This window comes from Frigoribacterium sp. 9N, assembly GCF_902506305.1.
GTDB lineage: Bacteria > Actinomycetota > Actinomycetes > Actinomycetales > Microbacteriaceae > Frigoribacterium.
The window spans coordinates 631852-688263 of record NZ_LR733392.1; the positions used below are offsets into that span (position 1 = coordinate 631852).

At 72.2% G+C, this 56412-nt stretch carries 40 protein-coding genes, 3 tRNA genes, 1 other RNA gene and 1 pseudogene; 35 read left to right on the plus strand and 10 right to left on the minus strand.

From position 1 onward, the window contains the following. The first annotated feature begins 53 nt into the window (after positions 1 to 53). The 3 genes from ARTHRO9V_RS06100 to ARTHRO9V_RS06110 all read left to right on the plus strand — a co-directional run bounded on the left by ARTHRO9V_RS06100 (position 54) and on the right by ARTHRO9V_RS06110 (position 4147). The gene (locus ARTHRO9V_RS06100) at positions 54 to 1283 is read left to right on the plus strand and encodes a multidrug effflux MFS transporter (protein ID WP_056046500.1); all 1230 of its coding nucleotides are present in this window, start codon (positions 54 to 56) and stop codon (positions 1281 to 1283) included. Positions 1284 to 1375: 92 nt separating this feature from the next. Then, the gene (locus ARTHRO9V_RS06105) at positions 1376 to 2086 is read left to right on the plus strand and encodes a phosphatase PAP2 family protein (protein ID WP_123570502.1); all 711 of its coding nucleotides are present in this window, start codon (positions 1376 to 1378) and stop codon (positions 2084 to 2086) included. A 138-nt stretch (positions 2087 to 2224) separates the two neighbouring features. Then, complete coding sequence (locus ARTHRO9V_RS06110) at positions 2225 to 4147, plus strand: helicase HerA-like domain-containing protein (RefSeq protein WP_159826129.1); 1923 nt, start codon at positions 2225 to 2227, stop codon at positions 4145 to 4147. Between the two features lie 70 nt (positions 4148 to 4217). On the opposite strand, the gene ARTHRO9V_RS06115 is transcribed toward ARTHRO9V_RS06110, so the two are convergent. The 3 genes from ARTHRO9V_RS06115 to ARTHRO9V_RS06125 form a co-directional block, all read right to left on the minus strand. Next, complete coding sequence (locus tag ARTHRO9V_RS06115) at positions 4218 to 4856, minus strand: hypothetical protein (RefSeq protein ID WP_159826131.1); 639 nt, start codon at positions 4854 to 4856, stop codon at positions 4218 to 4220. A 158-nt stretch (positions 4857 to 5014) separates the two neighbouring features. Continuing rightward, positions 5015 to 5395 carry an RNA-binding S4 domain-containing protein gene (locus ARTHRO9V_RS06120; protein ID WP_159826133.1) on the minus strand — a complete coding sequence of 127 codons (381 nt, stop codon included), beginning with the start codon at positions 5393 to 5395 and terminating at the stop codon, positions 5015 to 5017. Positions 5396 to 5445: 50 nt separating this feature from the next. Continuing rightward, entirely contained in the window at positions 5446 to 5967 is a 522-nt protein-coding gene (locus tag ARTHRO9V_RS06125) for a YbaK/EbsC family protein (RefSeq protein ID WP_159826135.1), read from the minus strand. Between the two features lie 120 nt (positions 5968 to 6087). Between ARTHRO9V_RS06125 and ARTHRO9V_RS06130 the strand changes: the two genes are divergently transcribed. The 4 genes from ARTHRO9V_RS06130 to ARTHRO9V_RS06145 all read left to right on the plus strand — a co-directional run bounded on the left by ARTHRO9V_RS06130 (position 6088) and on the right by ARTHRO9V_RS06145 (position 10864). Continuing rightward, positions 6088 to 6172: transfer RNA gene (locus ARTHRO9V_RS06130), tRNA-Ser, on the plus strand. Between the two features lie 109 nt (positions 6173 to 6281). Continuing rightward, positions 6282 to 7595, plus strand: a complete 1314-nt coding sequence (locus tag ARTHRO9V_RS06135; RefSeq protein WP_159826137.1) for a PP2C family protein-serine/threonine phosphatase — start codon at positions 6282 to 6284, stop codon at positions 7593 to 7595. Positions 7596 to 7654: 59 nt separating this feature from the next. Continuing rightward, positions 7655 to 8950 (plus strand): Na+/H+ antiporter NhaA, encoded by a 1296-nt coding sequence (gene nhaA / locus ARTHRO9V_RS06140; RefSeq protein ID WP_056046486.1) that lies wholly within the window; start codon positions 7655 to 7657, stop codon positions 8948 to 8950. A gap of 54 nt (positions 8951 to 9004) precedes the next feature. Beyond that, positions 9005 to 10864 (plus strand): BCCT family transporter, encoded by a 1860-nt coding sequence (locus ARTHRO9V_RS06145; protein WP_159826139.1) that lies wholly within the window; start codon positions 9005 to 9007, stop codon positions 10862 to 10864. An 89-nt stretch (positions 10865 to 10953) separates the two neighbouring features. On the opposite strand, the gene ARTHRO9V_RS06150 is transcribed toward ARTHRO9V_RS06145, so the two are convergent. Beyond that, positions 10954 to 11445, minus strand: a complete 492-nt coding sequence (locus tag ARTHRO9V_RS06150; protein ID WP_159826141.1) for a GNAT family N-acetyltransferase — start codon at positions 11443 to 11445, stop codon at positions 10954 to 10956. A gap of 85 nt (positions 11446 to 11530) precedes the next feature. Here ARTHRO9V_RS06150 and pta point away from each other — a divergent pair, with 85 nt between their 5' ends. Together pta and ARTHRO9V_RS06160 are read left to right on the plus strand one after the other, a co-directional pair. Continuing rightward, the gene (gene pta, locus ARTHRO9V_RS06155; protein ID WP_159826143.1) at positions 11531 to 13672 is read left to right on the plus strand and encodes a phosphate acetyltransferase; all 2142 of its coding nucleotides are present in this window, start codon (positions 11531 to 11533) and stop codon (positions 13670 to 13672) included. Next, positions 13669 to 14862, plus strand: coding sequence for an acetate/propionate family kinase (locus ARTHRO9V_RS06160; RefSeq protein ID WP_159826145.1), 1194 nt, complete (start codon positions 13669 to 13671; stop codon positions 14860 to 14862). Before pta ends, ARTHRO9V_RS06160 begins: the two co-directional genes overlap by 4 nt. A 120-nt stretch (positions 14863 to 14982) precedes the next feature. On the opposite strand, the gene ARTHRO9V_RS06165 is transcribed toward ARTHRO9V_RS06160, so the two are convergent. Further along, a complete protein-coding gene (locus tag ARTHRO9V_RS06165) occupies positions 14983 to 15663 on the minus strand; it encodes an SDR family oxidoreductase (RefSeq protein WP_159826147.1) in 681 nt (226 codons plus the stop codon). A gap of 54 nt (positions 15664 to 15717) precedes the next feature. Here ARTHRO9V_RS06165 and ffs point away from each other — a divergent pair. The 4 genes from ffs to recR all read left to right on the plus strand — a co-directional run bounded on the left by ffs (position 15718) and on the right by recR (position 28516). Next, positions 15718 to 15814: signal recognition particle sRNA small type (gene ffs, locus ARTHRO9V_RS06170), an RNA gene on the plus strand. Between the two features lie 401 nt (positions 15815 to 16215). Then, positions 16216 to 25215, plus strand: coding sequence for a choice-of-anchor G family protein (locus ARTHRO9V_RS06175; RefSeq protein ID WP_159826149.1), 9000 nt, complete (start codon positions 16216 to 16218; stop codon positions 25213 to 25215). Between the two features lie 136 nt (positions 25216 to 25351). Then, entirely contained in the window at positions 25352 to 27913 is a 2562-nt protein-coding gene (locus ARTHRO9V_RS06180) for a DNA polymerase III subunit gamma and tau (protein WP_159826151.1), read from the plus strand. A 3-nt stretch (positions 27914 to 27916) separates the two neighbouring features. After that, positions 27917 to 28516, plus strand: coding sequence for a recombination mediator RecR (recR, locus tag ARTHRO9V_RS06185; protein WP_043595550.1), 600 nt, complete (start codon positions 27917 to 27919; stop codon positions 28514 to 28516). A 41-nt stretch (positions 28517 to 28557) separates the two neighbouring features. Here recR and ARTHRO9V_RS06190 read toward each other — a convergent pair whose 3' ends face one another. Next, positions 28558 to 29367 carry a DUF1206 domain-containing protein gene (locus ARTHRO9V_RS06190; protein WP_159826153.1) on the minus strand — a complete coding sequence of 270 codons (810 nt, stop codon included), beginning with the start codon at positions 29365 to 29367 and terminating at the stop codon, positions 28558 to 28560. Positions 29368 to 29504: 137 nt separating this feature from the next. Here ARTHRO9V_RS06190 and ARTHRO9V_RS06195 point away from each other — a divergent pair, with 137 nt between their 5' ends. The 8 genes from ARTHRO9V_RS06195 (at position 29505) to ARTHRO9V_RS06230 (ending at position 38775) form a co-directional block, all read left to right on the plus strand. Next, positions 29505 to 30770 (plus strand): aspartate kinase, encoded by a 1266-nt coding sequence (locus tag ARTHRO9V_RS06195; RefSeq protein ID WP_055971466.1) that lies wholly within the window; start codon positions 29505 to 29507, stop codon positions 30768 to 30770. A 133-nt stretch (positions 30771 to 30903) separates the two neighbouring features. Next, positions 30904 to 31956: an aspartate-semialdehyde dehydrogenase gene (locus ARTHRO9V_RS06200; protein ID WP_159826163.1), complete on the plus strand. Its 1053-nt coding sequence runs from the start codon at positions 30904 to 30906 to the stop codon at positions 31954 to 31956. A 130-nt stretch (positions 31957 to 32086) separates the two neighbouring features. After that, complete coding sequence (locus ARTHRO9V_RS06205) at positions 32087 to 33568, plus strand: malate:quinone oxidoreductase (protein ID WP_159826165.1); 1482 nt, start codon at positions 32087 to 32089, stop codon at positions 33566 to 33568. Between the two features lie 78 nt (positions 33569 to 33646). Beyond that, the gene (locus tag ARTHRO9V_RS06210) at positions 33647 to 34846 is read left to right on the plus strand and encodes an Rv2578c family radical SAM protein (RefSeq protein ID WP_159826167.1); all 1200 of its coding nucleotides are present in this window, start codon (positions 33647 to 33649) and stop codon (positions 34844 to 34846) included. Between the two features lie 177 nt (positions 34847 to 35023). After that, positions 35024 to 36265: a sensor histidine kinase gene (locus tag ARTHRO9V_RS06215; RefSeq protein WP_123570486.1), complete on the plus strand. Its 1242-nt coding sequence runs from the start codon at positions 35024 to 35026 to the stop codon at positions 36263 to 36265. Then, positions 36262 to 37434 carry a hypothetical protein gene (locus ARTHRO9V_RS06220; protein ID WP_159826169.1) on the plus strand — a complete coding sequence of 391 codons (1173 nt, stop codon included), beginning with the start codon at positions 36262 to 36264 and terminating at the stop codon, positions 37432 to 37434. The genes ARTHRO9V_RS06215 and ARTHRO9V_RS06220 overlap by 4 nt, the downstream gene beginning before the upstream one ends. Further along, positions 37421 to 38170: a response regulator gene (locus ARTHRO9V_RS06225; RefSeq protein WP_159826171.1), complete on the plus strand. Its 750-nt coding sequence runs from the start codon at positions 37421 to 37423 to the stop codon at positions 38168 to 38170. Before ARTHRO9V_RS06220 ends, ARTHRO9V_RS06225 begins: the two co-directional genes overlap by 14 nt. Further along, the gene (locus ARTHRO9V_RS06230) at positions 38170 to 38775 is read left to right on the plus strand and encodes a thymidine kinase (protein ID WP_056046465.1); all 606 of its coding nucleotides are present in this window, start codon (positions 38170 to 38172) and stop codon (positions 38773 to 38775) included. Before ARTHRO9V_RS06225 ends, ARTHRO9V_RS06230 begins: the two co-directional genes overlap by 1 nt. A 150-nt stretch (positions 38776 to 38925) precedes the next feature. On the opposite strand, the gene ARTHRO9V_RS06235 is transcribed toward ARTHRO9V_RS06230, so the two are convergent. The 3 genes from ARTHRO9V_RS06235 to ARTHRO9V_RS06245 form a co-directional block, all read right to left on the minus strand. Further along, positions 38926 to 39002: transfer RNA gene (locus tag ARTHRO9V_RS06235), tRNA-Pro, on the minus strand. 78 nt (positions 39003 to 39080) lie between these two features. Beyond that, on the minus strand, positions 39081 to 40001 hold the full coding sequence (locus tag ARTHRO9V_RS06240) for a metallophosphoesterase (protein ID WP_159826173.1): 921 nt from the start codon (positions 39999 to 40001) through the stop codon (positions 39081 to 39083). A 44-nt stretch (positions 40002 to 40045) separates the two neighbouring features. Continuing rightward, complete coding sequence (locus ARTHRO9V_RS06245; protein ID WP_159826175.1) at positions 40046 to 42604, minus strand: transglycosylase domain-containing protein; 2559 nt, start codon at positions 42602 to 42604, stop codon at positions 40046 to 40048. A gap of 50 nt (positions 42605 to 42654) precedes the next feature. Between ARTHRO9V_RS06245 and ARTHRO9V_RS06250 the strand changes: the two genes are divergently transcribed. After that, the gene (locus ARTHRO9V_RS06250) at positions 42655 to 42813 is read left to right on the plus strand and encodes a hypothetical protein (RefSeq protein ID WP_167599048.1); all 159 of its coding nucleotides are present in this window, start codon (positions 42655 to 42657) and stop codon (positions 42811 to 42813) included. Continuing rightward, positions 42813 to 43283 carry a RidA family protein gene (locus ARTHRO9V_RS06255; RefSeq protein WP_123570483.1) on the plus strand — a complete coding sequence of 157 codons (471 nt, stop codon included), beginning with the start codon at positions 42813 to 42815 and terminating at the stop codon, positions 43281 to 43283. Before ARTHRO9V_RS06250 ends, ARTHRO9V_RS06255 begins: the two co-directional genes overlap by 1 nt. Positions 43284 to 43352: 69 nt before the next feature. Here the strand turns inward: ARTHRO9V_RS06255 and acs are convergent, their stop codons facing one another. Next, complete coding sequence (gene acs / locus ARTHRO9V_RS06260; protein WP_159826177.1) at positions 43353 to 45305, minus strand: acetate--CoA ligase; 1953 nt, start codon at positions 45303 to 45305, stop codon at positions 43353 to 43355. A 369-nt stretch (positions 45306 to 45674) separates the two neighbouring features. On the opposite strand from acs, the gene ARTHRO9V_RS06265 reads away from it, so the two are divergent. From ARTHRO9V_RS06265 to ARTHRO9V_RS06320, 12 genes and pseudogenes are all read left to right on the plus strand, one after another. Continuing rightward, positions 45675 to 46757, plus strand: a complete 1083-nt coding sequence (locus ARTHRO9V_RS06265) for a TadA family conjugal transfer-associated ATPase (protein ID WP_159826179.1) — start codon at positions 45675 to 45677, stop codon at positions 46755 to 46757. Continuing rightward, entirely contained in the window at positions 46754 to 47806 is a 1053-nt protein-coding gene (locus ARTHRO9V_RS06270) for a type II secretion system F family protein (protein WP_159826181.1), read from the plus strand. Before ARTHRO9V_RS06265 ends, ARTHRO9V_RS06270 begins: the two co-directional genes overlap by 4 nt. 102 nt (positions 47807 to 47908) lie before the next feature. Then, positions 47909 to 48187, plus strand: a complete 279-nt coding sequence (locus ARTHRO9V_RS06275) for a DUF4244 domain-containing protein (RefSeq protein ID WP_056046454.1) — start codon at positions 47909 to 47911, stop codon at positions 48185 to 48187. Positions 48188 to 48237: 50 nt separating this feature from the next. Next, positions 48238 to 48567 carry a TadE family type IV pilus minor pilin gene (locus ARTHRO9V_RS06280; protein ID WP_159826183.1) on the plus strand — a complete coding sequence of 110 codons (330 nt, stop codon included), beginning with the start codon at positions 48238 to 48240 and terminating at the stop codon, positions 48565 to 48567. Next, on the plus strand, positions 48564 to 48944 hold the full coding sequence (locus ARTHRO9V_RS06285; protein WP_159826185.1) for an Rv3654c family TadE-like protein: 381 nt from the start codon (positions 48564 to 48566) through the stop codon (positions 48942 to 48944). The genes ARTHRO9V_RS06280 and ARTHRO9V_RS06285 overlap by 4 nt, the downstream gene beginning before the upstream one ends. Positions 48945 to 49103: 159 nt before the next feature. Beyond that, on the plus strand, positions 49104 to 52025 hold the full coding sequence (gene topA, locus ARTHRO9V_RS06290; RefSeq protein ID WP_159826187.1) for a type I DNA topoisomerase: 2922 nt from the start codon (positions 49104 to 49106) through the stop codon (positions 52023 to 52025). Positions 52026 to 52065: 40 nt separating this feature from the next. After that, positions 52066 to 53214: a DNA polymerase III subunit delta' gene (locus ARTHRO9V_RS06295; RefSeq protein ID WP_159826189.1), complete on the plus strand. Its 1149-nt coding sequence runs from the start codon at positions 52066 to 52068 to the stop codon at positions 53212 to 53214. Positions 53215 to 53327: 113 nt separating this feature from the next. Continuing rightward, entirely contained in the window at positions 53328 to 53990 is a 663-nt protein-coding gene (locus ARTHRO9V_RS06300) for a TetR/AcrR family transcriptional regulator (protein WP_055971509.1), read from the plus strand. Between the two features lie 57 nt (positions 53991 to 54047). Continuing rightward, positions 54048 to 54123: transfer RNA gene (locus tag ARTHRO9V_RS06305), tRNA-Thr, on the plus strand. A 197-nt stretch (positions 54124 to 54320) separates the two neighbouring features. After that, on the plus strand, positions 54321 to 55049 hold the full coding sequence (locus tag ARTHRO9V_RS06310; RefSeq protein ID WP_157485346.1) for a hypothetical protein: 729 nt from the start codon (positions 54321 to 54323) through the stop codon (positions 55047 to 55049). A 68-nt stretch (positions 55050 to 55117) separates the two neighbouring features. Beyond that, positions 55118 to 56101, plus strand: coding sequence for a Gfo/Idh/MocA family protein (locus ARTHRO9V_RS06315; protein WP_159826191.1), 984 nt, complete (start codon positions 55118 to 55120; stop codon positions 56099 to 56101). A gap of 31 nt (positions 56102 to 56132) precedes the next feature. Next, positions 56133 to 56412, plus strand: a pseudogene (locus tag ARTHRO9V_RS06320) (hypothetical protein); the annotation flags it as partial.

The window sequence follows — 56412 nt, forward strand, 5'->3', positions numbered from 1 at the left end:
GTGCCCTCCCTCCGTGACCGCCCCTCCGCGACCCCCCAGACAGGACCTGCCTCGTGACCACCGTCGTCCACCCGGGTGACTCCCTGACCCGCCGCCAGCGGCTCGTCTACGTCGTCGTGCTCGGCGCGCTCACCGCGCTCGGGCCGTTCACGATCGACCTCTACCTGCCGGCGTTCCCCGAACTCAGCCGGGACTTCTCCGTCGACAGCGGCGTCATCCAGCTGACGCTGACGGCGACGACGATCGGCTTCGGGGTGGGGCAGCTGCTGGTCGGGCCGTGGAGCGACAAGGTCGGCCGTCGCACGCCGCTGATCGTCGCGACCGCCGTGCACATCCTCGCCAGCATCGGCGCCGCCAGCGCGCCGACCATCGAGCTGCTCGCCGTGTTCCGGGTGCTGCAGGGCATGGGTGCCGCCGCCGGGGGCGTCGTCGCCATGGCGACGGTGCGCGACCTGTTCGGTGGGCTGCCGCTCGTGCGCATGCTGTCGCGTCTCGCCCTGGTGAACGGGCTCGCCCCCATCGTCGCGCCCGTGATCGGCTCCCAGCTGCTGGCCTTCACCAGCTGGCGCGGCATCTTCGTGTTCCTCGTGGCCTACGGCGCGTTCGTGATCATCGCCGCGATCTTCCTGATCGTCGAGACCCTGCCGCCCGCCCGGCGGCACGAGGCCGGGCACACGACGCTCGGACAGCGCTACAAGGTGCTCTTCAGCGACCGGATCTTCGTCGGCGTCGCCCTGATCGGGGCGATGGTCTTCTCGGGCCTGTTCTCGTACCTCTCGGCCTCGTCGTTCCTCTTCCAGGAGGTCTACGGCCTGAACGCCCAGCAGTACGGCTACCTGTTCGCGATCAACTCGCTCGGGATCGTCGCCGGCGTCCAGATCAGCTCGCGGCTGGCCCGGCGGGTCGGGCCGCAGTGGATCCTCGCCTGCTCGACGATCGTCCTGCTGCTCGCCGCCGCGTCGATCGTCGTGCTCGACTCGCTCGGTGCCGGGCTCGTGGGCATCCTCGTGCCGCTGTGGTTCTTCATCGCGGCCTGCGGCTTCTCGTTCCCGCAGGTCCAGGTGCTCGGGCTCGCCAACCACGGCAAGGAGGCAGGGACGGCGGCGTCGTTGCTCGGCGCGCTGAACTTCGGCCTGGCGGGGCTCATCTCGCCGGTGGTCGGGTTCCTCGGCATCGGGTCCGCCGTGCCGATGGGCAGTGTCATGGTCGCCACCTCGTGCGTGGCCATCGCGAGCCTGTGGCTGCTGGTGCGCCCGCGGACGGTGCCGGCGCTGGGTCGCTGACCCGCGCCTCCCGGTCGTCCGTCGTCGAGCGTCGAGCGTCGACGACCGGCGCCTCCCGGTCGCCGATCCGCGCCTCCCGGTACCGTCTGGGGATGCGCACCGACCCGCTCGCCCCGAAGCCCGCCTCGCCGTCCGAAGAACGGGTGGCCCGCCGCGTGCAGCGCCGCTGGTGGGTGTTCAGCGCGCTCGGCGCCATCGGCGTCGTGCTGCTGCTCGGCGTCGTGATCACGGCCCGGGCGGGGGTGATCGGCGTCGACGAGCGGTTCATGGGCGAACTGGTCGAGCACCGCAGCCCGTTCTGGGACGTTCCCTCGTTGATCTTCAACTCGATCGGCGCGGGCGTGGTCGGCGTCTTCGTCGTCCCGCTGGGCGTCGCCGCGCTCTTCCTGCTGCGCCGTCGCCCCTGGGCCGCGCTCTACTGGATCGCCGCCTGCGCGCTCAGCGCGGGCGTGGTCCAGGTCGTCAAGCACACGTTCGGCCGGGCCCGTCCCGAGGACATCCTCGTGGTGAGCGACTACGGCTCGTTCCCCTCGGGCCACACGTCCAACGCCGCGACGCTGGCCGTCGTGCTCGGGGTGATCCTGCGACGCGTCTGGGTGTGGGTCGCAGGCGCGGCCTACACGGTGCTGATGCTGCTCAGCCGCACCTACCTCGGGGCGCACTGGCTGACCGACACGATCGGCGGACTGCTGATCGGTGCCGGGGTCGCGGTCGTCCTCTGGGCCCCGGTCGCGCACCGGCTGCTCGACGAGCAGGAGCGCGTGCGGGGTCGCGGCTGGATCTGGCAGGGGCGCCGCGCCTGACGGGGCGCTCTCGGGGTCGATGACGGGGGCACTCGCGGGGTCGATCACGAGCGGGTCCGGACGAGGCCGGCGTGCGGCGTCGCCCGGTGTGTCCGAACTCGCCCGGACCGCGGTGCGCAGGGTGCCTAGGCTGGCCGCATGACGGACGCGCTCGAGCAGGCCAGGGCGGAGGCCGCCGCAGCGGTCGCCGCCGCCGAGAAGGCGAAGCAGGACGCGGAGGCGGCACTCGCGCGGGCCGAGCGGCTCGCGGCCGAGGCGGACGTCGCCGACGCCGCGGCGGACGCCGGGCTGACCGAACCCGAGCCGGTCGCCGGCACCCCGGTCGACGGCCTGCCCGTCCCGTCCGGCGGGCCGCTCGACGAGTCGGCGGTCGACCTCGTCCGCGCGGGCTACGGTTTCGACGGTCCCGCCCTCGAGCTCGGCGCCCTCGTGAACGGCGATGCCCGGGTCGACGTGCCCGTGCGCATCCCGCTCGCGATGCTCAACCGGCACGGGCTCGTGGCCGGTGCGACCGGCACGGGCAAGACCAGGACCCTGCAGGTGCTCGCCGAGCAGCTCTCGGCGGCCGGGGTCCCGGTCTTCGCGGCCGACGTGAAGGGCGACCTGTCGGGCATCGCGACGCCGGGCGAGGCGAACGAGAAGCTGCTGGCCCGCACGCGGGGGATCGGCCAGGACTGGTCGCCGCAGGCGGCACCGACCGAGTACTTCGCCCTCGGCGGCAAGGGCACCGGCGTGCCGGTCCGCGCGACGGTCAGCGGTTTCGGGTCGCTGCTGCTCAGCAAGGTGCTCGGCCTCAATGACACGCAGGAGAGCAGCCTCGGCCTGGTGTTCCACTACGCCGCGCAGGCCGGGCTGCCGCTGCTCGACCTGTCCGACCTGCGGGCCGTGCTGACCTGGCTGACGAGCGACGAGGGCAAGGGCGAACTCGAGGGGCTGGGCGGGCTGAGCAGACAGACCGTCGGGGTGATCCTCCGCGAGCTGATCACGTTCGCCGACCGGGGGGCCGACGCGTTCTTCGGCGAGCCCGAGATCGACACCGCCGAGTTCCTCCGCACGGCCGAGGACGGTCGTGGCGTCGTCAGCCTGCTCGAGGTGCCCGGCGTGCACGACCAGCCGGCGCTGTTCTCGACCTTCCTGATGTGGCTGCTCGCCGACCTCTACAACGACCTGCCCGAGGTGGGCGACCTCGACAAGCCGAAGCTCGTCTTCTTCTTCGACGAGGCGCACCTGCTGTTCGCCGACGCCTCGAAGGAGTTCCTGGCGCAGATCACGCAGACCGTCCGGCTCATCCGGTCCAAGGGCGTGGGCATCGTCTTCGTCACCCAGACCCCGAAGGACGTCCCGGGCGAGGTGCTCGCCCAGCTCGGCTCGCGCGTCCAGCACCAGCTCCGCGCCTTCACGCCCGACGACGCGAAGGCCCTGCGGGCGACGGTGTCGACGTACCCGACGAGCGACTACGACCTCGCCGCGGTGCTCACCGGCCTCGCCACCGGGGAGGCGGTGGTGACGGTCATGAACGAGAAGGGGGCTCCCAGCCCGGTCGCGTGGACGCGCCTCCGTGCCCCGCGCGGTTCGATGTCGCCGACCCCGGCCGACGTCATGACCGCGGCGGTCGCGGCGTCGCCGTTGACCGCCTCCTACGGGGCGTCGATCGACCGCGACTCGGCCCGGGAGATCCTCGCCCGCAAGCTCGAGGCCGCCGCGCTCGACCAGCGCGAACGGACCGACGCCGCGGCACGTCAGGCGACGATCGACGCCCAGCTGAAGGAGGCCGCGGCCCGCGAGAAGGCGGACGCCCGGGCGGTCACCGCCGCCGAGCGCGAGCGGAAGGCCGCCCAGGCCGAGTACGAACGTCAGCAGAAGGAGTTCGAGCGAGCCGAGCGGGCGGCCGCGAAGGCGCGTGCCGGGCGCGGGACGACGACCCGCGCCTCCTCGGGGTCCCGTTCGTCGGGGTCCGGATCGACCGGCGGGTTGCTCGGCGAGGTCCTCGGGTCGAGTGCCGGCAAGGCGGTCGTGCGCGAGGTCGTCAAGGGCATCTTCGGCACGCTGCGTCGCCGCTGAGCCCCGAGTCGGTGCAGCCCCGAGTCGGTGCAGCCCGAGGCGGTGCAGGCCCGGGCCCGCGGGCACGTCCTCAGGCGGGGTTGCCGAACGCCTGGAAGAGCACCACGAGCGTGCCGGTCGCCAGGGCGAACAGGCCGCAGGCGATGGTGACCCCGATCCACGGGCGGCTCTCGTACCAGTAGGGGCTGTCGGGGTAGGCCGCGAAGAACTCGCGGCGGGTGAGGGTCCGGGGCAGGACGGTCGTCGGGATGCCGAGTGCGTCGACGACGGCGTGCACGGACGCCTCCGACCAGTACGTGCCCCGCATCCGGAACAGGCGTCGCCCCTCGTCGTCGAGGGCGAGCAGCTGCGTGACGGTCTCGGTCGAGTGGTCCCGGTAGGTGCGGACGAGCACGAGGGAGTCGACCTCGTCGCGCCGCAGCCGGACGAAGCCGGGCAACCACCCCCGCTTGACGAACTCGCTGCGCGTGACGGCCGCGTACGAGAGGCGGTAGCGCCAGTACATGAGCAGTCCCATGACCACGACGCTGCAGGTGACGGCCAGCACGCCGCTCTGGTGACCGCTCGGCAGGGTCAGCCACAGCACCGCGATCAGCACGGGTGACAGGCTGAAGACGCCGGTGAGCGTGGCGCTCCGGGCGAGTTCGCGCCGTGGCCGCACCGTGACGGAGCCCCGCTCGGTCGGCATCGCCGCGTCGGTCGTGTTCATGTCGTCCCCCCGGGGTCGGCGTGACCCCGAGTCCCCCGACCCGAGGCTGCTGCTGTCGGGGCAGCGCCGTGCCCTCAGCGTAGACGATGCGTTCGCACAGATACCGGGGCGTCCCACCCCAGTGCGGGGAGCCCGCGATCGGGGGAGTCGAGCGAGTGTCAGCTCTCTGGGCGGTCCCGGAGGCGCTCGATCTCGCGACGGTCGCGCTTGGTCGGGCGGCCCGCGCCTCGGTCGCGGACCGGTACGGCGGCGACCTCTTCGCGCGGCGGTGGCGGGGGAGTGAGGTCGGTCATCGCCTCGGCCGCGGCCGGAGCACCGACGCGCTTCACGAGGCAGGTCTTGACGACGACGATCCGCTCGAAGCCTGCGATGCGCGCCCGGACCTCGTCGCCGGGACGGACGGCCTGGGCGGCCTTGACGCGCTCGCCGTTCACCCGCACGTGACCGGCCCGGCAGGCGGCGTTGGCGGCCGAGCGGGTCTTGTAGAGCCGGACGGCCCAGAGCCAGGCGTCGACGCGGGCGGACGTGAGGGGCGGCATGGGGAAATGCTACGGGTGGCCGCCGACGTCGACGACCGAGGGGGCCGGTCTCAGAGGTCGTCGGAGGCGACGCGCGCCGGGGTGCCCCCGGTCACGCGCACCAGCTCGGCGAACGTCGTGGCAAAAACGGTGTTCGCGGTGCCGGCGCTCGCCCAGAGCACGTCGTGGGTCTCGAGCGCGGTGTCGACGAGCGTCCGCACCGGGCTGGGGTGGCCGACCGGGGCCACGCCGCCGATGACCTGGCCGGTCGCGCGCTTCACCTGGTCGGCGTTCGCCCGCATGATCGGGCCCCGGCCGAGCGTCGACGCCACCAGGTCGGTGTCGACCCGGTGGGCGCCGCTGGTGAGCACGAGCAGGGCCTCCCCGCCGGTGTGGAACACCAGGCTGCTGGCGACGGCGCCCACCTCGCAGCCGAGGGCGGCGGCGGCCTGTGCGGCCGTGTGCGTCGACTCGTCGAACTCGCGGACCTCGCCCTCGGCGCCGGCGGCACGGAGGGCGGCGACGACGGCGCGGGCCCGCGGCGGCAGGGCGGCGTCGAGGTGCTCCGAGGAGGGGCGGTGCGCGTCGGTCATGCCTCGACGGTAGCCATGAGGGAGCCTCAAGGTCAGCAGCGACACGGGGGCGTCCCCCGGGCCCCGCGGAGTCCGGTACGCTGGTCTCGGTCGTGCGCCGGTTCACCGTGTGCCCGCCCTGGAGGATTCGCCTAGTGGCCTATGGCGCACGCTTGGAAAGCGTGTTGGGTGCAAGCCCTCAGGGGTTCGAATCCCCTATCCTCCGCATCGAGACGGCTCTTCCCTCCCCGGGAGGGGCCGTTTCTCGTCCTCGCCCCACGTTCTGGGGCATCGCCTTCTCCCCGATGGAGGCCCGGTCGCCCTAGCCTTGGGTCATGAGCGTCAGTCAGTTGGGCAACGACACCCTGCGCCCCAGCGTCTGGGGCGACTCCGGCCTCCTCGCGCGGGTCATGTCGGCCGGCTCGCGACGTCACGTCGCCCTGCTCAAGCAGGGCTTCGTCTTCCTCTTCGTGTTGCTCGCCGCGGTCGTGAGCACGCTCATCCCGTGGTTGCCCGTCAGCGATGCACCGAGCATGTGGGCCGGCGTCTTCGCCGCGTTCTGCGGCGTCGTCTTCGCCTCGATGGTCTCCCGGCGTCCCCGCCTGCTCACCTGGGAGATCGTCATCCCCGCCGCCGACTTCGTCGCGGTGGGCCTGCTCCGCTACGGAACGGGTGACAGCGGGTCCGTCTTCATCCCCATCATCCTGCTGCCGATCGTCTGGATCGCCGTGTGGCCGGGGCGGCTCAGCATCGTGTGGCTGCTGATCGGATCGGCGGTCACCTTCATGCTGCCGTTCGTGATCGAGCCGAGCGGACGCGCGCCCAGCGAGTTCATCCGCATCGCCTTCTCCCTGGCCATCTACGCCACCATCGGCCTCGCCATCAACGAGCTCGCCCGGCAGGCGAGCCGCAAGGTGGAGCTGTCCCGAGCGCAGCAGCACGCGGTCGAACGGGAGCTCGACCGGGCCGCGACCATCCAGCAGTCGCTCCTGCCACCGAAGACGAGCCTCCTTCCCGAGATGTTCGCCGTCCGGGGGAGGTGCATCCCCGCCCGCGCCGTCGGGGGCGACTTCTACGACTGGTATCCCACCCCGGACGGCATCGCCCTGACCGTGGGGGACGTCATGGGCAAAGGCGTCGGAGCGGGGATGATCGCCGCCGCCGTGCGTTCCGTCATCCGCAGTTCGTCGGACGATCTCGACCCCGCCGTGGCCCTGCGTCGTGCGACGACGGGCCTCGCGAGCGGTGACGGTGACGTCCAGTTCACCACGTGCTTCCACGCCCGCATCACGCCGTCGGGCGAGATCCGTTGGGCCGACGGCGGACACGGGCTGGCGCTCATCCGGCGCGCCACCGGTCTCGTGGAGCGGCTGCAGTCGTCCGACCTCCCCATCGGCCTCGGGGACCGCTGGACGTCGTACGCCGACCAGCTGCACCCAGGCGACACGATCGTCTGCATCAGCGACGGGGTCCTCGATCTCTTCCCGGACGAACTGCACGCCTTCAGCCAGTTCCAACTGCTGCTCATCTCGTCCGGTGACCCGAGCGACATCGTGCAGAAGGTCGCCGAGCTGGTCGGCGACGACGAGCAGGCCGACGACGTCACCGTCGTCGCGGCGACGTTCGCCCCGGCTCTGACACGGGCGTGACGGTCGCCGTCACCTCGACCCGTGCCCGCCCCGGCGTCGTCTGGTAAGACAGGACGACGATGCCCCACGACGACCTGCCCTCTTCCCCGCCTCCCGCCGTCGCTCCCGGACTCTTCGCCGAAGAGACGACCTCGGAGTCCACCCGCCTCGGCGAGATCCTCCGGAAGGAGACCGTGGGCGGGGTCGTCCTCGTCGTCGCCGCCGTCCTGGCGGTCGTGTGGGCGAACTCACCGCTCTCGGGGGCGTACTTCGCGCTCCGGGACTTCGAGTTCGGCCCGGAGGGTCTCGGGCTGCACCTGAGCGTGGGGGAGTGGGCCGCGGACGGGCTCCTGGCGATCTTCTTCTTCCTCGTCGGGCTGGAGCTCAAGCGGGAGTTCGTCGCCGGAGAGCTGCGGAAGGTCAGCAAGGCGATCGTGCCGGTGGCCGCCGCGTTCGGCGGAGTCCTCGTCCCCGCCCTGATCTTCACCGCCGTCAACGCCTCCGACCCGGAGGCGGTGCGGGGGTGGGCCATCCCCACCGCGACCGACATCGCCTTCGCCGTCGCGGTCCTCGCCATCGTGGGCTCGAGGTTGCCCAGCGCGCTGCGCATCTTCCTGCTGACCCTCGCCGTCGTGGACGACCTCATCGCCATCGGCATCATCGCGTTCGTCTACACCAGCGCGATCGAGGTCGTCCCGTTGGCACTCGCCATCGTGCCGCTCGCGGCGTACGTGTTCCTCACCCAGAGGTTCCGACGGTTCTTCGGCCTGCACCCCGCCGCGAACTGGTTCATCCTCCTTCCGGTCGCCGTCCTGGTGTGGGGGCTCATCCACGCCTCCGGGGTCCACGCCACCGTCGCCGGCGTCCTCCTCGGTTTCGCCGTCCCCGTCATCCGGAGCCAGGCCAGTGGCGGCCCGGATGCGGGACCGGGGCTCTCCGAGGTCTTCGAGCACCGCTTCCGGCCGATCTCCACCGGTTTCGCCGTCCCCGTGTTCGCGTTCTTCTCCGCAGGGGTCGCCTTCGGTGGCCTCGACGGCCTGAGGACGGCTCTCTCCAGTCCGGTCACGATCGGCATCATCGCCGCCCTCGTCCTCGGCAAACCCGTCGGCATCCTCGCGACGACCTGGATCACGACCAGGATCACCCGGGCAGAACTCGACCGGAGCATCAAGTGGGTGGACCTCACCGGCGTCGCCCTCCTCGGGGGCATCGGCTTCACCGTGTCCCTGCTCGTCGCCGAACTGAGCTACGGGCTCGGCAGCGCTCACGACGACGACGCCAAGGTGGCCATCCTCGTCGCGTCGGTGCTCGCCGCCGTCCTCGCGACGGCCGTCCTGCGACCCCGCAACCGGTACTACCGTCACCAGGATCGGTGACCCGGACGACGTCGTGATTGGGACGGCGGGCCCCTCAACCGTCACCATGGAGGCATGGCCACGACAACTCCGCCCCCTTCCGGGCCCCCCGCCGACCATCCCGCTTCCCTGACGGAGACCGTCTCGACCACCCCTCAACTGCGCCGCTGGGTCTTCTGGCCGGCCGCCGTCGTCGTCCTCGGCTTCGTCGCCTACACCCTGATCGCGCCCGCCTCGGCCGAGGCGCTGTTCCTCGGCCTGCAGAGCGGCATCGTCCGCAACTTCAGCTGGTACTACGTCCTGATCGCCGCCTTCTTCGTCGGCTTCAGCCTGTTCCTCGGGTTCAGCAGGTTCGGTGGCATCAAGCTGGGCAAGGACAAGGACGAGCCCGAGTTCTCGACCGGCTCGTGGTTCGCGCTCCTCTTCGCCGCGGGCATGGGCATCGGCCTCGTCTTCTACGGCGTCTCCGAGCCCCTCAGCCACTTCGCCTCGCCACGACCGGGCGTCACCGGCACCGAGGACCAGCTCGCGCAGCAGGCCCTGACCCAGACCTTCCTCCACTGGGGGCTGCACGCCTGGGCCATCTACGTCGTCCTCGGACTCGCCCTCGCCTACGCGATCCACCGGAGGGGTCGTCCCGTCTCCATCCGCTGGGCCCTCGAGCCCCTCCTCGGCAACCGCGTCCGCGGGGGCTGGGGCAACCTGATCGACGTCATCGCCCTCGTCGGCACGCTGTTCGGCGTCGCGACCTCGCTCGGCCTCGGCGTCATCCAGATCGGCGCCGGCCTCGAGGCGGCGGGCATCGCCGACAGCAGCATCGTGAGCCAGCTCGCGATCATCGCCGTCATCACGGCGGTCACCATCGTGTCGCTCGTCACCGGTGTGACCAAGGGCATGAAGATCCTCTCGAACTTCAACCTCATCCTCGCGGCCGCCCTGCTGCTGTTCATCCTGATCGTCGGACCCACGCAGTTCCTGTTGCGCGACTTCGTGCAGTCCATCGGCGCCTACCTGCAGAACATCGTCGGGCTGTCCTTCAACGTCACCGCCCAGCAGGGCGCCGCCGGCGAGGAGTGGCAGGGCGCCTGGACCACGTTCTACTGGGGGTGGTGGATGTCGTGGGCGCCCTTCGTCGGCATCTTCATCGCCCGCATCTCGAAGGGCCGCACGGTCCGCCAGTTCGTCTTCGGCGTGCTGCTCGTCCCGACCGCCCTCACCTTCCTGTGGTTCGCCGTCCTCGGTGGTGCGGCCATCCACCAGCAGACCGACGGCTCGGGTGGCCTCGTCGGAGCCGACGGCTCGGTCGACGTCGAGGGGTCGCTCTTCGCCCTGCTCGGCGGCCTGCCCGCCGGGACCGTCCTGACCTTCGGCGCGATCCTGCTCATCGGCGTGTTCTTCGTCACCTCGTCCGACTCCGGATCGCTCGTCATGGCGATGATCGCGTCGGGCGGCGACATCGAGCCGAAGAACTGGCTCCGGGTGTTCTTCGCCCTGGTGGCCGCCCTGCTCGCCGTCGCGCTCCTCCTGACCGGCGGTCTGGACGCCCTGAAGACCGCGGCGATCACGACGGCGCTGCCGTTCAGCATCGTGCTGCTGTTGACGTGTTGGTCGACGATCATCGCCTTCACCCGCGAACGTCGTGCGTACGACAAGGCCGAGCGCGACGTCCTCCTGGAGCACGTCGGCGCGTACTACGGGCTCGAGGTCGACGCCCCGACCCAGGCCGGTGGCACACGACTCGCCCGCCCCTGGGAGGCGGTCAGACGCCGGGTCCGGGGTGGCCGTGACGGTTCCCCGGCGAGCCGGGCGACGTCCGCCTCGGCCGTCGTCGCCGAGCCTCCGCTCCAGGTCGACGTCGTGTCGCCCGACCCGGCCATCGACGGTCGGCTCGACACGCCCGGCGACACCGGACAGGACGGCTCGACCGGACGCTGACCCCACCGCTCCACCCACGACGGGCGTCGTCTCCCCGGAGGCGGCGCCCGTCGTCGTCCCGGTGCCTCGTCGGTCCCGTCGCGCCCGGGTCAGGCCAGTCGGCGGATCATGTACCGCAGGTCTAGCCACTCGCCGAACTTCGTGCCGACCTCGCGCAGCACGCCGGCGTCCTCGAAGCCGAGCGACGCGTGCAGCCGCACCGACGCCTCGTTGCCCGCCTCGATCAGGGCCACCATGACGTGCAGCTCGTCCCGCGTGGCCCGCTCGACGAGTTCGGCCATCAGCGCTCGTCCGAGTCCCTTGCCCTGTTGCCCCGGACGCACGTAGACCGAGTTCTCGCAGGTGTGCCGGTAGCCGTCCTTGGCATGGAACGGCCCGTAGCTGCCGTAGCCGAGCACCTCGTCGCCGTCCACCGCGACGATCGCGCTGCGCCGCGCCTCCTGATGGCTGGTCAGCCACTCGCGCCGACCCTCGAGGGTCGGCGTGACGTCGGTCCAGATGGCCCGGGAGTGCGCCACGGCGTCGGCGTGGATCTCGAGGACGCCGGGCAGGTCGGTCTCGGTCGCGGTGCGGATCTGCATGCCGACGAGCCTAGGAGGTGTCTCGCGGCCTCCGCCAGCACGCTTCCCCGGCGGCTCGAAGGCTGCCGCCCGTAGGCTGGCGAGCGTGTCGACACGCATCTACATCACCTCTGCCGAAGGCCACACTGGCAAGTCCACGATCGCCCTGGGCGTGCTCGACACGCTCAGCCACGAGGTGGGCCGGGTGGGGGTGTTCCGACCCGTCGCCCGCTCGACCGACGAGCGCGACTACGTGCTCGAACTCCTGCTGTCGCACGACAGCGTCGACCTGGCCTACGACGAGTGCGTCGGCGTCAGCTACGACGCGGTGCACGCCGATCCCGATGCCGCGCTCGCCACCATCGTGAGCCGCTTCGCCGCCGTCGAGCGGCAGTGCGACGCGGTCGTGGTGATCGGTTCCGACTACACCGACGTCGGCAGCCCCACCGAGCTGTCGTACAACGCCCGCATCGCGGCCAACCTCGGCGCGCCCGTGCTGCTCGTTCTCGGCGGCCGCAGCGCCGACGGCCAGACGCGGCGCTCGGGCGCCGACATGCGCCAAGTCGCCGAACTGACCACCGCCGAGCTGCGTTCCGAGCACGCGAGCCTGCTGGCCGTCGTCGCCAACCGGGTCGACCCCGACCACCTCGACGAGGTCGTCGACGGCATCGGCCACGCCCTCGAGGCGTCACCCACCGGGCGGGTCCCGATCTGGACGCTGCCGGAGGACCGCGTCCTCGTCGCCCCGACGATGCGCGCCGTGCTGCAGGCCACCGGTGCGACCCTGCTGCGCGGCGACGACGCCCTGCTCGACCGAGAGGCGCTCGGCGTCGTCGTGGCGGCCATGTCGATGGAGAACGTGCTGCCGCGACTCACCGAGGGTGCCGTCGTCGTGGTGCCGGGCGACCGCTCCGACGTGCTCGTCGCGACGGTGCTCGCCCACGCCTCCGAGACCTTCCCGTCGCTCGCCGGCATCGTGCTCAACGGCGGGTTCGCCCTCGCCCCGCAGGTCGAGCGCCTGCTCGAAGGGCTCGACAGCCCGCTGCCGATCGCGACCACGAGCACGGGCACCTACGACACGGCCCTCGCCATCACCCAGACCCGCGGGCGCCTCGCCGCCGACTCTCCCCGCAAGTACGACCTCGCCCTCGCCCTCTTCGAGACGCACGTCGACGGGGCCGAGCTGTTGCGCCTCCTGCAGGTCAGCCCGTCCGGGGTGGTGACGCCCCTGATGTTCGAGTACCAGCTGCTCGAGCGGGCGCGAGGGGCCCAGAAGCACATCGTCATGCCCGAGGGCGACGACGACCGGGTGCTGCGGGCCGCGTCCACCCTGTTGCAGCGCGGCGTCGCCGCCATCACGCTGCTCGGTGACGAGACGGCCATCCGCGCCCGGGGCGCCGAGCTCGGTCTCGACCTCGCCACCGCCCGCGTGCTCGACCCGTTCGACCCCAGCCTGCAGGTGCTCTTCGCGACCGAGTACGCCAAGCTGCGGGCCCACAAGGGCATCGCGGTCTCGCAGGCGATGGACACCGTGACCGACGTCTCGTACTTCGGCACGATGATGGTGAAGCTCGGCCTCGCCGACGGCATGGTGTCGGGCGCCAAGCACACCACGGCGCACACCATCCGGCCCGCCTTCGAGGTCATCAAGACGCTGCCCGACGTCGGAGTCGTGTCGAGCGTGTTCCTCATGGCGCTCGCCGACCGGGTGCTGGTCTACGGCGACTGCGCCGTCATCCCCGACCCGACCGCCGAGCAACTCGCCGACATCGCGATCTCGTCGGCGCAGACCGCACAGCAGTTCGGCATCGAACCCCGCGTCGCCATGTTGAGCTACAGCACGGGCGACAGCGGCTCGGGTGCGGACGTCGAGAAGGTCCGCGCCGCCACGGCACTCGTCCGCGAACGCCGACCCGACCTGCTCGTCGAGGGGCCGATCCAGTACGACGCCGCGGCCGACCCGACGGTGGCCGCCGCCAAGATGCCGGAGTCCGAGGTCGCCGGTCGGGCGACGGTGTTCATCTTCCCCGACCTCAACACGGGCAACAACACCTACAAGGCCGTGCAGCGCAGTGCGGGTGCGGTCGCGATCGGCCCCATCCTGCAGGGCCTCCGCAAGCCGATCAACGACCTGTCCCGCGGGGCCCTCGTCGGAGACATCGTCAACACCGTCGCCATCACGGCCATCCAGGCCGGCACGCAGGCCGCCGCCGGCACCGTCACCAGCACCGAAGGAGCCTCCTCGTGAGCACCGTCCTCGTCGTCAACTCCGGCTCGTCGTCGTTCAAGTACCAGCTGATCGAGCTCGAGGGCGAGCGCACGCTCGCGAGCGGTCTCGTCGAGCGCATCGGCGAGGACGTCGGGTCGACCCGTCACCGCAACGAGGTCACGGGCGACGAGACCCGCAACGACACCCAGCCGATCGCCGACCACGCCGCCGGCTTCGCCGCGATGCTGACCGCCTTCGAGGCGCACGGCCCGTCCTTCGCCGAGTACCCGCCGGTCGCGGTGGGCCACCGCGTCGTCCACGGCGGAGAAGAGTTCGACCGCGCGACGGTCGTCACGCCCGACGTCGAGAAGGCGATCGACCGCCTGTCGGCCCTCGCCCCGCTGCACAACCCGGCCAACCTGCAGGGCATCCGCGCGGCCCGGGAGGCCTTCCCCGACGTCCCCCACGTCGCGGTCTTCGACACGGCGTTCCACCAGACGCTCGCCCCCGCCGCCTACACCTACGCGATCGACGCCGAGCTGGCGAAGAAGCACCACGTTCGTCGCTTCGGCTTCCACGGCACGTCGCACAAGTACGTGAGCGAGAAGACCGCCGAGTTCCTCGGTCGCCCCCTGGCCGAGCTGAAGACCATCGTGCTGCACCTCGGCAACGGCGCGTCGGCCGCCGCGATCGACGGCGGACGGTCCATCGACACGAGCATGGGCATGACGCCCCTCGAGGGGCTCGTCATGGGCACGCGCTCGGGCGACATCGATCCCGCCGCCGTGTTCCACCTCCACCGTGAGGCGGGACTCGACTTCGCCGAGCTCGAGACGTTGCTCAACAAGGGCAGCGGGCTGCTCGGCCTCACCGGCAGCGGCGACATGCGCGACGTGCAGGACAGCGCGTCCCGGGGCGACGCCGTGTCCGAGGCGGCGCTCGCCGTCTACCGGCACCGCCTGCGGCACTACATCGGTGCCTACGTCGCCCAGCTCGGGGGACTCGACGCCGTCGTCTTCACGGCAGGGGTCGGCGAGAACAACGCCCTGCTGCGTCGCCGGACGCTCATGGGCCTGGAGTTCTTCGGCATCCACGTCGACGACGACCGCAACGAACTCGCGTCCCGCGAGGCGCGGTACATCTCGCCCGAGGGGTCGAGGGTGTCCGTCCTCGTCGTCCCCACGAACGAAGAACTCGAGATCGCCCGACAGGCCGCCGCCCTCAGCTGAGGCGTCTGCGGGTGCACGAGCCGACCGACCCTCAGACGGGGGAGAGCCCCGGTACGCAGGTCGCGCCTCCGGGGCTCTCGTCCGTCACTCCGTGGTCGGGGGACGACCAGGAGGCGCGGGTCAGTACTTGATGGTCGCCAGCGCGTCCGAGACGGTGACGTCGCCCGAGACGGCCTCGAACTGCGTCTTGACGGCGGTGCCCTCGATCAGCGCGGTGGCGATGATCTCGGCCACGTCCGCGCGGGGGATGCTGCCGCGCTCGACGGTCGTGCCGACCGTGACCTGGCCGGTGCCGGCGTCGTCGGTCAGGCCACCGGGACGGACGATCGTCCAGTCCAGGCCCTCGCGACGGCGGAGGTCGGCGTCGGCCTCGCTCTTCGCACGCATGTACACCTGGTACACGTCGTCGTCGTTCGCGGCGGGCAGCTCGGCGCGCGCCGGGTCGAAGTCGTCCGTACCGATGGCCGAGACCATGACGTAGCGCGTGACGCCCGCCTTCTCGGCGGCGTCGGCCAGGAGGACGGCCCCGTCGCGGTCGATGGTCAGCTTGCGCTCGGCGCCGCTGCCGCCGCCGCCGCCCGCGGCGAACACGACGGCGTCGGCCCCGTCGAGGTGGCCGGCGAGCGTGTCGACGTCGGTCCGTTCGAGGTCGAGGACGAGGGCACGGGCCCCCGCGGCCTCGAGGTCGGCGGTGTGGTCGGGGTTGCGGACGATGCCGACGGGGTCGTGCCCGGCGTCGGCGAGTCGGCGTTCGAGGAGCTGGGCGATCTTGCCGTGTCCTCCGGCGATGACGATTCTCATGCCCCCAGGCAACACCCCGGGTCGCGGCGACCACTCAGTTGCCGCTAAACTCGTCGAGGCTCCTCACGTGGCGTCATCCAGGCCAATTCCCCCAGGGCAGAAATGCAGCAAGGGTAACCGGGCTCTGACGGGTGCGTGAGGGGTCATTTCTCTTTTGGGGGCCGAAGGCCCCGTGGCCCCCCTTCGTGGGGTGCGCGATCCGCGCGATGCCCCCTAAGCTCGGCATCACGACGAGACCGAACCAGCTCGTCGGGAGCGATCAACCACCGCTCCGGCCGCACCCCTCACCACGGTGCGACCACGCGCGACGGCGCCGTCGCACCCGCACCACACGATCAGGATCAGGACCGATGAGCCCCTCACCACGGCACGTCAGCAGCACCCGCACCAGGCGAACGAGCCCGCGCACCGCGCGGTAGTCCCGTTCGCCTCGCCGTCGTCCCCGGGCGGCGACGCGGCAACGACACAACAGAACAGCAGCACCTCCCGCCTCACCAGCGGGAGTTCTTCGGATCAGGCGGCGGGCTCGTCCCGTCAGGAAGAGGCACACCCATGCGAAGCCAGACGATCGAGCGTCCCCGGCGCTCCCACGCGTCCCGCGCACTGAAGGCGACGGCGGCCGCCGTCGTCGCGGCGGTCGTCGGCGCGCTCGTCGTCGTCGTCCCCGCGCAGGCGGCCACGACCGACCGCAGCGAGGCCGAGGCGTCGCTCGTCGGCGGAACGGGCATCGTCGCGCTCGACCAGGTCGCCGCACTCGGCGGTGCCTACTCGGCCTTCGGCACCACGCAGAACCCGCCGACGTCGCGCAACCCGCTGAACCTCACCGCCGTCAACGCGCTCACGGTCGGTCTGGGCAACGGCATCCGCCTCCTCGGGGGCAACGGGCTGCTCACCCTCGGCGTCGACGGTCAGTACGCGAACGCCACCGCGACCGGCGCCACCGCCTCGGCCGGTCTCATCGCCCAGGACGGCTCGATCGCCGTCGGCGACGGCAGCCCTGCCCAGCAGACCACCCTCCGCCTCCAGCCGCTGCTCGCGCAGGTGCCGGCCACGCAGGGCGTCCTCAGCGACGTGACCCTGCAGCTCGGCGCGCTCTCGTCGCAGATCACCCAGCAGCGGGGCGCCACCGCCACCACGCCCACGACGGCCTACCAGGTCGCCGGTGCGGAGTTCACCCTGACCAGCCCCGCCGTCCAGGGCGTGACCTCGTCCCTCCGCTCCACGGTCGGCGGCCTGGGGACCGCGGTCAACGGGGTCGCCGGCAGCACCGCCGTCAGCGGCCTCGCGAACTCGATCACCGGCCCGCTCACCACGGCCGTGAACGGCCTGCCCCTCGGTGGCGCCGTCACGCTCGGCCAGCCAACGGTGAACGTGCAGGCGACCGTCGACCTCGACTCGACGATCTCGGCGGAACTCGCCCGTCCCCTGACCAGCGGGCCCGTGACCATCATCCCCAGCACGGGCCAGGTGGTCATCGACCTCGACGCCCTGAACGGTCTGCCCGCGAACACCGACCTCTTGCGTCCCGCGACCATCACCGCGATCACCGCCGGCATCACCGACATCCTGCAGAACCAGCTGCCCACCAACCTCGTGGCCGCCGTGGACGACGCGATCCGCGCGACCCAGGTGACCGTCGACCTCGCCGTCGCACTGCGCATCCAGTTGGCCGTCGTCGGCGTGAACGAGACGTTGAGCACCCGCACCGTGACCACCCTCGGCGCGCTGCTCGACGGTACCGTCCAGCCGGCCGCCACGACCGTCACCGGGTCGGGTCTCGTCGGTGCTCTCGGCGCCACGGTCCTCCGGGGGGCCCTCCTCCCCGTCGTCGGCACGCTGCTCGGCAGCGTGGGCGGCCTCTACTCGCCCCTGGTGGACGGCACGGCGCTCGCCGCCACGACGACCAGCCTGCGCACCACGACCGCCGCGGTCGTCACGACCCTCGCGCCTCTCACGACGCTGCTCAACCAGCTCGTCCGCGTCACCATCAACGCCCAGGACGGCGCGGGCTTCCGTGACGGCCGAGGCACCGACGCCGGCTCGAGCTCCGTCCACGCGGTCAGCCTCTCGGTACTCCCGCTGGTGAACGCGTCCCGGGTCGACCTCGCGACCTCCACCGTCCGCGCCGCGGCCCTCGCCCCCCTCAGCATCGCCACGCCCACCGCCGGGCAGGTGTTCGTCGTCCCGGCCTCCCCGGGCGCCACGCGCAACGTCGTGCTGACCGGTGCCGGCGAGCCCGGCGCCACCGTCACGGTTGACCTCGGTGCCGGTCTCACGGGCACCGGCACGGTCGCCGCGGACGGCAGCTGGAGCGTGACCGTCGCGAACGTGCCCGCAGGGGCCTACAGCGCCTCCGTGACCCAGGCCCTCGGCACCGCGACCACCGGCCCCGTCACGCGGGACTTCACCGTCGTCGCGCAGCAGCCGCTCGTCGTCACCACGCCCACCGCCGGACGCGTCTTCACGGTCCTCGACGCCGACTCCACGACCCCCGTGATCGTCTCGGGCACCGCGACCCCCACGGCCACCGTCGCCGTCGACCTGGGCGGCGGCCGCACGGCCACGGCCCTCGTCGCCGCGGACGGCACCTGGTCGACGACCGTCCCGGGCGTGCCCGTCGGCGGCTACACCGCGTCGGTGACCCAAGCCCTCGGTGGAGACGTCTCCGCCGCCGTGACGCGCGCCTTCAGCGTCGTCGCCGGCACGGGCCTGACCATCACGAGCCCGACCTCCGGCACGCAGTACCGTCTGCCCGGAGCCGACTCCACCCGTGACGTCACCGTCTCGGGTGCCGGACAGGCCGGGGCCCCGGTCGCCGTCACCCTCGGCGGCGGCCGCGACCTCACCACGACGGTCGCCCCCAACGGCACCTGGTCCGTGACCTTCCCGGCCCTGCCGGTCGCCACCTACACGGCCACCGCGACGCAGACGGTGGGAGGCGCGGTGTCCGCCCCGCAGACCACCGACTTCACCCTCGTGGCCGCGACCGGCGTGACGATCTCGACGCCGGCGCCCGGTGCGACCCTCACGGTCGCCGACGCCACCTCGACCACCCCGGTCACGGTGACGGGAGCCGCCGAGCCGAACGCCCCCGTCCGCGTGGACCTGGGCGACGGCTACGTGGCCACGACCACGGCCGACGCCACGGGCGCCTGGTCGGCCACCGTGTCGTCCGTGCCCGTCGGGCCCCGGACGATCAGCGTCACGCAGACGGTCGCGGGCGTCGTCTCGGTGCCGGTCACGCAGCCGCTGACGGTCGCCGCCGGTGCGCCGCTCGACATCCTCGCCCCGGCGGAGGGCACCACGGTGCGCGTCGCCGACAGCGCCTCCTCGTCCACGCTGACCGTCTCGGGCACCGCCCAGGTCGGCGCCGACGTCCGCGTCGACCTCGGTGACGGCCTGACCGGCCGGGTCACGGCGGACGCCACGACCGGCGCCTGGTCGGTGGACGTCGCCGGCGTGCCCGTCGGTCAGCGCACGATCTCGGCGACGCAGACCGTCGGCGGCACCGTGTCGCCTGCGCAGACGCGCGTCGTGACGATCGTCGCCGGGACCCCGGTCGCCATCTCGACGCCGGCCCCCGGGGCCACGATCCCGATCGTCGGCGGCACCACGGCCGACGTGACCGTCACCGGCACGGCCGACCCGGGGGCGACCGTCACGGTCGGCCTCGGCGCCGGCTTCGAGGTGCCGGCCACGGTCGACCCCGCCACGGGCGCCTGGACCGCCGTCATCCCCGACGTCCCCGCCGGTGTCCGCACGCTCGGTGCGACGCAGACCCTCGGCGGGACCACGTCCGCGCCGGTCACCCAGCCGCTGACGATCGCGCAGGGCACGCCCCTGGCCGTCACGGCACCGCTCGACGGCGCCGAGTACTTCGTCCCGGGACCGCAGGACACGACGCCCGTCGTCGTCTCGGGCACGGGCCAGGTCGGGGCGACCGTCGAGGTCGACCTCGGCGAGGGCCTCGTCGGCCAGGTGGTCGTCCCGGTCTCGGGCCAGTGGTCCGTCACGGTCGACGGCGTCCCGGTCGGTCCGCACACGGTCTCGGTGACCCAGAGCATCAACGGCTCCACCTCGGACGCCGACACGCGGGACGTCCTGGTCGGCGTCGGCGGCGACGTCGTCATCACGGCGCCCGTCCCCGGCACCCGTCTGGTCGTCGCCGACGACCAGGGGACCGCACCGGTCACCATCGCGGGCACCGGCGTGGCCGGTCTGCCCGTCACCGTCACGGTGGACGGCGTCGACCAGGCCCCGGTCGCCACCGACGCGCAGGGTGCCTGGTCCCTCGTCCTGACCGGGGTCGCCGTCGGCGACCACGTCGTGGGCGCGAGCCAGCAGCAGGGCCCCGACCTCCTCGAGGCCGAGCCGACGGACTTCTCGGTGGTCTCGGCCGAGGCCGACCTCTCCATCACCGCACCCGGTGACGGCGACGTCGTCACGGTCGCCGGCGCCGACAGCACCACCGCCGTCGTCGTGACCGGGACGGCCTACCCCGGTGCGTCCGTCGAGGTCACCCTGGCCGGCGTGGTCGTCTCGACGACCGCCGGGCCCGACGGGCTCTGGTCCGTCACGGTCCCGGGCGTCCCCGTGGGTGACCAGGTCGCCTCAGCGACCCAGACGGTCGGTGGCACGACGACCACCGAGCCCGTCACCCGGGCCTTCGAGATCGTCTCCGGGGCCGACGTGGTCATCACGACGCCCGCCGCCGACATCCGCTACGTCGTCGCCTCGCCCGCGGCCACGCAGGACGTCCCGGTCGCCGGCACCGCCCAGCCGGGCGCACGGATCACCGTGACCCTCGACGGCGCCGAGGTCGGCAGCACCCTCGCCGACCCCGTCACCGGGGCCTGGGCGGTCACGCTCGTCGGCGTCGGCGTCGGAGAGCGCGTCCTCGGGGCCTCACAGGCGGTGCGGGACACCGTCCAGCAGGCCGACACGCGCGTCGTGACGATCGACCCGGCCGCCCCGCTGACTATCGTCGCCCCGGCCGACGGCGTCCCGATCGTCCTCGCCGACCCGTCCTCGACCACGACGCTCGTCGTGTCGGGTCAGGCCGAGCCGGGCGCGGTCGTCCGCGTCGACCTCGGCGACGGCTTCACCGACACGGTCACGGCCGGCACCACGACGGGTGCCTGGACGGTGTCCTTCGCCGGGGTGCCCGTGGGCACGCGGACCGTCACCGCCACCCAGACGGTGGGCACCTCGGTCTCGGCTCCCGAGACCCGGGTGGTCCGCATCCTCGCCGGCGACCCCCTCGTCGTCCTGACCCCCGCCGACGGTTCCGTCGTCGACGTGGCCGGGCCCGAGGTCGTGACCACGGTGACCGTCTCCGGCACCGCCGCGGCGGGAGCCACGGTCGACGTGGTCCTCGATCCCGCGACGGGCGCCGACCTCGCCGCCACGACGACGGCCGACGCGGCCACGGGCCGGTGGTCCGTGGACGTCCCGGGCGTGCCCGTGGGCGTGGCCGAGCTGACGGTGACGCAGAGCATCGGCGGCACCACCTCGCCGGCGCAGGAGAGCTCGTTCGAGATCCGCGCAGCCGCCCCGGTCGTCATCGTCGCCCCGGACGACACCGTGTTCACGGTGCTCGACCCGGCCGGCACCGTGGACGTCCCCGTCTCGGGCACGGCGTCCCCGGGCGCCCCGGTCTCGGTCCGACTGAACGGGGGAGCGGCCGTCACCACGACCGCCGACCCGACGTCCGGCGACTGGTCCGTCCTCTTCGCCGACCTGCCGACCGCCGTCTATCAGGTGACGGCGTCGCAGACCGTGGCCGGCACGACCTCGACCCCCGTCGCGGCCGGGTTCCGGATCGTGGTCGGACCGGGATTGGAGGTCCTGCAGCCCGAGCCCGGTGACGTCGTGACCGTCGCCGACGCGACCGCCTCGACGGCCGTCACGGTCAGCGGCACGGCCGCACCCGGGGCGACCGTCCGCGTCGACCTCGGCGACGACCTCGTGGCCTCGACGATCGCCGACCCGACCACCGGCGCCTGGAGCGTCGTCGTGGCCGGCGTCACGGTCGGCGAGCGCACGCTCTCCGCCACCCAGGCGCTCGGCACCTCGGTGTCGCCCGCCGTCACCCAACCCCTCTCGGTGGTCTCCGCCGCCGCGGTCGTCATCGAGGCCCCGGCCGTCGGGACCGTCGTGGCGGTGGCGACGCCGGACGCGACGACCGACCTGGTCGTGTCGGGCACGGCCGAGCCGGGCGCCTCGATCGCCGTCGACCTCGGCGACGACCTGACCGGCACGGTCACGGCCGACGGCACGACCGGCGCGTGGAGCGTCGCCGTGCCGGGCGTCCCGGTCGGCGACCGCACCATCGCGGTCACGCAGACCGTCGACGGCTCGACGTCGACCCCGGTCACGCGAGACGTGTCGATCGTCGTGGCCCCCGCCGCGCCCGCGATCGTCACACCCGCCCCCGGTGCGACGGTCTCCTTGCTCGACCCGCCCGGCACCACGTCGGTCGTCGTCTCGGGCACCGGTGAGCCCGGCGCCACCATCGCCGTCTCGCTCGGCACGGGCCTCACGGCCGGCGCCACCGTCGGGCCCGAGGGTGACTGGCAGACGACCGTCGACGGAGTCCCCGTCGGCGACTACACCCTGACCGCCACGCAGACGATCCGAGGCGCGACCTCGGCCGCGGCGACGCAACCGTTCACGGTCGCGGCGGCAGCGGGTCTCGTCGTCGACCGGCCCACCGACGGCACGACGGTCGTCGTGCTCGCCGCGGGCGACACCGCCCCGGTGGTCGCGTCCGGCACGGCCCAGCCCGGAGCGACCGTCACGGTCGACCTCGGTGACGGCCTGGTCGGGACCGTCGTGGCCGACCCGACGACCGGCGCCTGGAGCGTCACGGTCGACGGCGTCCCGGTCGGCGACCGCACCGCCTCGGTCACCCAGACCGTCGACGGCGCCGTGTCGACCCCGATCACGCGGGACGTGTCGGTCGTCGTGGCCGCCCCGGTGACGATCACCTCGCCGCCCGCCGGGTCGTCGATCGTCGTCCGTGACGCCGACGACACCACCGACGTCACGGTCACCGGCACGGGTCAGCCCGGCGCCACGGTCGTGGTCGCGGTGGGCGACGACCTCTCCGAGACGACGACGGTGACCCCCGAGGGCACCTGGACCGTCACGGTGGGCGACGTGCCCGTCGGCTCGTACCCGGTCGTCGTGACGCAGACGGTGCCGGCCGGTTCGACGACTCCCGCCACCCAGCAGCTCGACGTGGTGGTCGGCACCCCGGTCACCATCACCGAGCCCGCCCCGGGTGCCACGGTCGTCGTCCTCGACGGCCGGACGACGCCGGTCACGGTGTCGGGCACCGGCCAGCCCGGCGCGACCGTCACGGTCTCGCTCGGTGGCGACCTGACCCAGGCCGTCACGGCCGACCCGACGACGGGGGCGTGGACCACGACCTTCGACGCGGTGCCGGTGGGTGCCGGACCGATCTCGGTGGTGCAGCAGTACGGCACCGTCACGACGGTCCCCGTGACCCAGCCGTTCGCGGTGGTCGCGGCAGACCCGATCCGGATCACCGACCCGGCGACGGGCACGCGCCTCCTCGTGCCGTCCGCCGCCTCGACGGTGGACCTGCCGGTGTCCGGTTCGGCCCAGGCCGGCGCGACCGTCGCGGTGACGCTCGACGACGGCACGGCCGTCACGGTCGACGTGGACGACGACGGCGACTGGTCGACCACCTTCGCGGGGGTCGGCGTGGGCGAGCACGTGGTGTCCGCGACGCAGACCGTCGGCGGGGTCGAGTCGGCTCCGGTCACGACCACGGTCGTGGTCGAGGCCGCCGCGACGCTCACGATCACGGCACCGACCGACGGCCAGCAGTACCAGGCGGGCGACGCCGGCACCGCGCCGGTCGTCGTCCGTGGCCAGGGGCAGCCGGGCGCACCCGTCGCCGTCACGGTCGACGGGGGAGACCCCGTCACCACGACGGTCGACGCCTCGGGCTCGTGGCAGGTGCCGGTCGTGCTCGGCACCGGGACGCACACGGTCTCGGCCGTGCAGACCATCGGAGGCGCCACGAGCGCTCCCGTCGAGGTCTCGGTGGTCGTCGTGCCCGTCCCGGCCGACCCCGCCGCCGCGCCCACCATCACCTCGCCGGCCGACGGACAGCTCGTCGTCGACACCGACGGTGACGGCTTCGTCGACCTGCCGGTCACCGGAACGGGCGAGCCCGGAGCGACCGTCACCGTCTCCGTCGGCGGCATCACGCAGACGGCCACCGTCACCGACGGGGGCACCTGGTCGGTGACCCTGCCAGCGGTCCCGGTCGGCACCCGCACCGTGATCGTCGAACAGACGGTCGGCGGCGTCGTCACCGGCAGCGCGTCGGTCGACGTCACCCTCGCCCCCGCGGCCGAGGTCGCGCCGCTCGTGGTCACCTCGCCCGAACAGGGCTCGATCCTGCCGGCGGGCACGGCGGGGACGGCGGACGTCCTGGTCGGCGGTTCGGCCCAGCCGAACGCCTCGGTGGCCGTCAGCATCGACGGCGGCCTCCCGGTCGTGGTCGACGTGGACGCCGACGGCGCCTGGTCCACCACCCTGGTGGGGGTCGAACAGGGGCAGCACACCCTGTCCGTGACCCAGACCGTGGGAGGCGCGGTGTCGGCCCCCGAGACCGTCGTGTTCACGGTCACGGCGGCCGCTAGCACCGACGCCGTCGTCATCACCTCGCCGGCACCCGGCGCGTTGATCGCCGACGTCGACGGGAACGGCCTCGAGGACGTCGCGGTGACGGGCACCGGCACACCCGGCGCGCTCGTCACGGTGGATCTCGGCGGCGGACCGACGCAGTCGGCGACGGTCGGGGCCGACGGCACCTGGGCGGTCGACTTCACGGACGTCGCGGTCGGCGCCTACGTCGTCACGGCGACGCAGACCGCGGACGCGGGCACGACCACGGTGAGCCAGGACCTCCTGATCGCCTCGGTCGACCCCGTGGTGATCACCAGCCCGGTGGCCGGCTCGGTCCTGCAGGCCGGAACCGGCGGCACGACGCCCGTGACGGTCGTCGGGACGGCGGAACCCGGTGCCACGGTGACGGTGCAGCTCGACGACGGCACCGCGCAGGTCGTCCAGGCCGACCCCGGGACGGGGAGCTGGACGGTCGTCCTCGCGGGCGTCGCCGTCGGACCCCACGTGGTCGCCGCGACCGAGACGATCGCGGGCGCCACGTCGGCCCCGGTCACCACCGGGTTCACCGTCGCGGCGGCCAGCGGGACCCCGGGCACACCGGGCGACCCGGGAACTCCCGGGACGCCCGGGACCCCGGGTACCCCTGGCACCCCCGGCTTCCCGGGTCTGCCCGGATCGGGTGGCGGCACCGGCACCGGCACCGGCACCGGTAACGGCACCGGCACCGGTGAGGGAGCGGTCCCGACCGGCTCCGTCTCGGGCCTGGCGTACACGGGGTCGGACGCCCTCGGCTGGTTCTCGCTCGCGGCCTTCGCCTTGCTGATCGGCCTCGGCCTCGTGTCGGCGACCAGGGTCCGCCGTCGCGCGAGGGGGTCCGCCGAGTAGTCCACCCCGGCCGGGAGCCGCACCCGAGGGCCCGTCGACACGACGGGCCCTCTCGTGCGCCCGGGGCGCCGCGAGGGGCCCTCGACGGCGACTCCCGCCGTCGACCGTTGTCGGTAGCCCCGACTACTCTTGCTCTGTGGTCACCGCCCTGTATCGCCGTTACCGGCCAGAGAACTTCGCCGAGCTCATCGGGCAGACGCAGGTGACCGATCCGCTCCGCACGGCACTCCGCACCAACCGCGTCAACCACGCCTACCTCTTCAGCGGGCCGCGCGGTTGCGGCAAGACGACGTCCGCGCGCATCCTGGCCCGCTGCCTCAACTGTGCCCAGGGCCCGACCGACACCCCGTGCGGCGTCTGTGCGTCGTGCGTCGAGCTCTCACGCGACGGCGGCGGCTCGCTCGACGTCATCGAGATCGACGCGGCCAGCCACAACGGCGTCGACGACGCCCGCGACATCCGTGACCGGGCCGTGTTCGCCCCGGCTCGCGACCGCTTCAAGATCTTCATCCTCGACGAGGCCCACATGGTCACCCCGCAGGGCTTCAACGCCCTGCTGAAGGTCGTCGAAGAACCGCCCGAGCACGTCAAGTTCATCTTCGCGACCACCGAGCCCGACAAGGTGATCGGCACCATCCGGTCGCGCACCCACCACTATCCGTTCCGCCTCGTGCCCCCGGCCCAGATGCTCGAGTACGTCCACGAACTCTGCGAGAGCGAGTCGGTCGAGGCCGCCCCGGGCGTGCTCCCGCTCGTGGTCCGTGCCGGCGGCGGGTCGGTGCGCGACACCCTTTCGCTCCTCGACCAGCTGATGGCCGGCAGTGAGGACGGCGCCATCCAGTACGAGCGCGCCGTCGCGCTGCTCGGGTACACCCATGCATCGCTGCTCGACGACGTCGTCGAGGCGCTGGGCGCCCGTGACGGCGCCGCGGCGTTCGCTGCGGTCGACCGCGTCGTCCAGACCGGGCAAGACCCTCGGCGGTTCGTCGAAGACCTGCTCGAACGCCTGCGCGACCTCATCGTCGTCGGAGCGACCGTCGAGGGTGCCTCGGCCGTGTTGCGGGGCGTCACGGCTGACGAGCTCGACCGTCTCGTGCACCAGTCGCACGCCTTCGGCGCCGCGGAGCTGTCGCGCTCGGCCGACGTCGTGAACCGCGCTCTCACCGACATGACCGGGGCCACCTCGCCGCGGCTGCACCTCGAACTGATGATCGCGCGCGTCCTCGTCCCCGAGAGCGACCAGACCGGCCGGGGCGCCCTCGCCCGGGTCGAGCGCCTCGAACGACGCGTCGGGGTCGAGGGCTCCGGCTCCGGTCCGTCCGCCGTGCCCGGTCCGTCTGCTGCCCCGTCGACGCAGGCGGCTGCCCGGCCGGCCGAGGTCCGGACGGCGGGTCGATCGACGCCTCCCGTCGCCGCGTCGGCCCCGTCCGCGTCGGCCCCGTCCGCGTCGGCCCCGTCCGCCTCGCCCGTCGAGGCCACGCCGTCGACCGAGGCGGCCGGTGGCCCGTCGGCCGTCGAGAGTGCGACGGCGTCCTGGGCGACGGCCGCTCCGTCGACCTCTGCCACCCGGGCCGACCAGGCCGACTCCGCGACGCCGACCGAACCCGCGCCTCCGTCCGCACCGCACTCGGCCGCGTGGGCACAGACCCCCGACACCGGCCAGGCGTCCGGGAGCGGCGCGGCTCCCGTCACGCTCCAGCAGTTGCGTGACAGCTGGCCCGAGATCGTCGAGGTCGTCCAGAAGGCGCGGCGCACGGCCTGGATGGTCGTCGTCACGGCCACCGTCGTCGACTTCGTCGACGACGTGCTGACGCTGGCCTTCCCCAGCGCCAACGACGTCGAGAGCTTCAAGCGGCCGCAGGGCGCGGCCGAGGGCGTCAGCGAGTACCTGCGACGCGCGATCGTCGACGTCCTCGGCGTCAAGGTGAAGTACATCGCCCGCGTCGAGGGCGACGGGCCCGCGGGCCCGACCCCCACGGGTGCACCCGTCGACGCCGTCGCCCCTCCCGCCACGTCGGGTGCGCCGCGAGAGACCGGCCGGTCGACCACACCGGCGCCCGAGGCCGGACGCCAGCCGTCCGGGCCCGCGTCTCCGGGGTCGGCGCCGTCCGAGACGGGCCGGGCCACGGCCCCCGCCGCGACGTCGTCGACGCCCGAGGCCTCCGCGTCGCCGGCCCCGAGCCCGTCCCGGGCCCCCGCGCCGGCTGCGGCGCCCGAGGCCGCCGCGCGGTCCGGTGCCACGGCGCCCGCGTCCGCCGGGCGATCCGGCGCTCCGGCGTCCGAGGCCGCCGCGCGGTCCGGCGGCTCGACCCCCGTCACCGGGTGGGACGTCGCCCCCATCCCGCAGACCCCGCCCCCCGAGCCCGACGAACCCGAGCACATCACCGAAGAACCGCCCGGCGGCGTCCCGACGGTCGACGCCGCGCCTCCTCCGCCCGAGGTCGACGCGCCCTCGGCCGGCACCGGCACCGGCACCGCCGCCGCTCCGTCGCCCTCCACAGCGGCCACCAGCACACCGACCGCCTCCGCCGGTGCGGGTCCGTCGGTTGCCGAGCGTCGTGCGGCGACCGGCGACCCGCGCCGGGGCATCCCCACCGGGTCGCGCTACGGCGAGGCCGTCGTGCGCGAGATCCTCGGGGCCCAGTTCATCGAAGAAGAGACGATCGCCCCCCGGGTCACGCCTCAGAGAAGCGAGTAGCGCGTGTACGAAGGCATCGTCCAAGAGTTGATCGACGAATTCGGTCGCCTCCCCGGCATCGGGCCCAAGTCGGCGCAGCGCATCGCGTTCCACATCGTGCAGAACGAGTCGTTCGACACGTCACGCCTCGCCGAGCTGCTCGTCGACGTCAAGACCAAGGTGCGTTTCTGCGAGATCTGCGGCAACGTGAGCGAACAAGAGACGTGCAACATCTGCCGTGACCCGCGTCGCTCGCCCGCCACGATCTGCGTCGTCGAAGAGGCCAAGGACGTCCAGGCCATCGAGCGCACCCGCGAGTTCCGCGGTCTGTACCACGTGCTCGGCGGGGCGATCAGTCCCATCGACGGCATCGGTCCCGACGATCTGCGCATCCGCCAGTTGGTGCAGCGTCTCGCCGACGACACCGTGCAAGAGGTCATCATCGCCACCGACCCCAACCTCGAGGGCGAGGCGACCGCGACGTACCTCTCCCGGATGCTCGCGCCCTTCGGCCTCCGGGTGACGCGACTGGCCTCGGGGCTGCCCGTGGGCGGCGATCTCGAGTACGCCGACGAGGTCACGCTCGGCCGCGCCTTCGAGGGCCGCCGGCTCGTCTCCGAATGACGACCCGCGCCTCCTGAACCCGTCCGGCGCACGCCTGCCCGTCAGAGGCGGGCGCGCCGTGCCCGGACGGCGCAGTAGGCACCGTAGGCCATGAGCCCCAGGGCGACGGCCGTCAGCACCACCACGCCGAACGGGAGGGCCGCGAGGGCCTTCAGCGCGCCGTCGAGCCCCGTGGCCTCGCTCGGGTCCGAGGTGACGGCCGCGACCGCGAACAGCACCCCCACCACGCCGAGGGCGATCCCCTTGGCCACGTAACCCGTGACGCCGAGGGCGACCGTGCCCCGTCCCGCCGCACCGCCCGGCAGCGTGAGGTCCTCGCGGAACTTCTGCTTCACGCCCTTCACGACGAAGTAGGCCCCGATCGCCACGATGGCGAGCGCGACGACGACGAGCAGCACGACGCCCCCGGGTGCGGAGAGCAGCCGGGCGCTGAGCGTCTGGGTCTGTCCCGAGCTGTCCGACGACGAGCCCCGGGCGAAGGTGAAGGCCGTGAACCCGACGGCGAGGTAGGCGACGCCCTTGCCGCCCTCCTTCGCGCGCTCGGCCCAGGCGTCCTTGTGCGTCCCGCGGACGAGAGCGGCCTCCAGCAACTGGAAGAGGCCGAGGCCCCACAGCCCGACGACGATCAGCCAGAGGAGGAAGACGCCGCCCGGGCGGGACGCGAACTGCCCGAGGGCACCGCCCTGGTCGGCCTCGCCTCCACCTCCGAACGCGACGCCGAGGGCGATCACGCCGATCACGACGTGGAGCAGGCCGTTCATGGCGAAGCCGACGCGGGCGGCGGTCGTGAGGGCGCGGCTGTCCTGGAGGCGGCTGGCGGCGCCGCGGGCCTGGTCGGTGGTGTCGGGCATCGGTCCACCGTAGGGGAGAGGCGCCGATGACGCCCCGCGACCGACGTACGTCACACGCTCTCGACACCGAATAGAATCGCCGGACGCAGGCGTGAGCCGTCCTCCGGCGCGCCCAGTCCCCCTTCTCAGGAGTCACCGTGAGCTTGATCGTGCAGAAATTCGGCGGGTCGTCCGTCGCCGATGCCGAGAGCATCAAGCGCGTCGCCAAGCGCATCGTCGAGACGCGGAAGGCCGGCAACGACGTCGTCGTGGCCGTCAGCGCGATGGGCGACACCACCGACGAACTGCTCGACCTGGCCAACGAGGTCAGCCCGCTGCCCGGCGGCCGCGAGCTCGACATGCTGCTCACCGCGGGTGAGCGCATCAGCATGGCCCTGCTCGCCATGGCGATCCGCAGCCTGGGCGTCGAGGCCCGCTCGTACACCGGCAGCCAGGCCGGCATGATCACCGACGCCCAGCACGGCAAGGCCCGCATCGTCGACGTCACGCCCGGACGGGTGCGCGACGCGCTCGACGCCGGGTACGTGGCGATCGTCGCCGGCTTCCAGGGGTTCAACCGGTCCACGGGCGACATCACGACCCTCGGTCGCGGCGGCTCCGACACGACCGCCGTCGCCCTCGCCGCGGCGCTCGACGCCGACGTGTGCGAGATCTACACCGACGTCGACGGCGTCTTCACGGCCGACCCCCGCGTCGTGCCCAAGGCCCGCAAGCTCGACCGCGTCACGAGCGAAGAGATGCTCGAGCTCGCCGCCGCCGGGTCGAAGGTGCTCTACATCCGTGCCGTCGAGTACGCCCGGCGTCACGGGGTCACCCTGCACGTCCGCTCGTCGTTCAACAACAACGAGGGCACGCTCGTCGTCAACCCGAAAGAGGGAGAGAACGTGGAAGAACCCATCATCAGCGGGGTCGCGGGCGACCTCAGCGAGGGCAAGATCACCGTCGTCGGCGTCCCCGACGTCCCGGGCAAGGCCGCCCAGATCTTCCGCACGGTCGCCAAGACCGGCGCCAACATCGACATGATCGTGCAGAACGTGTCGGCGGCGTCGACCAGCCGCACCGACATCTCGTTCACCCTGCCGAAGTCCGAGGGTGCCGTCGTGCTCCAGGCCCTCGAGTCCGACCGGGCCGAGATCGGCTTCGAGTCCCTGCAGTACGACGACCAGATCGGCAAGCTGGCCCTCGTCGGCGCGGGCATGCGCACCAACGCCGGCGTCTCGGCGCGGCTGTTCACGGCCCTCTTCGAGGCCGGCATCAACATCGAGATGATCTCGACCAGCGAGATCCGCATCTCGGTGGTCACGCGGGCCGACACCCTGAACGACGCCCTGCGGGTCGTCCACACGGCCTTCGGCCTCGACGCCGAGGTCGACGCCGTCGTCCACGGCGGCACCGGCCGCTGACGCGACCCACCACCCGAGGAGGCGCGCGCGGCCACCGCACCGCGCCTCCCGACCCGGCTCCCACCGGGCCAGGACCCGCACCACCGAACCCCGCACCACCGAACCCCGCACCACCGAACCCCAGGAGGCACCCATGGCCGAAGGACTGCGCGTCGGCGTGATCGGCGCGACCGGACAGGTCGGCAAGGTCATGCGCACGCTGCTCGACGAGCGCGACTTCCCGATCGCCGAGATCCGCTTCTTCGCCACCGCCCGGTCGGCGGGCACGACCCTGCCGTTCCGCGGTGTCGACATCGTGGTCGAGGACGTCGAGACGGCCGACCCCGCGGGTCTCGACATCGCCCTCTTCTCGGCGGGCGCGACGGGCTCGCGGGCCCACGCGCCGCGGTTCGCCGCGGCCGGGGCACTGGTCATCGACAACTCGAGCGCCTGGCGCATGGACCCCGAGGTGCCCCTGGTGGTCAGCGAGGTCAACCCCCACGCCCTCCGCGAGGCGGTCAAGGGCATCGTCGCCAACCCCAACTGCACGACCATGGCGGCCATGCCCGTGCTGAAGGTGCTCGACACCGAGGCCACCCTGCAGCGCCTGATCGTCAGCACCTACCAGGCGGTGTCGGGCAGTGGACTCGTCGGCGCCGACGAGCTGCTGCAGCAGACCCGTGCCGCGATCGAGGGCGACACCATCGGCCTCGTGCACGACGGTCGCGCGGTCGACCTGCCCGAACCGGTCACGTACGTCCGTCCCATCGCCTTCGACGTCATCCCGCTCGCGGGCAGCATCGTGGACGACGGCACGAACGAGACCGACGAAGAGAAGAAGCTGCGCAACGAGAGCCGCAAGATCCTCGAGCGCCCCGACCTGCTGGTCAGCGGCACGTGCGTCCGGGTGCCGGTCTTCACGGGGCACTCGCTCTCGATCAACGCCGAGTTCGCCTCGGACATCACGGCGGAGCGCGCGGAAGAACTCCTGCGCGACGCCCCCGGGGTGGTCCTCACCGACGTCCCGACCCCGCTCGAGGCGGCGGGAGCCGACCCCAGCTTCGTCGGCCGCATCCGGCACGACGAGGGCGTCCCCGGTCACCGTGGGCTCGCGTTCTTCATCAGCAACGACAACCTCCGCAAGGGTGCGGCGCTCAACGCCGTTCAGATCGCCGAGCTCGTCGCCGCCGAGCGCGCCGTCGCCTGATCCCGCCGACGCCGGTCGCCCGAGGGGCCGACGATGCGTCGCACCCCGGTCTCTCGACATCGAGACACCGGGGTGTCGTGCTCCGGCGGCCTCCCGGGGTCGCCGAGGGGGCCGGGCCTAGACTGACGTCGTGACCGATGCGAAGAAGCCCGTCGACGTAGCCCTCATCGGGGCAGGCATCATGAGTGCCACCCTCGGTGCCATGATCAAGCAGCTCGAGCCGAGTTGGACGATCCAGATCTACGAGGCGCTGGGCGACGTCGCCCTCGAGTCGAGCAACCCCTGGAACAACGCGGGCACGGGCCACTCCGCCCTCTGCGAGCTCAACTACACGCCCGAGCGCTCCGACGGCACCATCGACACGTCGAGCGCCGTCAAGGTCAACGAGCAGTTCCAGGTGTCACGGCAGTTCTGGTCGTTCCTCGTGGCCGAGGGGGCCCTGCCGCAGCCGGACGCCTTCATCAACTCGACCCCGCACATGAGCTTCGTCTGGGGCGAGAAGAACGTCGAGTACCTCCGCAAGCGCCACGAGGCCCTGCGTGAGCACCCGTTGTTCCAGGGGCTTGAGTTCAGCACCGACGCGTCCGTCATCCAGTCGTGGGCACCGGTCCTCATCCCGGGACGGGCGAAGGGGCAGCCGATCGCGGCGACGCGCATCGCCGCCGGCACTGACGTCGACTTCGGGTCCCTCACGCGCCTCCTCCTCACCTACCTGCAGGGCGAGGGGGCGATCCTCGAGGTCGACCACCGCGTCACGAACCTCACGAAGCTCGCCGACGGCACGTGGCGAGTGGCCCTCCGCAAGCAGGTCGGTGGCACGCCGACGACCGTCGACGCGCGCTTCGTCTTCGTCGGTGCCGGTGGGGGAGCGCTGCACCTGCTGCAGAAGTCGGGCATCGACGAGATCAAGGGCTTCGGTGGGTTCCCGGTCAGCGGCGAGTTCCTCCGTTGCGACGATCCCGCGATCGTCGGCAAGCACCAGGCCAAGGTCTACGGCAAGGCCGCCGTCGGCTCGCCCCCGATGTCGGTGCCGCACCTCGACACGCGCGTCGTCGACGGGCAGGCCAGCCTGATGTTCGGGCCCTACGCCGGTTTCAGCCCGAAGTTCCTCAAGCACGGCTCGATGTTCGACCTCTTCGCGTCGATCCGTGCCCACAACCTCTACCCGATGATCCGGGCCGGGCTCGCCAACCTCTCGCTCGTCAAGTACCTCGTGGGGCAACTGGCGGCGAGCAAGCAGACCAAGTTCGAGGCGCTGCGCGAGTTCATGCCCGACGCCGACCCGAAGGACTGGTACCGCATCACGGCCGGTCAGCGGGTGCAGGTCATCAAGAAGGACCGCAAGAAGGGCGGGGTGCTGCAGTTCGGCACCGAGGTCATCACGGCGGGCGACGGCACCATCGCGGGCCTGCTCGGTGCGTCCCCCGGGGCGTCCACGGCCGTGCCGATCATGCTCAGCGTGCTCGAGCGGTGCTTCCCCGACCGCATCGCGGCGTGGAAGCCCCGGCTCAACGCCATGATCCCCACGTACGGCGACGACCTCTCGTCCGACGAACGCCGGGCCGCGTCGACCATCGGGGCGACCGCCGAGGCGTTGCACATCCACGCCTGACGCCTCGCCCCGGGCCTCGCGTCCCCGTGCTGCGGGCCTCGGGTTGACCCTGGTTCGAACATGTGTTCGAATGGGGGAATGCGATGGTCCGAGCAAGCGGTCGACACCGAGAACGCCTCGGCGCTGCCCGGTCTGGCGCGATTGAACAACCTGATCACCTCCGTCACGACGCCCGAGTTCGCGGGGGTGACGTTCCACGAGGTGGTCGCGAAGAGTGCCCTCAACCGTGTGCCGGGTGGCGATTCGGCCCTCCCGTTCGGGTGGACGATCAATCCCTACCGGGGCTGCAGCCACGCGTGCGTGTACTGCTTCGCCCGCCCCACCCACGAGTACCTCGACCTCGACGGCGGCGACGACTTCGACCGGCAGATCGTCGTCAAGGTCAACGTCGCCGAGGTGCTCGCGCGTGAGCTGCACCGCCCCACCTGGCAGCACCACCCGGTCGCGCTCGGCACGAACACCGATCCCTACCAACGCGCCGAGGGCCGGTACCGGCTCATGCCCGGCATCATCGCCGCCCTCGCCGACTCGGGCACGCCCTTCAGCATCCTGACCAAGGGCACGTTGCTGCGGCGCGACCTGCCCCTGCTCGCCGAGGCGGCGCAGCACGTGCCCGTCGACCTGGCCATGTCGATCGCCGTCCACGACGACGACCTGCAGCAGTCGGTCGAGCCGGGCACGCCGACGACGGCGGCCCGCCTGGCCACCGTCTCCGCGGCCCGAGAGCTGGGGCTGTCCTGCTCGGTGTTCATGATGCCCGTGCTGCCGTACCTCACCGACGGCCTCGACCACCTGCACGCCGCGCTCGCCGCCGTCCGCGACTCAGGCGCGTCGAGCGTCATGTACAGCGCCCTGCACCTCAAGCCCGGGGTCAAAGAGTGGTGGTTCGCCTGGCTCGAGCGTGAGCACCCCGAACTCGTGGGCAAGTACCGTGCGCTCTACGCCCAGGGCACCTACGCCCCGACGGGGTACCGCTCCTGGCTGGCCGCCCGGCTACGGCCCCTGCTGCGCGAGTACGGCCTCGAGAAGGGGCGGGCCGACCCAGCCACGGGGTCGATGCGTTCCGCCGCACTCGACGACAGCGCGCGTTCCCTCCGACTGATGGGCCTCAACGGCACCGGCGCGACCCCGGCCGCCGGGACGGGCGGCCTGGCGGGCATCCCCGACCTGGCCGTCGGTGCCGGTGCCGGTGCCGGTGCCGGTGACTCCGCGGTCCCGCGCGCCCTCATCGCCCACGAACTGCCGGGCGGGGCCCGATCACAGCCGCGACTGTTCTGAGCCTCCGAGGGCCAGAGGTCATCGGCACGGGGTGTTGTGCCCCGCTCGACCAGAACGGGGCACAAGAAGAGCGGGTCTGCCTGCGCGACACCCGCACTGGCCCCACATGTCGGGGTACAGCCCGGGTCTGGCTTCTGCCATGATCTGTCCTGACCACGAACGAGCCGAGGAGGCCCCATGCTGCTCGGCCTCCCCGCCCACCTGGCGCCGACGGCGCTCGGTGACTCGGTGTCGAGGGCCTGCCACGCGATCGCGGCCACCGTCCTCGCGGCGGCGGCTGCCCTCCTGCTCACGAAACAGGCCGCCACGCCCGATCTGTTGCTCTGGCCCGCTCTGGTCTCGCTCCTCCCGATGGTCGTCCTGCTCGTCGTGGTCGAGCGCACGCGGTCCACGACGGCCCACCTCGCCTACCTGATCGTCGGGACCGCCGCCCTCTACTGGTACGCCGTCACCCTCTTCTCGCAGGTCGCGGCGGTGCAGGCGTCGGACGCGTTCTCGCTCTCGTTGCCCAAGATCGCCCTCATCATGGTCGGCAGCACCGCCGTCGGGCCCCGCCGGGGTCTCCTCTGGGCTGCGGCGGGTTACGCGGCGGGCGAGCTCGCCACGCAGCTGGCGACCTGGCACACGGGGGCCTCCCTGCGGCTCGACGTGACCGCCCTGCTGGCCTTCGTCCTGGTCGCGGTGGTGACCGGTCACGCCGAGGCGTCGCGGGGACGCGCGCGGTCGGCTCAGCCGCGGCTGCACCGGTCCGCACTCGAGCAGCAGGTGCAGGGCATCCGTGTCGACATCGAGCAGCAGGCCGCGGCCCTCGTCCACGACACGATCCTCGGGCATCTCGCGGCCGTGGCCACCGCCCGCCCCGGTCCTCTGTCGCCCGACACCGCGCGGTCGATCGCGGCCGATCTCGAGCTCCTCGTGGGGCGCGACTGGCTCTCACCGGGGTCGGTGCCCTCCGAGGCCGCCGTGACGGCCGCCGACGGCTGGGAGGCCAGCCGACTGCACGCGGCCGTCGAGCAGTCGCGATCGGGCGGCCTCGAGGTGGCCGTGACCGGCGACGTCTCGGCCGTCGGTCGCCTCGACCCCGTCACCGGGGACGCCCTCGGCCTGGCGGTCGCACAGTGCCTCGTGAACGTGAGCCGCCACAGCGGGGTCGACCGGGCCGAGCTCGTCGTCTTCGGCGACGGCACCGACCTCACCGTGATGGTGATCGACGACGGAGTCGGCTTCGACACGGCGGCGGTGGCCCCCGACCGTCTCGGACTGACGGCGTCGGTCGAGGGCCGTCTCACACGCGTCCACGGTCACGTGCAGGTCTGGTCGTCCCCCGGCAGCGGGACGTCGATCGTCCTGCGGGTCCCGTTCGCCGCCGGGGCGCCGGTGGTCGGCGACGTCGCCACCGAGGACGGGGTGCCCGCGTGACCTTCCCCGCCCCTCCTCGTGCCCTCGGGCGCGCCTCCGATCGATCACCCCAGCAGGTCGACCCCCTCGGCGCCCTGGCGGCCCGACCGATCACCTTCGGGGCGGCCCTCGCCGCCCTGCTCGTCGCCGTGGTCGGCACGCTGCTGCGGGCCTCCGACGTGTCCTCGCCAGGGGCCGCGGTCGGTGCACTCGTCGCCGTGGCCGCGGGTGGCGTCGCACTCGTCGTGTCGGCCGCCCCCTTGCGGGCACCCTTCGGGCCCCGGGCGCTCTGGTGCGTCGCCGCGGCGTGCGCGGCCGCAGGCGTCCTGTCCGCCCTGGCCACCTCCGGCAGCAATCCCTTCGTGCGGGACGACTGGGCGGGGATCGTCTCCGGGGTGCTCCTGCTCGGGGTGGCCCCGTACCGCTCGGCACGCGAGATCCTCGCTGCCGGAGGCGCCGTGGCCGTGGTCCTCGCCCTCGTCGTCCTGGTCGAGGCGCCGGGTTTCGTCACACCGGTGCCCACCGCGTCGTACGTCGTCGTCGCCCTCACCCCGTTGCTCGCCCTGACCGCGGCGTCGGCGACCTTCTCGGGGGTCTTCGTGGCCCATGTCGAGGGGTGGGTCTCGCGGGCCACGGGATTCCGCAGGGCCAGCACCGACGACCTCAGGGTGACCCTCGCCCGGTCGGTCCAGCAGGACCGTGTCACCGTCCTCAACCGCGAGGTGGTGCCGTTCTTCGCGCGGCTCGTCGAATCCGGCCGGATCGTCGAGGGGGACGCCGACGAGGCCCGGCGCGTGGCCGACGCGTTGCGCGCCTCCCTGGTGGCCGACGCCGACGCGACGTGGCTGGCCCGGCGTCTCGCCGCACCCGGCCGCCGGGTGCCCGCCGAGGTCGTCGACCCGGATCGGCTCGCCGATCTCCTGGGCCCCGGGCACCGCACCGCCCTCTGGGCCCTCGTCGCGACGGTGGACGACGTCGAGGCCGCCGACGTCCGCTCGTTCCGGGTCGCGCTCGAAGCCGAGGAGGCGCGGGTGGGCATCACGATCGAGCTCGCGTGCCGGGCCTCGGCCGTCGCCGCACGACGGTCGCTCGCCCCCTGTCTGACCGTGCTGCGCCTCGTCTCGGGCGACCTGCGGGTCGATCGGGCGCCGTCGCTTCTGACACTAAGGTTTTCTTATGACCAGCACTGAGCCGAGCGGCCGCTCGTCCCACCGTCCGGGCTTCGGGAGGCCCGCCGCATCACCTTCCTGGGCCACCGTCGGCCCGGGTTCCGAGGCACCGCCCGCTCGTCGTGTCCGGCTCGCGATCCTCGACGACCACGAGGTGCTCCTCGACAGCCTCAGCAGCTGGATCAACGTCAACGCCTACGACTTCGACCTCGTCCTGACGGCGCACACCTGGCTGCAGCTGGTGCACAGCGACAACTTCCCGACCGACCTCGTCTTCCTCGACTTCCAGTTGAAAGAGCCCGTGTCGATCGAGGCCCGCGTGCGCACCTGCCGGGCCGCCGGGGCCAAGGTCGTCGTGCTGTCCAGTCTCGACACCCGCGAGTCGCGCGAGCGTGCCCTCGAGGCGGGGGCGTCGGCGTTCCTGTCGAAGACCCTGCCCATGCGCGAGGTGATGGACGCGGCCCGCCAGGTCATGGGCGTGGCCCGCGACAACTCCCCGCAGCGCGACTGGCGTCCCCTGCCGGCCGGCGCCGCGAACCAGACCCGACCCAAGCTCAGCGCCGGTGAGGCCGAGGCGTTCCGGTTGTACGTCTCGGGCTTCAGCACCAACGAGGTCGCCGCGCAGATGAACGTGCAGTACGAGACGGCGAAGACGTTCCTCCGGCGCGTCCGCGAGAAGTACGCCAAGGCCAACCGGCCGGCCAGCAAGAAGTCCGAGCTCATCCGTCGGGCCGCCGAAGACGGTTACCTGCAGTAGTGGCCAAGCTCTACTTCCGCTACGGCGCGATGAACAGCGGCAAGAGCACGGCTCTGCTGCAGGCGGCCTACAACTACGAAGAACGCGGTCAGCGGGTCCTGCTCGCCAAGCCGGGCGTCGACACCAAGGGTGACGACGCCATCGTCTCTCGGTTGGGCGTGACCCGGGCCGCGGACGTCACCTTCGCCCCCGACGACGAGGTCCGCCAGGTCTTCTCGGCCCGCCGTGACGCCGTCCGGGCCGAGACGGGTTCGAGCCTGGCCTGTCTGCTCGTCGACGAGGCGCAGTTCCTGGCGCCGCACCAGATCGACGACCTGTTGCGCATCGCGATCCTCGACGACGTCCCCGTGCTGGCTTACGGCATCCGGACGGACTTCCGCACGGTGGCCTTCCCCGGTAGCCGGCGACTGCTCGAGGTGGCCCACTCGCTCGAAGAGCTCAAGACGATCTGCCGCTGCGGTCGCAAGGCGGTCTTCACGGCGCGCACGGTCGGTGACCGGTTCGTCTTCGACGGCGACCAAGTGGCGATCGACGGTCAGCAGGTGACATACGAGTCGCTCTGCGGTGCCTGCTATCTCGCCGAGTCCGGCGGCCGCCTCGCCTGACCGGTGTCGCCCGAGGGTGAACCGGCGAAGCGGCGAACACGAGAAGAAACCGGCCCTACCCGAAGGTGGCGCCGATTCGTGTCGCCCGCAGGGCGAACCAACGAGCACAGAGAAACAAATGGCTCCACCCGAAGGTGGAGCCATTTGTTGTGGTCGGGGTAGCGGGATTCGAACCCACGACCTCCTCGTCCCGAACGAGGCGCGCTACCAAGCTGCGCCACACCCCGATGTCTTCGCGTTCTCACGTGAAGCAACCTGACAAGAATAGCCCATGTTCGGGCCTGCTCGTGTCACTCCGGTCGTGCTCAGGCCGTCAGGGTCACGATCACGGCTTCGGGGCGGCACGAGAACCGCACGGGGGCGTAGATCGAGGTGCCCAGACCGGCCGAGATCTCGAGGTGTGCGGTCTTGCGGGCGTGGCTCCAGGTCGTCAGACCGCTGACCTTGCTGCGCGGCAGGTCGCAGTTGGTGACGAGGGCACCGTAGCCGGGCACCTGGACCTGTCCGCCGTGGGTGTGCCCGCCGAAGATGACGTCGGCACCGTTGTTGACGAAGGAGTTGAGCACGCGTTGGTACGGCGCATGGGTTACGCCGATGCTGATGGGCTCGGGTCCACCGTGGTCGTCCTGCCAGCCCACGTTCTCGCGGAGGTAGTCGAGGGCACCGGGGATGCGATCGAGGCGGTCCCAGCCGCGGTGGGCGTCGTTGACCCCGAAGAGTTCGAGGCGCGAGCCTCGCATCTCGAGCGCACGGGCCCTGTTGTTCAGGTCGAGCCAGCCGAGCTGGTCGGTGAAGAACGACTGCATCCGGTCGACGTCGAGGTCGACGGGCGTGCGGTGGGCCTTGCTCGGGCCGCCAAAGTAGGCCAGGGGGTTCTTGGGGGAGGGTCCGTAGTAGTCGTTGGAGCCGTTGACGAAGACCCCGGGGACGCCTCGGAAGGGCTTGAGGGCGTACTCGAGCGCGGTGTGGGCGTCCTCGTGGCCGATGTTGTCGCCCGTGTTGACGATGAGATCGGGTTCGAGCACGGCGAGGCCGCGAATCCATTCCTGCTTCTCGGCCTGCCAGGGTGCCAGGTGCAGGTCGGACAGGTGCAGGATCGTCAGCGTCCGGGAGCCGGGCTCGAGGACGGGCAACACCTCGTGCCGCACGGTGAACCGGTTGCGTTCGACGAACACGCCCCAGGCAAGCGCCCCGAGGCCGACGGCCGCGCCCGCTGCTGCGGTCACGGCCGTCGTCTGGAGGGCGCTCGGCCCGCCGGTGCTCCGTGGGCTCACGCGCAGTTGCCCGGGTCGTTGCCGTCCTTGTCGCCGTAGACGGTCAGCCCGATGGCCGAGTCCTTCGCGACGGACGTGTTGGCGGCAGGATTCGTCGAGGCGACCTGGCAGGCGTTCTTCCCGTCTCCGGGCGTGAAACCCGCGATGGACACCTTGGACGCGTCGAATCCGGCTCCGCCGATCGACTTGACCGCGTCGCCCACCTTCTGCCGGGTCACGTCCGGGACCGCGGCCGCGCCGCTGCCGTCGCTGGTGAAGACCTTCACGGTCGTGCCCTTCGACACGACGCTGCCGACGGCGGGGTCCGAGCCGATGACCTGCCCGGCGGGCAGGGCCGACGGCTGGGTGCCACCGTCCGCGTAGGCCAGGGAGACGCCCCTCAGCAGCGCCTGGGCCGCCGACGGGGTCGTGCCGGCCATGTCGGGCACGGCGACGCCCGAGCCGCGGAGCACAGCGCCCGAAGCCTCACCGAAGGCGCCTCCCGGATACACGGTGTTGTTCACGCTCTGGACGGCCTTGAAGTACTGCGGTCGGGCGTTCGCGTAGCTGCCGAAACGGCTCTGGTTCGGGGACGTCACCGTGCGGAGGCTCTTCTTGCCACCGTCGGCGTTTCCCTGCCAGACCACGGTGGCGAGCTTCGTCGTGGCACCGGCGATCCAAATCTGGTCCTTGGCGTCGGTGGTACCGGTCTTACCGATCTCGGGGTACCCGTCGGCGGGGAGACCGCCGACCGCCGTACCGTTCCGCCACAGTCCCTGCATGGCGACGGCCGCGGCCGCGGCGACCTGGGGGTCCACCGCCTGGTTGCAGGACTGGGGCTGGCCACCGAGGTCGGCGCCGTTGGCGTCCTTGATGTTGTCGACGATGATCGGCGCGCAGTAGGTGCCACCCGAGGCGATGCCGGCGTAGGCCGCCGCCATCGTCAAGGGTGCGATCTCGTCGGCCGAGCCGAGGATGGCGGACGCGTAGTCGTGCAGCGGAGCACCGTCGGCACGGTGCACGCCGAGCTTCTTCGCGACGCCCTGGATGTCGGCGATGTCGAGCTTCTCCGCCATGGCGGCGTAAGCCGTGTTCATCGACTTGGCGGTGGCGTCGGCGACGCTCATCTGGCCGGGCTGTTCGCCCGCGTCGTTCTTCGGCGAGTACTTGTTGCCACGGCTGCCGTTGATCGTCATGTTGAACGTCCGGGGCTTGGCGTTCACCGACTCGTAGATTCCGTGGCCCTGTTCGATCCAGTCGATCAGCGTGAAGGGCTTGTAGGTCGATCCGGGCTGGAATCCGCCCGATCCGCCGTAGTCGTAGTCCGTGCTGTAGTTGACCGAGGTCAGCGTCGGGTCAGGGCTCACGACCTCGGAGAAGGCTGTGTTCTGCGCCATCACGATGACGCGGCCCGTCCCGGCCTCGACGGAGTCCACGACGCTGCCGAGCTTCAGGCGGCTCTCGGACGCCGGAGCGAACTTGTCGATCTGTGCCTTGGCGTTCTCGGTCAGGTCGAGGTTCAGGGTCGTGTAGACGCTGTACCCGCCGGTGTTCCAGTTGGCCTGGCGTTCCTCGGGCGTGGAGCCGAGGACGGCCAGGTCCTTGATGCTCTTCTTCACGTAGTCGCAGAAGTACGCCGCCGAGGCGACGGTCACGGCGCCGCAGCCCTGGGTGGGCGCCGTCAACACGACGTAGCTCTCGACCGGGGTGGCGAGGGAAGCATCGGCCGTCGCCTGGTCGATGTCCTTCTCGGCCAGCATCGACTTGATGATGACGTCGCGCCGGGCCTTGTTGGCCGGGTACTTCTCGGGCGTCGACATGTTGCGCGAGTCCGGGTACTGCACGATCGCGATGAGGCTCGCGGCCTCGGGGACGGTCAGGTCGGCGGCGCTCTTGTTGTAGTAGTGCTGTGCGGCGGCCTGCACGCCGTAGGTCTGGTCGCCGAAGTACGCGATGTTGAGATAGGCCAGCAGGATGTCGTCCTTGCTGTACTTCTTCTCGAGCCCGATCGCGAACTTCATCTCTTCCAGCTTGCGGTCGAGGGTCGTCGTGGTCGCCTCCTTGTAGGCGGCGTCGCGCTCGTCCGCGGTCGGCAGCTGCTGCGACTGCGCGATGCGGATGTTGCGGACGAGCTGCATCGTCAGGGTCGAGCCACCACCGCTCGCGCCGAGCTCGCCGGCCCCGGCCGAGCCGACTGCCGCGCGCACGAGGGAGGTGACGTCGACCCCGCCGTGCTCGTAGAAGCGACGGTCCTCACCGGCGACGACGGCGGTCTTCAAGTTCTCGCTGACCTGGTCCCACTTGAGCTCGACGCGGTTCTCGCTGTAGAGGGTCGCGAAGGGCACCTGCTGCCCGCCCTGGCTCGCGTACAGCGTGTTGCGCTGCTGCAGCTTGCCGATCTCGATGTACTCGGGGATCGACTCGAAGACGCCGATCGAACTCGAGGCCGTCATGCCGGCGACCGCGATGGCCGGCGTCACGCCGATGGTCACCAGGAGGCCGGCCAGGACGCTGAAGCCGACGAATCCGAAGAGTGCCCCGATGGCTGACGTGGGCTTCGATTTTTGGGCAGACATAGGATCAGGGTAAGCGACATCGCCGATTTTCAAGCTGAACGGAAGCCGAAATGGTCCTTTGGGAGTACACGACGACGCCCCTGCTGGTGCACAACAGCACGGCGATCCTCAACAACTGGGGCTCTGACGGATGGGAACTCGTCCAGGTGACCCAGGGGCCCGAGGGTGGTCCCGTCGCGTGGCTGAAGCGCCCTCGGCAGGACGCCTGATGACGACGGTCGACGAGCGCCTGGCCGAGCTCGGTCTCGTCCTCCCTCCCGTCGCGGCACCCGCGGGCTCGTACGTCCCGGCCCTCCGCACGGGGTCGCTCGTCTACACCGCGGGTCAGCTGCCGTTCGTCGACGGTCAGCTGCCGACCACGGGCAAGGTGGGTGACGGTCACGGGCTGGTCGAGCCCGCCGAGGCGCAGGCGCTGGCGGCGACCTGCGTGCTGAACGCCCTGGCCGCAGCGGCGACGGTGCTCGACTCGCTCGACGACGTCGTCCGGGTCGTCAAGCTGACCGGTTTCGTCGCCTCCGATCCCGGCTTCTCCGGCCAGCCCGGGGTGATCAACGGCGCGTCCGACCTCCTCGGCCAGATCTTCGGCGAGGCCGGGCGTCACGCCCGGAGCGCCGTCGGGGTCGCGGTGCTGCCGCTCGACTCGCCGGTCGAGGTCGAACTCGTCCTCGAGGTCCGCTGACGCGCCTCCTCGTCCGGTCGTGACGACGGCCCCTCCTCTCGACGAGGAGGGGCCGTCGTCGCGCCGGGGTCAGCGCATCTCGGCGGTGATCACCGACATGACCGACGTGTCCGCCAGCGTGGTCGTGTCGCCGACCTCGCGGCCCTCCGCCACGTCCCTCAGCAGGCGGCGCATGATCTTGCCCGAGCGCGTCTTCGGCAGCTCGTCGACGAGCACGACGGTGCGCGGACGCGCGATGGCGCCGATCTGGTGGGCGACGTGCGCGCGCAACGCGGCCACCGCCTCCTCGGGTGTCTGCGTCGTCCTCGCCTTGTTCCGCAGGATGACGAACGCGACCACCGCCTGACCGGTGGTCTCGTCGGCGGCACCGACGACCGCCGACTCGGCGACGATCGGGTGCGACACGAGGGCCGACTCGATCTCGGCGGTCGACAGACGGTGACCCGAGACGTTCATCACGTCGTCGACCCGGCCGAGCAGCCAGATGTCGCCGTCCTCGTCGCGGCGGGCACCGTCGCCGGCGAAGTAGCGGTCGCCGAATCGGCTCCAGTACGTCTCGACGTAGCGGTCGGGGTCACCCCAGATGCCTCGCAGCATCGACGGCCAGGGCTCGGAGACGACCAGGAGGCCGCTCTCGCCGTTCGCCACCGGGGTGCCGTGGTCGTCGACCACGTCGACCGAGATGCCCGGCAGGGGGGTCTGGGCCGACCCGGGTTTGGTGGTGGTGACACCGGGCAGCGCCGAGATCATCTGCGCACCCGTCTCGGTCTGCCACCACGTGTCGACGATGGGCGTCCGGCCGGCACCGATCACCTCGCGGAACCACAGCCACGCCTCCGGGTTGATGGGCTCGCCGACCGACCCCAGGAGGCGCAGGGACGTCAGGTCGCGGGCCGCCGGGATCTCCCTCCCGGACTTCATGAAGCCCCGGATGGCCGTGGGGGCGGTGTAGAAGATCGTCACCCCGTACTTCTCGACGAGGTCCCACCAGCGGCCCGGCGCGGGGAAGTCCGGGGTGCCCTCGTAGAGCACCTGCGTCGCACCGTTGGCGAGCGGGCCGTAGACGACGTAGCTGTGCCCGGTGATCCACCCGACGTCGGCCGTGCACCAGTAGACGTCGGTCTCGGGGTGCAGGTCGAAGACGACGGAGTGGCTGTAGGCGACCTGCGTGAGGTAGCCCCCGGAGGTGTGCAGGATGCCCTTGGGCTTCCCGGTCGTGCCGCTCGTGTACAGGATGAAGAGCGGGTGCTCGGCCTCGAACGGTTCGGCGACGTGTTCGGCGTCCACGGTCTCGATCGCGTCGTGCCACCAGACGTCGCGTCCGTCGGTCCAGTCGACGTCGTTGCCGCCTCGTCGGACGACGAGGACGTGCTCGACCGTCGAGTCGCCGTCCACCGCCAGGGCCTCGTCCACGGCGGCCTTGAGCGGGGAGACCGCTCCCTTGCGCCAGCCTCCGTCCGCCGTGACGACCAGGCGAGCTCCGGCGTCGTCGATGCGCGCGCGCAGGCTCTCGGCGCTGAAACCGCCGAAGACGACCGAGTGGACTGCTCCGATCCGGGCCACGGCGAGCATGGTCACCACGGCCTCCGGGATCTGCGGGAGGTAGACGACGACGCGGTCGCCCGCCTGCACGCCGAGTGACAGCAGCAGGTTCGCCGCGCGCTTGACGTCGTCGGTCAGCTCGGCGTAGGTCACCGAGCGGGCGTCACCGGGCTCGCCCTCCCAGTGCAGCGCGACGCGATCCCCGTGCCCTGCCTCGACGTGACGATCGAGGCAGTTGTAGGCGACGTTCAGCGTTCCGTCGGCGAACCACCGGGCGAAGGGCGCGTCCGTCCAGTCGAGCGTCTCGGTCGGGACCCGGTCCCACGTGAGCCGCTCACGGGCCTGGTCACCCCAGAAGGCGAGCCGGTCGGCGGCGGCTCGTCCGGCGAGGTCCGAGCCGGCGACGGCCGTCCGGACGAAGTCGGCAGGCGGAGCGAAGGTGCGTCCTTCGGTGGGCTGGTCGTCGGTGCCGTCGAGCATCGGAAGTCCTCTCGCGTCGTTGCGTGAACCGCGGCTCGGAGCCGCGCCGACGACCTTACTCCGGAGGTCCCACCGGGCAAGGGCGGGCCGCGCGCGGTGGGAGGCCGGACGACGTGGTGTTCCGGAGCCGACCTGGGGTACACTTGGCGAGTCGGATTCAATTCCGACGTGCGTCGTGCTGATTCCCCCCAATCGCTCGGCGCACGTGGCGGCACCGGTTCCCCCCAACCGGTGCCGCCCCTCTCTTTTAACCCGGCGGTCGCCCGGGTGGATGGACGGCTCGTCCCCAAGGGCGTTCATCGACGATCCGTCCCCACGGTGCTCTACCGATCTGTCTGTGCTGACGAGACGCTGCCTACCGTCGGGACCATGTCCCATGCGCCTCAGGTCGACGCCGCCGGTCACCCGTCCCTCACCCTCCGTCACCCTCCGTCCCGCTTCGCCCTGCCTCCCGTGCCGGCACTCGGCCTGGACCGGGGTACAGACGCTCGATTCGGGGTACAAGGGCGCCTCGCTCGGCCCGAGCGTTCCGCCTTCGGGCCCCTGGGGCGCCTCCTCGACGATCCGGCCGTCACCGACGTCTTCGTGACCGGCGGCGTGGGCGTCTGGGTCGATCGCGGCGACGGGGCCGAGCCCGAGACGAGCATCCATCTCTCCGAGGCCTCGGCTCGGCAGGTCGCGGTGCGCCTGGTCTCGCTCGGGGGACGCCACGTCGACGAGTCGAGCCCGTGCGTCGACGTGCGCCTGGGCGACGGTCTCCGGGTCCACGTCGTCCTGCCTCCGCTGGCGGTCGCGGGGACGGCGCTCTCGATCCGGGTGCCCCGGGTCGAGTCGATGTCGCTCCTCGACCTCGATCGTCGGGGGTTCTTCCCCGCGGGGGCCCTCGAGGCGGTGATCAGCTGCGTGGAGCGCCGTGCCAACGTCCTGGTCAGCGGGTCGGGCGGGGCCGGGAAGACCACGTTCCTCGCCGCACTGTTGTCCGAGGCTCCCGTCTCCGACCGCATCGTGACCATCGAGGACGTCGCCGAGTTGCGGCCACGCCATCCACACGTCGTGGCGCTCGAGACGCGGCAGCCCAATCTCGAGGGAGCGGGTGGAGTCGACCTGTCCCGTCTCGTCCGCGAGGCGCTGCGGATGCGACCCGACCGTCTCGTCGTGGGCGAGGTCCGTGGGCCGGAGATCCGCGACCTCCTCTCGGCCCTGAACACCGGGCACGACGGAGGCGCGGGCACGGTCCACGCCAACGGTCTGGACGACGTCCCCGCCCGACTCGAGGCTCTCGGGGCACTCGCCGGGCTCGGGGTGGACGCGCTCGCCCGGCAGGCCGTCAGCGCGATCGACGCCGTGTTCCACCTCGAGCGACGCGACGGTCGTCGGAGGCTCGCCGAGATCGGCCATCTCGCGGTGACGCCCGAGGGGCGCCTGGTCGCGCGGACGGGGTCACGGGGGTGACCGGTGGTCCGGGCCGTCGTTCCGGGAGTCCGGGCCCCGGGCGCCGGAGGACGCGGCGGTCACGACTCACGCCGGCCGCCGTCCTGGTCGAACGCCTCGCCGTCCTCATCGGTGCAGGGGTCGCGCCCGCGAGGGCCTGGGGCCACGTCGGCGCGGCCGAACCCCCGGGCGCGATCCGACGGCTCGCCGAGGCGGTCGCGCTCGACGGCGGCGACGGCGTCGCGGTGTCGACGAGCCTCGTGTCCCGGCTCGACACCCGACCCTTCGAGGGTGCCCAGGACCCCGACGGGCACGACCGCACCTGGAGGCAGGTCGCCTGCGCCTGGCGCGTGGCCGAGACGAGCGGGGCCCCGATGGCCGATTGCCTCCACTCCCTCGTGTCGGCCCTCCGGTCGGCCGACGAGGCACGCCGTGACGTCCAGGTCGCCCTCAGCGGGCCACGGGCGACCGCGAACGTTGTCCTCGCCCTCCCGCCGGTGGGCCTCCTCTTCTCCCTGGGGCTGGGCTTCGACACCGGTGCGGTGCTCGTCGGCACCCCGATCGGTTGGGCGTGCGTCGGTGTCGCCGGAGGACTCGTGATGGTCGCCCGTCGGTGGAACGCCCGACTCGTGCGGGGCGCCCTCCCGTCGTCGAGGGTGCCGGGCCTGCGCCCCGAACTCCTCGCCGTGGCGTTGTCCGGGGGAGCCTCGTGGTCGTCCGGCCTCACCACCGTCGACGAGGCGATCGTCTCGTGCGGGATCGAGGCCTCGGTCACCGAACCACCAGGAGGCGCGGGCCCGGTCGGCGAGTCCGCCGATCGGGTCGAGCGGCGTCGGTGCGAGGCGGTCCTCGACCTGTCCCGTCGTGCGGGGGCACCGGCGGGGCTGCTCCTGCGGTCCGAGGCCCGAGAGCTGCGGCTGGAGGCCCGGACGGCCGCCCAGGCCGCCGCGGGCCGCCTCGGCGTCACCCTGATGCTGCCGCTCGGCGTGTGCATCCTGCCGGCGTTCCTGGTCATCGGGGTCGTCCCGCTGGTCGTCTCGCTCGTGTCGTCCACAGCGGGTTCCTGGTGATCGGTCGTCCCCAGCACGGGGCGACGTCTGCAGGCCGTCCGTGGAATGCCGCCAGGCTCGGAACGTCACCGATGAGGTGCCGACACCCACGAGAGGAACATCATGACCGTTGCCGAGACCCCGTCGCCCGCCGTCCCCACGTCAGGCCCTCCGTCCCCTGCTCGCCGTGCCTCCCCGGCCGGCCGCCTCGCCCCGTTCGGCCGCCTCGCCTCGGTCGCGCGTCGCGTCGCCCGGGCCGACGACGGTGCCGCCACGGCCGAGTACGCGATCGTGATCATGGCCGCGGTGGGCTTCGCCGGCCTGCTCGTCACGATCATGAGGTCGGACGAGGTCCGGAGCATCCTCTCCGACCTGGTCCGGTCCGCCCTGTCGGTCGGGTGATCGCCGTGGCGACCGGGGTCCGTGCGTGCCTCGTCCGTCTCCTCCGTCGAGTGGACGACGAGAGGGGAAGCGCGACGGTCGAGTTCGCGATGACGATGCCCGCCCTGATCATGGTCGTCTCGTTCGTCGCGGCGAGCCTGGGCGTGACCTCGCAGTCGGTCCGCCTCGCGGACGCCGCCGCCGTGGTCGCCCGCCAGACCGCCCGGGGCGACCGTGGTTCGGTCGGCCCGACCCTCGCCCGGCTGGCGCCGGGCGCGGCGTTGTCCGAGTCCGTCACCGCCGACCTCGTCTGCGTCGACCTCCGCCGGCAGGTACGGCTCGGTCTCGTCGGCGAGGTCGCGTTGGCCTCCCGCAGCTGCGCACCGCGGGCCGGGGGATGACCGTCCGCCAGCTCCTCGGGAGCGACCGCGGCAGCTCGAGCGTGCTGGCGGCCGGCGGGCTCGTGACGATCACCGTCCTCGCCGTCGCTCTCGTCGGATCGCACTCGGCCCTCGCGGTCCGGTCGCGCACGGCCGGGGCGGCCGACGCGTCGGCGCTCGCCGCAGCCGACGCCCTGTCGGGGGCCGTCGTCGGTGCCGCCTGCGACCGCGCCGCCGCGACCGCCGAGGCGAACGGCGTCTCTCTCTCGGCCTGCGTCGTCGCGGGTGCGGAGGTCACGGTGGAGGTCTCGACGACCTTCGGTCCCCTCGACGTCGGGGCCCGGGCGACCGCCGGTCCGCCGCCCTCGACGGCCCCGTCCCGGGGCGGCGGCCCGTGAAGGGGGCCCGGGCGTCGGGTGTGTATGGTGTGGCTGTCGGCTGCACGGCTCCCGACGTTCCTCGGGGTCGGTGGGAGCGATCGAGCACCCCGTCCTCGCCCTGCAGCCCCTCGCCCGGTCCGTCGGACCGGGTCGCCGCACCACCACCCAAGGAGTCCCGTGCCAGGCACGAAGAAACTGGTCATCGTCGAGTCGCCCGCCAAGGCCAAGACGATCGGGCAGTACCTCGGCGACGGATACGAGGTGCTGGCCTCCGTCGGTCACATCCGCGACCTCGTCGAGCCCAAGAACCTCCCGGCCGAGCTGAAGAAGGGGTCGATGGGCAAGTTCTCCGTCGACGTCGAGAACGGCTTCGAGCCCTACTACGTCGTCTCCGACGCCAAGAAGAAGACGGTCTCCGACCTCAAGCGCGCGCTGAAGAACGCCGACGAGCTCTACCTCGCGACAGACGAGGACCGCGAGGGCGAGGCCATCGCGTGGCACCTCCTGCAAGAGCTCAAGCCCAAGGTGCCGGTCAAGCGCATGGTGTTCCACGAGATCACGAAGGACGCCATCCAGAAGGCACAGGAGAACACCCGCGACCTCGACACCGCCCTGGTCGATGCGCAAGAGACCCGTCGCATCCTCGACCGCCTCTACGGCTACGAGGTCTCGCCCGTGCTGTGGCGCAAGGTCGGCCCCGGCCTCTCGGCCGGACGCGTGCAGTCGGCGGCGACCCGTCTCGTCGTGGACCGCGAGCGTGAGCGCCTCGCCTTCGTCTCCGCCTCCTACTGGGACCTCACCGCGACCTTCGAGCCCGTCGCGGCCGAGGGGGAGGCGAAGGTCGCCTTCGGGTCACGCCTCGTCCGCGTCAACGGAGGACGCGTGGCCGCGGGGCGCGACTTCGACGACCGGGGCCGGCTGAAGAACGAGGCCGTCGCGCTCGACGAGGCGTCATCGCGGGCGCTCGCCGAGGCGCTGGGTTCCTCGGACGTCGAGATCCTCGTCGGCTCGGTGGACTCGAAGCCCTACACCCGTCGTCCGGCAGCTCCCTTCACGACGTCGACCCTCCAACAAGAGGCAGCGCGCAAGCTGCGCTTCTCGGCCCGACAGACCATGAGCGTCGCGCAGTCGCTCTACGAGAACGGCCACATCACCTACATGCGAACCGACTCGCCGGCGCTGTCGCAGCAGGCGATCGGTGCGGCGCGCAGCCAGGCGGCCAAGCTCTACGGGTCCGACACCGTCCCCGACAAGCCTCGGCTGTACACGGGCAAGAGCAAGAACGCCCAGGAGGCGCACGAGGCGATCCGTCCGTCGGGTGACACCTTCAAGACACCGTCCGAGATGCAGAACGTCCTGCGGGGCAACGACTGGAAGCTCTACGACCTCATCTGGAAGCGCACGGTCGCCTCGCAGATGGCGGACGCCAAGGGCTCGACCGCCTCGGTCGTCGTCGCGGCGACGACCTCGGGACCGGTCGAGGGCATCGCGCCCCGCGCCGCCGCCGGGACGCTCGCCGAGTTCGCCGCGTCCGGCACGGTGATCACGTTCCGCGGGTTCCTCAACGCCTACGAAGAGGGTCGTGACGAGGACCGCCACGGCGCCGCCGAGCCGGCCGAGGCCAAGCTGCCCCCGCTGACCGCCGGTCAGGCCCTCGGCCTCGACGAGGTCGAGGCGAAGGGCCACGACACGTCGGCACCGCCGCGCTACACCGAGGCGAGCCTCGTCAAGACCCTGGAAGAGCTCGGCATCGGACGCCCCTCGACCTACGCCGCCATCATGTCGACCATCGTCGACCGTGGCTACGTCACCCCTCGCGGAACGGCCCTCGTCCCGAACTGGATCGCCTTCTCGGTGGTCCGTCTGCTCGAGGACTACTTCGCCGACCTGGTCGAGTACGACTTCACGGCCAGCATGGAGGACGACCTCGACCTCATCGCCGGTGGTGACGCCGACCGCGTGGACTGGTTGAACGGCTTCTACTTCGGCAACGAGTCGCACCGTGGTCTCCGCAAGGTCATCGACAACCTGGGAGAGATCGACGCGCGCGACATCAACTCGATCGTGCTCGCCGACGGAGTGACCCTGCGCATCGGTCGCTACGGCCCCTACCTCGAGGCGCCGGGCCACGACCCCGAGACGCCCCGTCGGGTCAACGTGCCCGAGGACCTCGCCCCCGACGAGTTGACGGCCGAGAAGGCCCGCGAGCTCATCGACGCCCCCGTCGTCGGCGACCGCGTGCTGGGTCTGAACCCCGAGACGGGCAAGGAGGTCATCGCGAAGGACGGCCGCTTCGGCCCGTACGTGACCGAGCGGACCCCCGAGTCGGCCACCGACGAGATCACGGCCGACCCGGCGACGGGCGAGGTGACCGAGTCGTCGTCCGCCGCCGCGACCACGACCGGGGCGAAGAAGGCTCCGGCGAAGAAGGCCCCCGCCAAGAAGGCCGCCGCTCCGAAAGAACGTACGGCGTCGCTCTTCAAGAGCATGGGCGTCGACACGGTCGACCTCGACACGGCGCTGCGGCTGCTCGACCTGCCCCGGACCGTCGGCACCGACCCCGAGAGCGGCGACGAGATCCAGGCGCAGAACGGGCGCTACGGCCCCTACCTCAAGAAGGGCACCGACACCCGGTCGTTGACGAGCGAGGACCAGATCTTCGAGATCGACCTGCCCGGGGCGCTCGAGCTCTACGCCCAGCCGAAGTACGGTGCCCGCAAGGCCAGCAGCTCCCTGAAGGAGTTCGAGGCCGATCCGGTGAGCGGCAAGCCCATCAAGGTGAAGGACGGCCGGTTCGGCCCGTACGTCACCGACGGCGAGACGAACGCGACCATCCCGCGGGGCGAGACGGTGGAAGAGGTCGACTTCGACCGCGCCGTCCAGCTGCTCGCCGACAAGCGGGCCAAGGGTCCCGCCAAACCCAAGGCGGCCGCCAAGAAGGCTCCGGCCAAGAAGGCACCCGCGAAGAAGGCCACCACGGCCAAGGCACCGGCCAAGAAGGCCACCACCGCGAAGACGGCCACCGCCAAGACGACCACCGCGGCGAAGAAGGCGCCGGCCACGAAGGCGCCGGCCCCGAAGGCCCCGGCGGCCGAGTGACCGGCGGGGTAGGCCCTCGAGTCGAGGGCGCACGCTGACCATGCCCCTCTGGGAACACCTCACGGGTCAGCCCGACGCCATCGAGGCGTTGACCGCGGCGGCCTCCACCCAGCCCGGCAACGCCTCGATGACCCATTCGTGGCTCATCACCGGCCCGCCCGGCTCGGGTCGCTCCAACCTCGCCTACGCCTTCGCGGCCGCGTTGCTCTCACGAGAGCCGGCCGACGAAGAGGCGACCCTCCGGCAGGTCGCCGCCAGGTCGCATCCCGACCTCGCGGTCCTCAGCACGGAACGCATCATCATCACGATCGACGAGGTCCGGTCCCTGGTCGCGGCGAGCCAGTTCTCGCCGTCGGTGGGTCGCTACCGGGTGGTCGTCATCGAGGACGCCGACCGCATGACCGAGCGCACCTCGAACCTCCTGCTCAAGGCGCTGGAAGAGCCGCCACCCCGGACGGTCTGGCTGCTGTGCGCCCCGAGTGAGGCCGACCTCATCCCGACGATCCGCTCCCGCGTCCGCAGCGTGCGCCTCCGCATGCCCGCCGTGGCCGACGTCGCCGCGCTCCTCGAGGACCGCGACGGGGTGGAGCCGGAGATCGCCCTCGTGGCGGCCCGGGAGGCCCAGAGCCACATCGGCATGGCGCGGCGCCTGGCGCTCGACTCCTCGGCGAGGTCGCGACGTCGTCAGACCCTCGAGACCGCCCTGGGCATCCGCAGCGTCTCGGACGCCGTCATCGCGGCGGCCACCCTGCTCGCGGTGGCGGGCGACGACGCCAAGGCGATCACGGAAGAGCGTGACGCCGAAGAACGGGCGAGCGCCCTGCGCTCCCTGGGCGTCGAGCCGGGTGGCACCGTGCCTCCGGCGTTGCGGAGCCAACTGCGCGCCCTCGAGGACGACCAGAAACGCCGAGCGACCCGGAGCCTCCGCGACGGGATCGATCGCATCATGGTCGACCTCCTCTCGCTGTACCGCGACGTCCTGCTGCTGCAGCTGGGCGTCGACGAGCAGCCCATCAACGAGGCCATCCGGGCACAGCTCGACGCCGCGGCGACCGCTTCCACCCCGGCCGCGACCCTGGCCGTCCTCGACGCGATCGCCCTGGCCCGCCGCCGCATCGAGGCCAACGTGTCGCCGGCCATGGCGCTCGAAGCCATGCTGGTGGTCGTCAGCCGTCACGCCACCCGCTGACCCGCGCCGGCGACACCGGCGCCGGCGGCACCGGCCCGGCGGCACCGGCGCGAGCGCCGGATCGGCGGGGGGCGTCCACCCCTTTCCCCGGCGGCATGAGCGATGATGGCCTGATGAGCGACCCGAACGCCGCCCCCGGTCTGCGCGAGCGCAAACGTCTGGCCACCCGACGAGCGATCCAGGTCGCCGTCCTCGACCTCATCGTCGAACACGGGCTCGACGCGGTGACGGTCGACATGGTCAGCCGCCGGGCCGACGTCTCGCCGCGGACCTTCTTCAACTACTTCCCCTCGAAGGAAGAAGCCGTCGTCGGCGATCCGCCCGCGCTGCCGGACGGTCGAGACCTCGAGCGGTTCGTGGCCCAACGCGACGAGCCCGTGTTGTCGAGCCTGATCCAGCTGCTGACGCACGCCGTCGAGTCGGCCACGGTCGATCGCGAGCTCGTCGTCCTGCGTCGCCGGGTGCTGCGGGCGCACCCCGACCTGCTGGCCCGTCGCATCGCGTCGACGCGCGTCTTCGAGGAGCGACTGACGACCGTCGTCGCGCAACGCATGGCGGCCGACGAGGGGGTGGCTGACGACGCCGTCGACGCCTCGTTGCTCAGCCGCGCGCACCTGGTGTCGCTCGTCAGCATCGCCACCCTCCGCCATGCCTGGGCCGAGTGGATCGACGACGACGACGTGGACCACCTCAGCGACATGCGGTACAGCCTGCGCGCCCGCATGGAGGCCAGCTTCGTCGAGCTCGGTCGCCTCGTGACACGTGAGGTCCGCTGATCCTGTACAGTATCTAATCGTGCCGCGAGGCACGGGCAACCGGCCGAGGCCGGCCCCGCCGCTTTAGCTCAGTCGGTAGAGCGTCTCACTCGTAATGAGAAGGTCATCAGTTCGATTCTGATAAGCGGCTCCACCACAGCCCCGGGTCACCACGACCCGGGGCTGTTCTCGTCCGAGGGCGTGCCGTCTCGAGGCCCCGGTCCCGGTCCCTCCGCCCCCAATAGTGGTGAGGGCGTCGTCGACTTGTACCCCGAACGGCCCCCGGGCGTCGTTCCGTCGCCCTACGGTCGATCTGCGACGACCACCTGATGCCGGAAGGAGGTGGCCCGCATGCCTCTCCGAGTGATCTGCACCGCGCTGCTCGCCGCCGTCCTGGCGGGCATCCTCCTCGTCGTCTGGGCCGGAGGCGACTCCTCGGCCCTCGCGACGGCCGGCGTGGCCGACGGACCGACGACGGTGGTCCTCGCGAGCGGCGACCCCGCATCCGAGGCGGGCCCCACGACCGAGGACGCAGGAGGCGCGGGGTGCGTCGACGACGCCACCGGCGCCTCCGTCCCCTCGCCCGCGCAGCCCGGCGCCGATGCCGGGAGCGGCGCGACGGGTGCCCCCGACGCGGCGAGCGGCGCCACGGGCACGACCGCCGCCGACCTCGACGCGTTCCGGACGGCGTACGACGAGCGGCGACAGGCGGCGTGCCTCGGGCTGCTGCCGGCCGCGAACGTGCGGTACGACGCGTGCCTCGAGCAGTACCTCTTCTGGGTCGCCGGCGACCCGAGCCCCGATCCGTTGAGCGCTTGGGGGCACAAGGGCGAGGTGGTCCGCAGCGACGGGGTGCCCCCGGTCGGCTGCGACGGCAACCTCGCGGGCGGCACGTCGACCACGGGCGACGTCGCCGCCGCCAAGTGGTGGGCCTCGGCCCCGCACCGCGACGCCGTCTACCGACCGGACTTCCGCGGAGACCTCGCGCACGCCTGTGTCGGGTTCGCCGCCGTGCACGGGGGAGCACCGGACGACAGCCCGGACTTCGTCCGTTCGGCCAGTCGCTGGTACGCCTGCTGAACGAACCGCGGGACGGCGCCTCGACCCTCGCGGGCCTCCCCGTCGGCGGTGACTGGTAGACAGTCCGCATGACACTTCGATGGGGAATCCTCGGCGCCGGCGGCATCGCCGCCACCTTCACGTCCGACCTGCAGGGGGCGGGGTCGACCGTCTCCGCCGTCGGGTCGCGAGACCTGGCCAAGGCACGCGAGTTCGCCGACCGTGCCGGGGTCCGGGGGGCTCACGGCAGCTACGACGACCTGGTCGCCGACCCCGAGGTCGACGTGGTCTACGTCGCCACCCCGCACCCGTTCCACGCCGAGAACGCCCTGCTGGCCATCGCTGCCGGCAAGCACGTCCTCGTCGAGAAGGCCTTCACCGTGAACGCCATCGAGGCCGAGCGGGTCCACGCGGCCGCTCGCGAGGCCGGCGTGGTCGTCCTCGAGGCGATGTGGACGCGGTACACGCCGCAGAGCGCGCGACTGCGCGAGGTCGTGCGCTCCGGGGTCATCGGCGAGGTGCGCCTCCTGACGGCCGTGCACGTCCAGTCGCTGCCCACCGATCCCCACCACCGCATCAACGACCCGGCCCTCGGCGGCGGGGCCCTGCTCGACCTCGGGGTGTACCCGGTGTCGTTCGCGGACGACCTGCTCGGGGCGCCCTCGACGGTCTCGGCCGCCGCCACGCTGAGCGACCAGGGCGTGGACGCCCGCGTCGCGATCCAGCTCGGTCACGAGTCGGGTGCGACGGCCCAGCTGTACGCCGCCCTCGACACCTCGGGGCGCAACACGGCGACGCTGCTCGGCACCGCCGGCCGCATCGACGTCGACGACACGTTCTACGCACCCGGGGGCTTCACGGTGCGTGATCAGGACGACGCCGTGGTCGAACGCTACGAGGCCGACGAGAACGGGCTGAGGGGCATGCACCACCAGGCGCTCGAACTCGAACGGGTCGTGGCGGCGGGCGAGCGAGAGAGTCCGCTGCTGACAGCCGCCGACGTCGTGGGCGTCATGCGCACCATGGACGAGGTCCGCCGACAGATCGGCGTGCGGTACCCCTCCGAGGGATGACGTGGGCGCGAGGCTCCGTATGATGTCCCCGATGAGCGATCAGGGTGAGCCACGTCACGACCGTCCCGAGTCGACCACGGGGGGCGACGGCGTCGGCTCCGGCGACGCGGCCCGGTCCACGGGGGCGGGCGCCTCGGTGCGGCGTTGGGTCTCCTCGCGTCCGCGGGGGGTCGTCGTGACGGCGGGCGTCCTCGCCTTCGCGCTGCTCGGCGGCGGCGCGGTGGCCGCCGGGGCCGCCACCGCGCCCGACGCCGGGACGGCACGGGCCGCCGCGTCGAGCCCCGAGCCGGCGGTCACGGTCACCCCGACCC

What these genes read in the sequence shown, in the direction of transcription:
- ARTHRO9V_RS06190 (WP_159826153.1), bottom strand. Translation starts at nt 29,367, where the DNA reads ATGCCCGACACCACCGACCAGGCCCGCGGCGCCGCCAGCCGCCTCCAG.
- ARTHRO9V_RS06165 (WP_159826147.1), bottom strand. Translation starts at nt 15,663, where the DNA reads ATGAGAATCGTCATCGCCGGAGGACACGGCAAGATCGCCCAGCTCCTC.
- ARTHRO9V_RS06310 (WP_157485346.1), top strand. Translation starts at nt 54,321, where the DNA reads ATGCCTCTCCGAGTGATCTGCACCGCGCTGCTCGCCGCCGTCCTGGCG.
- ARTHRO9V_RS06125 (WP_159826135.1), bottom strand. Translation starts at nt 5,967, where the DNA reads ATGACCGACGCGCACCGCCCCTCCTCGGAGCACCTCGACGCCGCCCTG.
- ARTHRO9V_RS06250 (WP_167599048.1), top strand. Translation starts at nt 42,655, where the DNA reads ATGGTCCTTTGGGAGTACACGACGACGCCCCTGCTGGTGCACAACAGC.
- ARTHRO9V_RS06255 (WP_123570483.1), top strand. Translation starts at nt 42,813, where the DNA reads ATGACGACGGTCGACGAGCGCCTGGCCGAGCTCGGTCTCGTCCTCCCT.
- ARTHRO9V_RS06115 (WP_159826131.1), bottom strand. Translation starts at nt 4,856, where the DNA reads ATGAACACGACCGACGCGGCGATGCCGACCGAGCGGGGCTCCGTCACG.
- ARTHRO9V_RS06210 (WP_159826167.1), top strand. Translation starts at nt 33,647, where the DNA reads ATGCGATGGTCCGAGCAAGCGGTCGACACCGAGAACGCCTCGGCGCTG.
- ARTHRO9V_RS06300 (WP_055971509.1), top strand. Translation starts at nt 53,328, where the DNA reads ATGAGCGACCCGAACGCCGCCCCCGGTCTGCGCGAGCGCAAACGTCTG.
- nhaA (WP_056046486.1), top strand. Translation starts at nt 7,655, where the DNA reads ATGCCCCACGACGACCTGCCCTCTTCCCCGCCTCCCGCCGTCGCTCCC.
- ARTHRO9V_RS06215 (WP_123570486.1), top strand. Translation starts at nt 35,024, where the DNA reads ATGCTGCTCGGCCTCCCCGCCCACCTGGCGCCGACGGCGCTCGGTGAC.
- ARTHRO9V_RS06175 (WP_159826149.1), top strand. Translation starts at nt 16,216, where the DNA reads ATGCGAAGCCAGACGATCGAGCGTCCCCGGCGCTCCCACGCGTCCCGC.
- ARTHRO9V_RS06105 (WP_123570502.1), top strand. Translation starts at nt 1,376, where the DNA reads ATGCGCACCGACCCGCTCGCCCCGAAGCCCGCCTCGCCGTCCGAAGAA.
- ARTHRO9V_RS06145 (WP_159826139.1), top strand. Translation starts at nt 9,005, where the DNA reads ATGGCCACGACAACTCCGCCCCCTTCCGGGCCCCCCGCCGACCATCCC.
- ARTHRO9V_RS06225 (WP_159826171.1), top strand. Translation starts at nt 37,421, where the DNA reads ATGACCAGCACTGAGCCGAGCGGCCGCTCGTCCCACCGTCCGGGCTTC.
- ARTHRO9V_RS06265 (WP_159826179.1), top strand. Translation starts at nt 45,675, where the DNA reads ATGTCCCATGCGCCTCAGGTCGACGCCGCCGGTCACCCGTCCCTCACC.
- ARTHRO9V_RS06285 (WP_159826185.1), top strand. Translation starts at nt 48,564, where the DNA reads ATGACCGTCCGCCAGCTCCTCGGGAGCGACCGCGGCAGCTCGAGCGTG.
- ARTHRO9V_RS06135 (WP_159826137.1), top strand. Translation starts at nt 6,282, where the DNA reads ATGAGCGTCAGTCAGTTGGGCAACGACACCCTGCGCCCCAGCGTCTGG.
- ARTHRO9V_RS06110 (WP_159826129.1), top strand. Translation starts at nt 2,225, where the DNA reads ATGACGGACGCGCTCGAGCAGGCCAGGGCGGAGGCCGCCGCAGCGGTC.
- ARTHRO9V_RS06245 (WP_159826175.1), bottom strand. Translation starts at nt 42,604, where the DNA reads ATGTCTGCCCAAAAATCGAAGCCCACGTCAGCCATCGGGGCACTCTTC.
- ARTHRO9V_RS06200 (WP_159826163.1), top strand. Translation starts at nt 30,904, where the DNA reads ATGGCCGAAGGACTGCGCGTCGGCGTGATCGGCGCGACCGGACAGGTC.
- ARTHRO9V_RS06120 (WP_159826133.1), bottom strand. Translation starts at nt 5,395, where the DNA reads ATGCCGCCCCTCACGTCCGCCCGCGTCGACGCCTGGCTCTGGGCCGTC.
- ARTHRO9V_RS06295 (WP_159826189.1), top strand. Translation starts at nt 52,066, where the DNA reads ATGCCCCTCTGGGAACACCTCACGGGTCAGCCCGACGCCATCGAGGCG.
- ARTHRO9V_RS06315 (WP_159826191.1), top strand. Translation starts at nt 55,118, where the DNA reads ATGACACTTCGATGGGGAATCCTCGGCGCCGGCGGCATCGCCGCCACC.
- ARTHRO9V_RS06275 (WP_056046454.1), top strand. Translation starts at nt 47,909, where the DNA reads ATGACCGTTGCCGAGACCCCGTCGCCCGCCGTCCCCACGTCAGGCCCT.
- acs (WP_159826177.1), bottom strand. Translation starts at nt 45,305, where the DNA reads ATGCTCGACGGCACCGACGACCAGCCCACCGAAGGACGCACCTTCGCT.
- ARTHRO9V_RS06150 (WP_159826141.1), bottom strand. Translation starts at nt 11,445, where the DNA reads ATGCAGATCCGCACCGCGACCGAGACCGACCTGCCCGGCGTCCTCGAG.